Consider the following 54,283-nt stretch of genomic DNA (forward strand, 5'->3'; position numbering starts at 1 on the left):
CCGGCGCCTTGGTGCCCCGTGCGCTACGGGAGCGGGGCCGGCTCGCTGATGCGCTGGTTGCCCGGCGCGGTGTCGATGCCGAGGTCCGCGGCGAACACGGTGCGGGTGCCGGTGTAGACGCCGTCGGCGTTCTCGTCGAGCTCGAACACGCGCGCCCCGCGCAGGCGGTGCTGCTCGGCACCGGACAGCCCGTACGCGCCGTAGCCGGTGCCCGGGCCGTAGCCGAGCTCGATCCCGAAGTAGTCGCCCATGTACGTGTTGATGTGGTCGTGGCCCACGTAGGCGCCGCGCACGTCGCCGCGCTCCTGCATCGCTGCGAACAGGCCCGAGTTCCAGGCGCCGACGTAGACGTCCTCGTGCTTCTCGCCGACGATGCCGTGCAGCTTGGCTGCGGCGGCGTGGGTGGAGTCGTCGGAGCCGAACTGGCTGCCGAACCACATGTGGTGGTGCTCCCACAGCGGGATGTGGAAGTAGGCGAGCGACGGGATCTTGCGGCCGAAGCGCTTCTCCGTGGCGATCGAGGTCTCGCGGTACCACTGCACCTGGTCGGCGTGGATCCAGTCGTAGTTCTTCAGGCCGTCGCGGCTCTGGCCGCCGATGGTGCCCGACGCGTAGCGGTTGGAGTCGAGCAGCCAGACGCCGAACGCCGGCTCGTTGCTCTTCGACGACTTGAAGAGGACCTGGCCGTTCGAGTGCCCGGTGAGCTTCGGGTCGACCGCCGGGTTCAGGTTGTGCTCGTAGGTGTCGTGCATCCAGTCGACGAGCTTCTGCTCGGTCATGCCGGTGTTCTTGCCGAGCGAGTCCTCGTCGTGGTTGCCGAACGTGATCGCGAACTTGATCCCGCGCTCCTCCATCGGGGCGAGGACGTTGTTGTAGGCCTGCTTGACCTGCGTCGCGGTGGACGGGCCGCCGTTGATCACGTCGCCGTTGATGACCACGAAGCCCGGCTTCTCGGTGTCGAGCGTCTTCTCGATCAGCTCGATGGTGCGCTTGTCGGTGAGGTGGGTGTCCTGGGTGTCGTTGAACTGGACGATCCGCAGCTTGCCGTCGCTGCCGAACTTCACCGGCATCGCGGTGTTCGGCTTGGCGCCGGGTGCCGCGGAGGCCGGGGCGGCGGACGCCGCGGCGCCGAAGAGGCCCGCAACGGTCGCGATGCCGGCGCCGGCGAGCACGCCGCGACGCCCGAAGCCGTTCGCGGGGGAGGAATCCTGATGGTGGGTGTCGTTGTGTTCCATGGCGGAGACGTTATGGGCCGAACGTGAATGACGGATGGCCTCCCCGGCACCGGCCGGTAACCCGCCGTTCGCCGTGCTCGGGCGCCCCCGTGGCACCACGGGGCGGCTGGGCGCGGGCCTATCCACCGGCGTCGTTTCCAACCAGGTGGCGGTTCCGCTTCTCGATGAGCCGCTCGAGATACCGGCCGAGGACCAGCCTCTCCACCAGGCGGCCCAGGGGGCCGAAAGGCGCGGCGAACTCGATCCGGTCCACCATGGTGGTGCCGCCGGCGTCCTCGGTGAACTCGTGCACGTGCCGGAAGTGCCGGAACGGGCCCCTGACCTGTTCGTCCACGAAGGAGCGGGGCGCGTCCATGGCCGTGATGCGGCTCGTCATGCGGATCGGGACGCCGAAGTGCGTCGCGCGCCACGTGACCTCCTCGCCCAGACAGATGAGGCCCGACGTCGTGCCCGCCACTGCCTCCTCGCGGGAGTCCGCCATCGAGGCCGTGTGGGCGTCGATGCTGCGGGAGAGGTCGAAGAGCTGGCCTCTGGGGATGCTCGTCCGGGTGGTGCACACGAATTCGACCGACATGTCCGAAGTATGGCAGTTCCAGCGGGTCATTCCCCAGCGGGGCCGTTCCTGACATTCTGTTCACATGATGTCGATCTCAGCCGATCCGCACCGTCCCGTGCTCAGCCGGAAGCTGATCCCGGCGTCCATGGTCTCGCTCTCCGCCGTCCTGCTCTTCGCCGTGGGCAACGACCTCGGCGGCTACGGCCTGCTCGCGGCCGGGGTGATCGTCGCCGCCGCCGTCGATCGCGCGTTCCTCAAGGACCTGGCGCTCATCGCGGGCGGCATGGTGATCGTCAGCCTGGTTCCGCTGCACGCCGACCTGAGCATCCAGCACATGGCCCTCATGGGCGGCGTCTTGATCCTGGCGGTGCTGCTGCCGTGGCTCGTCTCGCGGTTCGTCTACCGGGAGGACATCATCAAGTTCCCGGTGAACACCGGACGCAAGTGGCCGCTGAGCGCCAAGCTCTATCTGATCGGCATCGTCGGACTCGCCTACCTCATCCTCCCGGTCTACCTGATCAGCACCGGGGTCTACCAGAACTGGCCGGACGCCTCCGATCCGGTCATCTTCTGGCGGCTCTTCCTCGGCGTGAACGCCGTCGGCATCTGGGACGAGCTGTTCTTCATCTGCACCGCGTTCGCCCTGCTGCGGCGCCACTTCCCCGACTGGATGGCCAACATCCTGCAAGCGGTCATCTTCTCCTCGTTCCTCTGGGAGATCGGCTACCAGGCGTGGGGCCCGCTGATGACGTTCCCGTTCGCCCTGCTGCAGGGCTACACGTTCAAGCTGACCAAGTCGCTGACGTACGTGGTGTCGGTGCACCTGATCTTCGACTTCGTGCTGTTCCTGGCGCTCGTGCACGCGCACAACCGCGACTGGCTGGCGATCTTCCTCTACTGATCCCGCCCACAGCGGCGCAGGCCCGGGTAGGTTGGGAACATGATGAAACGAACTCTTGGACGCACTGGATACGACGTCTCCGTCATCGGCCTCGGCACCTGGCAGCTCGGTGCCGACTGGGGTGACGTGCGGGAGGAGGCCGCGCTCGCGGTCCTCGACGCCGCGCACGACGCCGGGGTCACCTTCTTCGACACCGCCGACGTCTACGGCGACGGGCGCAGCGAGGCGCTCATCGGCCGTTGGCTGGAGGCCAACCCGGACGCCGGGGTCACTGTGGCCACCAAGATGGGCCGCCGCGTGGAGCAGCTCCACGACAACTACACCCTGGACGCCTTCCGCGCCTGGAACGACCGCTCGCGGGCGAACCTCGGCGTCGACACCCTCGACCTGGTCCAGCTGCACTGCCCGCCGACCTCGGTCTACTCGGACGACGCCGTCTACGACGCCCTGGACACCATGGTCGACGAGGGCCGCATCGCGAACTACGGCGTCTCCGTCGAGACCGTCGAGGAGGCCCTGACCGCGATCGCACGCCCCAACGTGGCGACCGTGCAGATCATCGTGAACGCCTTCCGCCTCAAGCCGGTCGAGGAGGTGCTCCCGGTCGCCGCCGAGGCGGGCGTCGGCATCATCGCCCGCGTCCCCCTGGCCTCCGGCCTGCTCACCGGCCGCTACACGCTCGATACCGAATTCGCTGCTGACGACCACCGAAGCTTCAACCGCGACGGCTCCGCATTCGACGTCGGGGAGACCTTCTCCGGCGTCGACTACGCGTCCGGCGTGCGCGCCGCCGGCGAGTTCACCGAGCTCGCCCGCGCGGCCGCGCCCGAAGCCGCGGCCTCCCAGGCGGCGCTGGCCTGGCTGGCCTCCCGGCCCGAGGTCTCGTCGGTCATTCCGGGCGCCCGCAACGCCGAGCAGGCGCGCGCCAACGCGGCCGCCGGATCGCTCGTGCTGCCGGACGGGTTCGACGCCGAAGTGCGCGACCTCTACGACCGCGAGCTGCGCGAGTCCATCCATCCGCGCTGGTAGGTCGTGTCTCCGGGGCGAGCACCCCGGAGATCTCGGTGTCCGACGCGGCGGCGTGTTGCCTCGGTCACATTTTACGAGTGTCCTCCTCGTATTAAATGGCGCGTGCGTGAACCGTCCGCGATGACCGCGACCAAGTACGCCTCGGAGGTCTGTTTTCGGTAGGCTGAACCGCATGAACCGTGCCCTTCCGTGTTGCCTCCCGCGTGATCTGTGTGGAGCACGCTCAGCCGCAATGATGCTGACGTGATGCCCGGAATGCCACTGACGCTCCTCATCCTCCTGGTCGCGGTCGCGGCGACCCCTGTGCTCACGCGCCTCCTCGGCCGAGCCGCAGGCTGGCCGCTGGCGCTCGCCTATCTCGGCGCGGCCGCCGCGTTCACTCCGACCGCCACGGCGGTGATGAACGGGGAGCGCCCCACCTGGTCCGTCGAATGGATTCCCAGCTGGGGCGTCGAATTCGCGCTGGCGGCCGACGGGCTCGGCGTCGTCTTCACGTACATCGCGCTGCTGATCGGCGCCGCGGTCTTCGCCTACTCGACCAGGTACCTCCCCAAGGGCCCGAACCTCAGCTTCTACTGGGTCATGGCGTTCTTCACGCTCGCCATGACCGGGCTGGTCCTCAGCGATGACCTGCTGCTGCTGTTCATCTGCTGGGAGTTCACCTCGCTGGCCTCCTTCCTGCTGATCGCCCGGTCCGGGCACGGCGGGCACCCCGCCTCCATGCGCACGCTGTTGATGACGTTCATCGGCGGCCTCTTCCTTCTCGCCGCCGTCGGCGCGATCGTCTGGCGCACCGGAACGTTCTCCGTCTCCGAGGCGCTCGGCCACGACGTCTGGGCGAACGACGCCGGATTCACCTCCCTGGTCGCGGTGCTGGTGCTGCTGGCGGCGTTCTCCAAGAGCGCGCAGTTCCCGTTCCACGTGTGGTTGCCGGACGCGATGGCCGCGGCGACCCCGGTCTCGGCGTACCTGCACGCGGCCGCAGTCGTGAAAGCCGGCATCTTCCTGCTCATGCGCTTCAGCCCCGCGTTCCACGAGACTCCGGCCTGGAATGCAACGCTGATCATCATCGGCCTGTTCACCGCGGCGCTCGGCGGCTGGTTCGCCCTGAAGCAGGACGACCTCAAGAAGCTCATGGCGTACTCCACCGTGAGCCAGCTCGGGTTCATCGTGGCCACCATCGGCGTCGGCACCGAAGCCGCGCTCACCGCCGCGGTCCTGCACACCATTGCGCACGCCCTCTTCAAGTCCGGCCTGTTCATGATGGTCGGCGTCGTCGACCACGCCGTTCACACGCGCGATCTGCGCCGCATCCCGCAGCTGTACCGGGCGATGCCGGCCTCCTTTGCCGTGATGGTGATCGGCTGCGCCTCCATGGCCGGCATCCCGCCCATGATCGGCTTCGTCTCCAAGGAGGGCATCTTTGCGGCACTGCTCGAGACTCCGGGCGGACCGGCGCTGGGCTACCTGGCCCTCGCCGCCGGCGCGGCAGCCGCAGTTCTGACCTTCGCGTACTGCGTCAAGATCACGTTCGGCGGGTTCGTCGACGGCACCAGCGACCGCCCGATCGAGAAGACCGATCCGTGGCTGCTGGCCACGGCGGCGCTGCCGATCCTGGTCTCCGTTGCTGCGGTGTTCTCCCTGTCCAGCTTCGACAACCCGCTGGCCGCCGCCACCCGGGCTGCGCTGCCGGGCAGCGATCCGCACCCGCACATTTCGCTCTGGCACGGCCTGACGCCCGAACTGGTGGCCACCGCGATCGTGCTGGCCATCGGCGTGGTGGTCATCTTCCGCCGCGCCGCACTCGGCCGCTGGATCGCGGCACGACGGCACGGGGCCTCCGGGGCCGACGTCCTGGAAGCGATCAACAACTGGGTCGGCCGGGTCGGCGCGGATCTCGCCCGAGCGTTCGTGGTGGCGGACGGCATCAAGCGCCACACCGCGTTCATGGTGAGCCTGTTCTCCGTCGTCGTCCTCGCCGGGGTGGGCCTGCTGGTCTCCCGCGACGAGCTGGCCCCTGCCACGCGCGGCCTGGACCGTCCCGTGGATCTGATCCTGCTGGTGCTGATCACGCTCTCGGTGGTCTACGTGTGCCGGGCCAAGTCGCGCATCGGCGCGACGGTCTCCCTCTCCGCGGTCGGCATCCTGGCCACCGTGCAGATCATGGCCCTGGGCGCCCCCGACGTCGGCCTGACGCAGCTGCTCGTGGAGTCGTTGACCATCATCGTCATCATGCTGGTGCTGCAGAAACTGCCGCTGAGATTCGGTCAGCAGACCCGCGCCCGGAAGACGGGCGCGATTGTCCTCGCCGGCGTCGTGGGCCTGGCGGCATTCGCCGCGACCTGGGCGCTGACCGGACGCCGCGAGCGCAGCGAGGTGGCGAACCACTATCTCGAGAACGCCTACGACGTCACCGGCGGCCACAACATCGTCAACGTGATCCTGGTCGAGTTCCGTGCCCTCGATACGCTGGGCGAACTGGCCGTGCTCGGCATGGCGGGCATCGCGATCATCGCGGTGCTCTCCACGGTCCGCCAGCGCTACCTCGATCCGGAGACGCAGCTCCGCCAGGAGCGGGACGAGATGCTGCAGCCCGCGCTCAAGGAAGAGGGGACAGCGGCCTACCGGGCGATCATGAGCGCGTGGGGCAACACCGCCCCGTTGAAACTCATGCTCCGGGTGATCAATCCCGTGCTCGCGATCGTCTCCGCGCTGCTCTTCTGGCGCGGACACAACGAGCCCGGCGGCGGATTCATCGCCGCTCTGGTGGGCTCGGCCATCGTCGGCTTCATCTACCTCTCCGCCTCGCGCGACCGCCAGGTCGGTCCACCGCGGCTGCCCGTCTATCTGATCGGCGGCGGCGTCGCCGTGGCCGTCTCGACGGGTCTCTTCGGTTTCTTCAAGTACGGTTCCTTCCTTCAGCCGTCCCACTTCGACATCGGCAGCGTGCACTTCTCGAGTTCGCTGGTCTTCGACGTCGGCGTGTACATGGCCGTCCTCGGCCTGGTCATGGTGGCGTTCAACTTGTTGGGCGTGAGCCCGCAGGACGTGAGCCGGCCGGGCGTGGAGCAGCTGCGCGAACGCACCGATGAGACGGTAGAAGGCGAGCTGACCGGGCCCCTGGAAACCGTCCGGGGCGAGCGGCCCTCGCGCATCGCGGCCCGCACCCAGTTCATTTCATCCGGCGAACCGCCACGGGAGGGGGGACGATGATTCTCGCAATGACCGTAGGAGTGCTCGCCGCCGGCGGCACCTATCTGCTGCTGCAGCGCGAGATGGTGCGGATGGTCTTCGGCGTGGGCCTCCTCAGCCACGCCGCGAACTTCCTCCTGCTCGCCTCCGGCGTGCCCGCCTGGCGCGATGAGCCGTTGGTCGACCGCATGGATCTCGCCCAGGCAGCCGACCCGCTGCCGCAGGCCTTCGTGCTCACGGCGATCGTGATCACCCTGGCCGTGACGATATTCATGCTGGCGCTGGCAGTACTCGGACACAATGACGACACCCGGCGCGCGCCGGAAACAGGGGAGACGCACGAGAAATGACGCTCAGCTCCCTTCTTCCACTCTTCGCCGCCATCCCGCTGCTCCTGGCGGGGCTCTCCGTGGTCTTCCGGCGCCGCTGGCTCGACCGCACGATGCTCCTGGCGCTGCCGGGCGCCGCGCTCGTCGGCGCAGTCTCCCTGATCGTCTACCACCAGAGCCACAGCGTCCTTGCGCATTCGGTGGGCGCCTTCTCCGGTGTGGTCGCCATTCCGTTCGTCAGCGACACGTTCACCGCGATCATGCTCGCCGTGACCAGTTTCGCGACGCTGGTCACCAGCGTCTTCCTGCTGAAGACGGGCGAGGACCGGTTCCGGTTCGCGACGGCGCTGATCCTGCTCCTGGCCGGCGGCGTCAACGGCGCCCTGTTGACCGGGGACCTCTTCAACCTCTTCGTGTTCGTCGAGGTCATGCTGATGCCCTCGTACGCGTTGATCGCCATCACCGGCACGTGGCGCCGTCTGGGTGTCGGGCGCTCCTTCGTGATCGTCAACCTCGTGACCTCGACGATTCTCCTCATGGGCGTCGGCCTCGTGTACGGCGCGGCCGGCACGGTGAACCTCGCGGCCCTGGCCGGTCTCGCCACCGAGGATCCCATGGTGGGTCTGGCGATCACCGTGGTGCTCACGGCGCTGGCGATCAAGGGCGGTCTGGTGCCCGTGCACGGCTGGCTGCCGAGCACCTACCCCATGACGTCGCCCGGCATCATGGCCCTGTTCTCGGCACTGCACACCAAGGTCGCCCTCTATGCGATCTTCCGCATATATTCGGTGGCCTTCGGGGAGCCGGCGCCCTGGATGCCCGTTCTCCTCGTCCTGGTCCTGGCGACCATGCTCGTCGGCGCCTTCAGCACCATGGCGTCCAAGACCCTCCGCGGCGCACTCGCGTTCCAGATGATCGCCGGCGTCGGGCACATCCTCGTCGCCATCGTCGTCATGACGGAGGCCTCGCTGGCCGCCGGCATGTTCTACATGGTTCACCACATCATCACCATGGGCGGACTGATCCTCGCGTCCGGGGCGCTGGAGAACACCTACGGCAATGCCAAGCTGGGCGGGTTGAGCGGCCTCCTCGGCCGGGAGAAGCTCCTCGCCATCCTCTTCGCGCTGGGTCTGGCATCGCTGGTAGGGCTGCCGCCGACGTCCGGGCTCTGGGGCAAGGCGGGGCTCGTATTCTCCGCTGCCGCGGCGGAGGACGCCTCCGGTCTCTCCGGCGGGTGGATCGCGGGGCTGACCATCGGCGGCATCATCGCCGCGAGCATCATCTCGCTCATCGGTCTCCAGCGCGTGTGGTCGACGCTCTTCTTCGGCCACGAGCAGGAGACGTACCGGCCGGACGACCCCCGCACCGGACGTGGAGAGCCCCAGGTGCTGACGAGGCAGGTCAGATGCAGCGCGCGTCTGCTGGCGCCGGCCACCGTGATGATCGCGGCCAGCGTGGCCCTCTTCTTCGCCGCGGGACTGGTCCTGCCGCTCTTCGAGACCGCTGCGCACGATCTGATGGACCCGTCCTCCTACATTAAGGCGGTGCTGGGCTGATGCTGCACCCGTGGAATACCGTGCGCTACGGCGCCTACATCATCCGGGAGATTCTCGTCGGGACCGGGCACACCGCCCGGTTCGCGCTGGCCGGCCGCTCCAGCGGAGCGCTGGCCATCGTCGAGTACCAGTTGCGTTGTGCCACCGACTTGGAGATCACCTGGTTCGCCTCGTCGATCACCATTACGCCCGGCACGCTCGTCGTGGGAATGGCCCCGGGCGCATCGGGGTCCCCGGCGACGCTCTTCGTGCACTCGATGTTCGACAACGACCGCGACTCCGTGGTCGACGGCCTGCGCGAGATGGAGGACGGACTCCTGCGGATGACCCGCGGGAAATCCGCTGACCTCGAGCCGAGAACTGGAGGCGCGGCATGATCATCGCGTTGTGGATCGCCATCGGCCTGCTGGCCGTCAGCGTCGTCGTCGGGCTCGTGGCCATCGCCCGGGCTGTCGATGGTGCCTCGCGCGCCGTCGTCGGCGACCTCGTCTTCTTCTGCTGCGTGGGGTTCCTGGCGCTGATCGGCCTCTTCACGCACTCCGCGGTCTCCGTGGACGCCGCCCTGCTCGCCTCGCTCCTGGGCATCTTGGCGACCTTTGCCCTCGCCCGCATTCTGACGAGAGGACGGCGCTGACATGCAGACATTGTTGTCGATTCTGGTGAGCGTCTTCGCTGTGGGCGGCGCGCTGTGCGTCCTCATCAGCGCAGTCGCCATGCTCCGCGCCCCGGATGCCCTGACCCGCATCAACGCGCTGAGCCCGGCCACCGGGCTCGGTCTGCCGCTGATCGTCACCGCGGCGTACCTGTACCAGCTCTACGCTGGCAGCTTCGACTGGGTCCACCTCGTGCAGTACGTCATCACCGTCTTCGCCCTGGTGGTCGTCTCGTCGATCGGATCCAACGCCCTCGCGCGCGCCGCCTACCTCTCTGGAGCCAAGCCCGACGCCTCGACGGACCCGCAGGATCTGGCCCGCTGATCCGCGGCGTCGGTCCGGGACGTGCCCCCGAGGCGCGGCACGCCCGAGCGGCGGTCAGGCCGAGGTCATGACGCTCATGACGAGCAGCGCGCTGAGCGCCACGAACGGCAGGCACAGCAGGGCGTGCAGCCACTTGTGCTCGACGATGATGGCGACGAACTCGCGCAGGAACGCGCTCGGCACGAAGTAGCGGGCCGTCGGCGCCCCGACCACCTCGGCGGCGATCTTCTGCCGGCGCGCCAGCAGGGCCGCCCGCAGCACGTGGTAGTCGTTGGTGACGGCGAGCAGCGCACCCTCGCGGCCGGCGTCGTGCTGGACCTTCCGGGAGAACCGCAGGTTCTCCTCGGTGGTGCGCGCGGCGTTCTCCGGCACGACGTCGGCGGCGTCGGCTCCGGCGGCGAGCAGGTAGTCGGCCATGCCCGCGCCCTCGGGCCGGGACTCGTCGGGGCCCTGCCCGCCGGACGGGACCAGCAGGGGGCGCGGCGTGATGGTGTTGTACAGCTCGAGCGCCTTGTCGAGGCGGCTGCGCAGCAGCGGCGGGGGAGTGCCGTCGATCAGGCGGGAGCCGAGGACGACGATCGCCGCCGGCGGCGCGGCCGGCTCCATCCGCCCGTACGCGTACGCGTAGGAGAGCACCACCACGAACACCACGCCGAAGTAGCCGCACAGGAAGAACAGCAGCGCGGCGGTGCCGATGCCGAGCGGGCTCTCCGTCATGACCAGCAGCACGGCCAGCGGCGGCAGCAGGACGATTGCGCAGCCGAGCGCCAGCGAGAGCAGGTTGCCGAGGCGGCGGCCCTCGCGCTTGAGCATCGTGATCCCGTTGACGATCAGGAAGCCGGCCAGCACGACGACGGCGACCGGGATGAGCAGCAGTCCGATCAGCCAGACGAAGTTCAGCGGCGGGAACCACTCGGAGAGGATCCCCGCGGCGCCGGTGAACGCGAACCACACGGCCGCGACGAGCACGACCCCGTTGCGCAGCATGCGGCGGTCCCGCGCACGCCAGCGCAGGTAGAGGACGAAGAGGACGGCGGCGACGATCAGGGAGAACACGGTGTCAGCCTAGTTGGTCGCCCACGGCAGCAGCGGCCGCCGTACCGGGAACCCGGTACGACGGCCGCTCGCCAGTGCGTGGTGCGTCTACTTCAGGTGGTCCACCAGGGACGGGGCGATGCCGTGGTAGCTGCCCGGGGTCAGCGCCAGGAGGCGCTCCTCGGCCTCGGCGGACAGCCCGAGCGACTGGACGAACTCCCTCATGCGCTCGGCGTCCACGCGGTGGCCGCGCGTGAGGTCCTTGAGGCGCTCGTACGGGTTCTCCATGCCGTCGACCCCGGCGATGGACTCGGCGCGCATGACCATCTGGATGGCCTCGCCGAGCACCTCCCAGTTGGTGTCGAGGTCGGCGGCGAGCACGTCCTCGGCGACGTCGAGCCGGTCCAGGCCCTTGGCGACGTTGGAGATCGCCAGGATGGAGTGGCCGAACGCCGTGCCGATGTTGCGCTGGCTGGAGGAGTCGGTCAGGTCGCGCTGCCAGCGGGAGGTCACCAGCGTGGCCGCGAGCGTGTCCAGCAGGCCGTTGGAGATCTCCAGGTTGGCCTCGGCGTTCTCGAAGCGGATCGGGTTGACCTTGTGCGGCATGGTCGAGGAGCCGGTGGCGCCGGCAACCGGGATCTGCGCGAAGTAGCCGATCGAGATGTAGCTCCAGATGTCCGTGCAGACGTTGTGCAGGATGCGGTTGAAGCGCGCGATGTCCGCGTACAGCTCCGCCTGCCAGTCGTGCGACTCGATCTGCGTGGTCAGCGGGTTCCACGTCAGGCCGAGGCCCTCGACGAAGGTCCGGGAGACCTCCTGCCAGTCCGCGCCCGGCACCGACGCGTAGTGGGCGGCGTAGGTGCCGGTGGCGCCGTTGATCTTGCCGAGGAACTCGGTGTTCGCGATGCGGTCCAGTTGGCGGGTCAGGCGCCAAGCGACGACGGCGAGCTCCTTGCCGAGCGTCGTCGGCGTGGCCGGCTGGCCGTGCGTGCGCGAGAGCATCGGGACCTCGCGGGTCTCCTCCGCCATCGTGGTGATCTGCTCGACCAGCGCGCGGGCGGCCGGCAGCCAGACGTCGTCGACCGCGCCCTTGATGCCGACGGCGTAGGAGAGGTTGTTGATGTCCTCCGACGTGCAGCCGAAGTGGACCAGCGGCTTCAGGCGGTCGATGCCGATGTTCTCCAGGCGGCGGCCGATGTAGTACTCGACGGCCTTGACGTCGTGCACGGTCACGGCCTCGATCTCGCCGAGCTCCGTCACGGAGTCGCCGTCGAAGTCGGTGACGATCTTGCGCAGCGCGGCGACCTGCTCGTCGGTGAGGGGCTCGGTGCCCGGCAGCACGGACTTGCCGGTCAGGTGGATGAGCCACTCGACCTCGACGTGGACGCGGTCCCGGTTCAGGGCCGCTTCGGAGAGGTAGTCGACCAGGGGCGCGACGGCGGAGCGGTACCGCCCGTCGAGCGCACCGAGAGCCAGGGGTTCGGATGCCAGTGAGAAGCGCGCAGATTCAGCCATGGCCCCTATTCTTCCATGCACCGGCGGCCGGCTCGCTATCCACAGTGCGCGAATCCCGCCACGTTACCCACACCGTACGACGGCGGCGCCGCCCGCCGCTCCAGGCCTCCTAGCGTTCGGTGCACGGGCGCGGTCGCGGACCGCGCCACGGGAAGAGGAGGGGGAGGGACGAGGTGTGGGATTCCAGCCAGGGGTGGGCCGATCTGGTCCACTTGACCGCGCTCGGAGCCGAGCGGGCCTACGCGGCACGCGACGTGTACGCGCGGATCCTCGGGCAGACCGCATGGGACTCGCCCGCGGGGCGGGCGTTCCTGCTGCGGGTCGAGGAGCTCTTCACCGAGGCCGACCGGCTGGCCCGGCAGGTGGACGAGGCGCACGGGCGCGCCGTCGCCGCGGCGGCCACCGCCGAGCTGACGTGTGCCCGGGGCTCGGGCGGCGGCCCGGGTGACTACGGTTCGAGGGCGGGATGGGGATGACCGGGTTCGTCAGCAAGGGCGGCGTCGGGCCGCCGACCGTCGACTACCGCCCCGGCGAGCTGGAAGACGCCGCCGCGGCGCTGGATCGGGCCGGGGACCTCCTCGGGGAGGTCGGGGACGTCCTGCGCTCGGCTGACGGGGCGGCCGTGCGCATCGCCCCGCCCGAGCGGGTCCTCTTCGCCGACGGCGCGGCCGGGCTCGAGCGGGCGCAGCTGCTGGGCGGATCTCTGAGGGGGCGGACGGCCGCGATGGCGCGGTCCGTCCGCGCCGCCGGATCAGCGTACGAGGCGGCGGAGGCCGGCATCCTGCACAGCTCCCAGATGCTGCGCGGGGAGACCGAGGCCATGCTGGTCAACTACGCCCTCGAGTCGCCGGGGCCCTACCCGTCCACCCGCCTCGTCGAGGACCTCGTGAACCACTCGCCGGTCGTCGCCGCCGAGCTCCTGATGGCACTGTTCGTCGGCCCCGGCGCGGCCCTGCCCGCCCGCCTGCTGGCGCGCGGTGCCGGGTGGCTCCGCGACCGGGAGCACGGCGGGCTGTCGGAGCGTTCGGTGTACCAGCGGGTGGCGCCGGCGCTCGCCGAGCTCGTCGACGCCTCCGGCACCGGGATGATCGGCCCGCTCGCCGTCGCGGAGGTGGCCGAGGTGCCCGGCGCGCAGCCCGTGACGGGGACACTGGCCGGGATGCTCGAGTTCCAGGCGGGGCTCAAGCGGGACGACGTCCCGGACTCCAACATCCTCATCAGCTCGACGCCGACGGCCTCCGGCACGGTCCACGTCGTCGCGTTCCCCGGCACCCAGATCGCCGGGGACGGCGAGGCGGGCCGGAACTTCGCGGACGCGGGCGGGGCCGTCGAGGCGGCCGGGGCGGACAGCGAGTACGTCGTGGAGGCGACCCTGGAGGCGCTGGAACGGGTGGGTGCTGAGCGCGGCGACCGCCTGGTCCTCACGGGCCACAGCCAGGGCGGCATGCACGCGGCGAACGCGGCGGCCAGCGCGCAGATCCGGGGCGTCTACGACGTCGAATACGTGGTGACGGCCGGCTCGCCGGTGGGGGAGACGGCCATCCCGGCCGACGTCCGCTCGATACACCTCGAGCACGTGCACGACCCGGTTCCGGGGCTCGACGGGACGCCGAACGCTTCGAGCGCCACGCGGGTGACCGTCTACGGGGACGGCTACGTCCCTGGGGTGGACCCGTCGGAGCCCGCCGGGGTGTTCGGCCCCGCGCATGCGTTCGAGAACTACCGGCACCTCGCCGCCGGGGCGACGGCCGCGGACGATCCCGCGGTGCGGCGGGCCGAGGCCGGGCTGGGGGCGCTGCTCGCGCCGACCGGTGCGGCGACCCTGCACCGGGCGCACCTGCGGCGGCGGAAGGCGCAGCAGCCGCCGGTCAGGACCGTCGACCAGTTGGTCGAGCGACTCTCGGAGGATCGCAGCGGGCGGCGCCGGGGCCGGCACGCTGCCGCCGGCTAGGCGTTCTTCTTGTCCGGGACCAGCCAGCTGAGCAGGGCGGAGACCACGGCGACGATGATCGCGCCGAGGACGGCGTCCCAGAAGAACGCGTCGATCGTGAAGGACACGGGGGTGTACTGCGTGATCCAGGCCGTCAGGGCGAGCATTCCCGCGTTGATGACGATCGTGAACAGGCCCAGCGTCAGGCACGTGATCGGCAGCGAGAGGAACCCGATGATCGGCTTCACGATCGCGTTGACGAGGCCGAAGATCAGCCCGATGAACAGGTAGGCGAGCACCACGCCGGCCGAGTCGTTGCCGGCGGCCGAGCTCGTGGCCTCGGCGCCTACGGTGATGCCCGGCAGCAGCCAGGCCGCGGCGGCCAGGGCCAGGGCATTGACGAGTACGCGAACGATAAAAGCCATCATGGCCCCCAGTCTGGCACGACTGCCTTTGCGATTCCTCGGGCCGGGACGAGCGCGTCTCTGCCGGCGTCGGCCGCCAGAATCGCCTCGATCTTGTCGCGGCAGCCCCCGCATCCCGTTCCCGCCCGGCAGGACGAGCCGACCGCCTCGACGGTCGTGCTGCCCGCGTCGCGGGCCCCGGCCACCTGCCCGTGGGTGGCTCCGGAGCACCGGCACAGCACGTCGTCGGCCGACGGTTCGGCCTCGGCCGACATCGCCGCGTCGTCGAGCCGGAACAGCGTGGTGCGGTCCGCCGGAAGTTCTCGGCCCCGCTCGTACAGCAGCACCAGCTCGGCCGCCGTACGCGGCATGCCGATGGCGACGAAGCCCGTAAGGACCCCGTCCTCGGTCACCATCTTCACGTACCTGCCCTGCTGCGGGTCCGCCCAGACGGAGACCCTCCGGGCCCCGGCGTCCCACAGGTCCACGTCCACCGTGCCGCCGGCGGCCAGGTCGATGCCGCGCGCCTTGAGCAGGACCGCGCCCGGCAGCTCCTCGGGTACGCCGTCCGCGAAGGGGTCCGCCGCGGCCAGTCGCGTCTCTGCCGCCTCGTCGAGCGGGCCGTCGAGGAACGGGTTGCGGACCCGGTGCGCGGCCAGGTAACCGGCCAGCCAGGCGGCCTGGGACCAGCCCGGGCCGATGAGCCCGGATGGGCGGCCGCCGTCGACGGCGGCGCAGTCGCCGATCGCGAAGACGCGGTCCTCGGTGTCGGCGCGCAGCTTGCGGTCCACCTGGATGCCGGACCCGGTGGTCAGCCCGCAGCCAGCGGCGATCTCGTCGCGCGGGCGCACGCCGACCGAGAGCACCAGCAGGTCGCCCTCGATCACCGTGCCGCCGTCGAGCTCCAGCCCGGAGAACGTGTCCTCCTCCTTGCGCACGGCGACGGCGGTGGCGGAAGGGACCAGCTGCACGCCCGCGGCGCAGAGGCGCGCGGAGAGCAGGCGGCCGGCGTCGGAATCGAGCGCGCGGGCCATCGGGTGGTCCCCGTGGTGGACCAGGACGGCCTGCGCGCCCTGTTCCTGGATCAGCAGCGCGGCCTCGACGCCGAGGACGCCGCCGCCCAGGACGACGACGCGGCCGCGGGCGTCGATCGCGCGCTTGAGCGCCCCGGCGTCGTCGAGGTCGCGCAGCGCGGCCACCCCGGCGGGCAGCTCGGGTTCGACGTGCGGGGCGAAGTTGAGCCCGCGCAGGGTCGGCAGCACAGGGCGGGCGCCGGTCGCGAAGACGATCCGGTCGTACTCCACGGTGTCCCCGGTCTGGAGGACGACGTGCCGGCGGGAGCGGTCCACGCGCTTCACCGTCGCTCCGAGGCGGACGTCGACGCCGAGCCCGCGCAGCTCGTCGACGTCGGCCAGCGTGATCGCGTCGACGCTCTTGCGGCCGCCGCCGACCTCGCCGACCATGACGCGGTTGTAGGCCGCGTGCGGCTCGGAGCCCAGGACGGTCAACTCGATCACCCCCGCCGCGACGGACGGCAGCAGATCCTCGACCAGCCGGGCCGCCACGGGGCCGAAGCCGATGACCACGATGCGCTCGCCACTCATATCTGCACTCCTGTTGCCGTCTTGTCCGCGGAGGCGCTGGTGCCCGCGCGCGGGTCGGTCCCGGCCCGCGCCGTGACCAGCGCGTTCTTGAACGCCGGCATCGAGCTGATCGGGTCGGTCGCTCCGGTGACCAGCCGGTTCACGCTGCCCGCGCCGGGGTAGTGGAAGGGGACGAACACCGCGTCCGTCCGCATCGCGGCGCTGTACCGGCAGCGCACGACGACGACGCCCTGGTTGTTGCGCAGTTCGATCCATCCGCCGTCCTCGAGGCCGAGCTGGGCCGCAGTGGCCGGGTGGATCTCCGCGCGGGCCTCGGGAGCGGCCGCCAGGAGTTCCCCGGTGCGGCGGGTCTGCGCCCCGGACTGGTAGTGCTCGAGCAGCCTGCCCGTGATGACCGTCAGCGCGAGCGCGGACGGGTCGCCGTCCGGGTGCGAACCGCCGCCTCCCGGTCGCCGCAGGCCGGCCGCGTCCCCCGGCGGGGCCGGCGCGGGCCGGACCGGGACGAGCTTCGCGAGGCCGTCAGGGTGCGCGAACCGCTCGAGGAACAGCCGCGGCGTGCCCAGGGCGTTCTCGTCCGGAGCTGCCGGCGCGGGCGGCGGGTTGTGCGCGGCGGGGGCGGCGGCGCCGTCGTGCTCTGCGGCCGGGAACGGCCAGTAGACCGCGCGGCCGGCGTCCAGGTCCGCGTAGTCGACGCCGGAGTAGTCGGCGGGGCCGCCGGCGGAGGCGGCGCGCAGCTCGTCGAAGACCTCGCGGGCGTCGGTCGAGTACGTGCCGGGTGCGTCGAGGCGGCGGGCGAGTTCGGCCATGATCCAGAGCTCGTCGCGGGCGCCGGGCGGGGGCGTCAGCGCGCGGCGGCGGCGCAGGATCCGGCCCTCGAGGCTGGTCATGGTGCCCTCCTCCTCGGCCCATTGCAGAACGGGGAGGACCAGATCGGCCTCGGCGGCCGTCTCGGAGAGGAAGAAGTCGGCGACCACCAGGAAGTCCAGGCGGCGAAGGCCCGCGATGACGCGGTGGGAGTCGGGCGCCGAGACCGCGACGTTGGACCCGTGCACCATGAGCACGCGCGGGCCGGGGGCGCCGTCGGGCAGGGTGCCGCCGTTGGATCCGCCGAGGCTGTAGAGCAGCTGGGCGGCCGGGATGCCGGGGCCGGGGATGAGCGGCTCGTCCACGCCCCAGGCAGCGGCGACGTGCGCGCGGGCGGCCGGGTCGTCGATCCTGCGGTAGCCGGGCAGCTGGTCCGACTTCTGCCCGTGCTCGCGCCCGCCCTGGCCGTTGCCCTGCCCGGTCAGCGTGCCGAAGCCGCCGCCGAGCGTGCCCGGCAGCCCGAGCAGGAGCGCGAGGTTGACCGCCGCCGTCGTGGTGTCCGTGCCGCCCACGTGCTGCTCGACCCCGCGCCCGGTGAGGACGAAGACCTTGGCCGGGGCCTCGCCGCGCACGACGGCGTCGCGCGCCTGCCGCGCCGCGTTGCCGAGGTGGTGGGCGGCCCGGCGGATCTGGGCGGCCGGGACGCCGGTGACCTGCTCGGTGCGCTCGGGCCACCACGGCGCGAGCGTGCGGCGCAAGGCCGGCAGGCCGGAGGTCCGCTCGGCGAGGTAGTCCAGGTCCGCCAGGTCCTCGGTCAGGACCACATGCGCCAGGCCGAGCAGCAGCTCGAGGTCGGTGCCGGGCGCCGGCTGCAGGTGCAGGCCGCCGGCATCGTCCGTCAGCGAGGCGGTGGCCGACCCGCGGGGGTCCACCACGATCAGCCCGCCGGCCGCCCGCGCCGCCTCGAGGTGCTGGACGAAGGGCGGCATCGTGTCGGCGACGTTGGAGCCGAGCATGAGGATCGCGGAGGCCTCCCGCAGATCCGTCAATGGGAACGGCAGGCCGCGGTCGAGGCCGAAGGACCGGTTGCCGGCCGCGGCGGCCGAGGACATGCAGAAGCGGCCGTTGTAGTCGATCAGGCGGGTGCCGAGCGCGAGGCGGGCGAACTTGCCGAGCTGGTAGGCCTTCTCGTTGGTGAGCCCGCCGGCGCCGAACACGGCGATCGCATCCGGCCCGTGCTCCGCCCGGGTGGCGGCGATCTTCCCGGCGAGGAGGTCGAGGACCTCGTCCCAGCCGGCCTCGTGGAACCCGCCGTCGTCGCCGCGCAGCAGCGGGGCGGTGATGCGCTGACGGGAGGCGAGCAGCTCGGGGGCGGAGAAGCCCTTCCGGCACAGGCGCCCGTTGTTCGTGGGGAAGTCGCGGCCCGCGACGCTCACGCCCGCACCGGCCTCATCCGGCCGGTCGGGCGCGAGCGTCATGGCGCACTGCAGGGCGCAGTACGGGCAGTGGGTGGCGGTCGTCGTCATGTGTGGCCGAGCCTCCTCAGACGCCCTGGCGGGCGAACACGGTGCCCGGGCGGAGGTAGAAGAACCAGGTCACGGCCATCATCACTACGTAGGCGGCGACGAAGCCGACGAAGGCGGCCGTGTAGGCGCCCGTGGTCGAGGCGGAGAGGCCGAGGGCTTGCGGGATCATGAAGCCGCCGTAGGCGCCGATTGCGGAGATCAGGCCCAGGGCGGCCGAGGCCTTGCGCTCGGCGGAGACGCCGTCGGCGCGGTCGACGGACTGCAGCGCGAACACGGTCGGGATCATCTTGTAGGTCGAGCCGTTGGCGATCCCGCTGGCGGTGAAGAGCAGCAGGAACAGGCCCAGGAAGAGCCAGAAGCTGCGCAGCGGGAGCGTGAGGACCACGGCGACGGTGATCAGCGCCATGACGGCGAAGCAGGCGACCGTGATGCGCGCGCCGCCGATGCGGTCGGCCAGCCTGCCGCCGTAGGGGCGGGACAGGGAGCCGACGAGCGGGCCGAGGAAGGACAGCGACAGGGACGCGGTGAGGATCGTGAAGGAGGAGAACTCCTCGAACGTGTCCGCGATGAGCTTCGGAAACACCGCCGAGAACCCGATGAAGGACCCGAACGTGCCGATGTAGAGGAAGGAGATGATCCAGAGGTGCTTCTCCTTCAATGCGGCCAGGGCGCCGGAGATGTCGCCCCTGGCGTGGGAGAGGTTGTGCATGTACTTCCGGGCGCCGAAGGCGGCCAGCAGGATGAACGGGACCCAGATCCAGCCGGCCAGCGGCAGGTTCAGGGCGGTCGCGGCCAGCGCCGTCACGGCGATCGGGACGATCAGCTGCACGACGGCGGCGCCCAGGTTCCCGCCGGCCGCGTTCAGTCCCAGCGCCCACCCCTTCTCCCGGGCCGGGTAGAAGTAGGTGATGTTCGCCATCGAGGAGGCGAAGTTGCCGCCGCCGACGCCGGCGGTCGCGGCCAGCAGGAGCAGGACGGAGAACGGCGTCGTCGGGTCGGACACCGCCAGCCCCAGCCCCGCGGCCGGGACGAGCAGCAGCAGGGCGGAGACGACGGTCCAGTTGCGGCCGCCGAACCGGGCCACCATGAAGGTGTAGGGGATGCGCAGGGTCGCACCGACCAGTGCCGGGATCGAGATCAGCCAGAACAGCTGGCTCGTGGTCAGGTCGAAGCCGGCCTGCGGCAGGAAGACGGCCGTCACGGACCACAGCTGCCAGACGACGAATCCGAGGAACTCGGCGAAGATCGACCACTTCAGGTTGGTCTTCGCGGTCGCCCGGCCCACGGAATCCCAGAAGTGCAGGTCCTCGGCGTCCCAGTTGTCGACCCACCGCCCGGGGCGCATTGCCAGGGTGGCGGGCTGTCGGCCGGCGGCGACCTGTTGCGCGGTCGCCGTGCGATCAGTGGTGCTCATGGGGGTCCTCCGCGTGGGTTTGGCGGTGCGTGGTCGATGGCTACCAGCCTGCCGGGCGAAGATTTCGCGACGCGTTTCATCGTGTTGCGCTGACTTCAATCGTCTCTCACGGGCCGCGATTCACCGCGTGAGAAGTCGCCAGCCCCGCCTCAAGCGGGACTTCGCCGGACACCGTTCGTCATCTCGATCCGCCTATCGCCTGCGTCACAGTCGAGTCGCCGGTGGCGATACCCTGTCTGTATGACGCAATTCAGTAGTGCTGCCCGCGCCGATGCGGGTGAGCAGAACCCAGAAACAGCAACGGAACTGCAGAACACCCCCCTGCAGGCGAATGCGGTCCAGCCGCGGCCGGTGCTGGACCGTCTCCCGAAGTACGCGGCCGGAAAACCTCCGGTGTCGATCGAGGGACTGACCCCCTTCAAGCTGTCCTCCAACGAGAACCCGCTGCCGCCGGTCCCGGCCGTCCTGGACGCCATCCGCGAGCAGATCGGGATCTTCCGGTACCCGGACCCCCTGTCGACGGCCCTGCGCGGCGCGCTCTCCGAGCACTTGGACGTCCCGGCGGACGACGTCGTCACCGGCGCCGGCTCGCTCGGCGCCCTGACGCAGATCCTGAACACCTTCGCCGGGCAGAACGAGGACGGCGTGCAGGACGAGGTCGTCTACGCGTGGCGCTCCTTCGAGGCCTACCCGATCGTCGTCGGCACCGCTGGTGCCCGCGCGGTCGAGGTCCCCGTCCTGGACGACGGCCGCCACGACCTCGACGCCATGGCGGCAGCCGTCAACGAGCGGACCACCGTGGTGGTGCTGTGCACCCCCAACAACCCGACCGGCCCGATCCTGCGCACCGCCGAGGTGGAGCAGTTCATCGCCTCCGTGCCGCAGAACGTGCTCGTCGTGATCGACGAGGCCTACACCGAGTTCGTGCGCGACGACGACGCCGTGAACGGCATCGAGATGTACCGCAAGTACCCGAACGTGGCCGTGCTGCGGACGTTCTCCAAGGCGCACGGGTTGGCGAACCTGCGCGTCGGCTACTCGATCACCCGGCCGCAGATCACCGCCCACCTGCGCGTGATCGCCACGCCGTTCGCGGTCTCGACGGTCGCCGAGCAGGCCGCCATCGCCTCGCTCAAGAGCGAGGACGCCGTGACCGAGCGCGTCGAGTCGCTCGTGCAGGAGCGCAACCGCGTGGTCGCCGGCCTGGCGGAGATCGGGTGGGAGATCCCCGAGCCGCAGGGCAACTTCGTCTGGCTGAAGCTCGGCGAGAAGGCCGTGGATTTCGCCGAGTACGCGGGAACGCACGCGCTGTCCGTGCGGGCGTTCGCCGACGAGGGCGTGCGCGTGAGCATCGGGGAGCCGGAGGCGAATTCCCGCTTCCTTGAAATTTGTAGGAACTATCCAACGAAGCCCCGGCTTTCAAAGTAGGTCTAAATCATCGCAAGTCCGCCTCCGGCCAGTAGGCTGGTACAGGACTTCCGCTCATATGCCGCTCGCGGAATGTATTCCGCGAGCGGCATATTTCGTTGGAACACCACGTCAACTTCGAACGTTGAAACGTCAACACCCCCGATGCGAAGGGAACACGCATGGCGACGACCTCTCAGGCCGGTGCAGTGACTGATGTGCCGCAGGCGCCCGGCGCGGCCGCGGCCGACGAGCCGCTGATCCAGCTGCTCGACGAGCACGGCGAGCTGCATGCCGATGAGAAGTTCTCCGCCTACGTGGAGGACGTGGACGCGGAGCAGCTGCGCGGCATCTACCGCGACATGGCCCTCACCCGCCGGTTCGACGTCGAGGCCACCGCCCTCCAGCGCCAGGGCCAGCTGGCCCTGTGGGTCCCGTGCCGCGGCCAGGAGGCCGCGCAGATCGGATCGGGCCGCGCCACGCGTCCGGGCGACTACATCTTCCCGACCTACCGCGAGCACGGCGTCGCCTGGACGCGCCAGGTCGACTTCGCCGAGATGCTGCGCATCTTCCGCGGCGTCTCGAACGGCGGCTGGGACCCGCGGGAGAACAACTTCCACATGTACACGATGGTGCTCGCCGCGCAGGTCCCGCACGCCACCGGGTACGCGATGGGCATCAACCACGACCAGGCGGATTGGGACGCCGAGCGCCGCGCAGCCGAGGGGGACGCCGTCGTCGCGTACTTCGGCGACGGGGCCTCGTCCGAGGGCGACGTGCACGAGTCGATGGTCTTCGCCGCCAGCTTCGACGCACCGATCGTCTTCTTCTGCCAGAACAACCAGTGGGCCATCTCGGTGCCGTTCGAGGTCCAGTCCAAGGTCCCGCTGGCCACCCGCGCCGCCGGCTACGGGTTCGAGGGCCTCCGCGTCGACGGCAACGACGTCCTCGCCTGCCTCGCCGCGACGCGCTACGCCCTCGAGCACGCCCGCCGCGGCGACGGCCCTGTCTTCATCGAGGCCGTGACCTACCGCATGAGCGCCCACACGACCGCCGACGACCCGACCAAGTACCGGGCCAGCGCGGAGGAGCAGGAATGGGAGCCGAAGGACCCGGTGGCCCGCCTCGAGACCTACCTGCGCGCCTCGGGCGCCGGAGACGACGCCTTCTTCGAGCAGGTCGCCGCGGACGCCGACGAGATGGCGGCCGGCGTGCGCGCCAAGGCGTTCACGTTCCCGGATCCCGTCCTCGAGGACTCGTTCAACAACGTCTACGCGGAGGCGCACCCGCTCATCCGCGAGGAATCCGAGTGGTTCCGCCAGTACGATGCCGGCTTCGCCGACAACCACACGGGAGGCGCCCGATGACCACGATGACCATTGCCAAGGCCATCAACGCGGGCCTGCGGCGCAGCCTCGAATCCGATGAGAAGTCCCTGCTCATCGGCGAGGACATCGGCCGGCTCGGCGGCGTCTACCGCATCACGGACGGTCTGATGGCCGACTTCGGCACCCGCCGGGTGATCGACTCCCCGCTTGCCGAGTCCGGGATCATCGGCACGTGCATCGGCATGGCCCTGCGCGGCTACCGCCCGGTCGCCGAGATCCAGTTCGACGGCTTCGTGTTCCCCGGCTTCAACCAGATCACCACCCAGCTGGCCAAGATGCGGGCCCGCTCCGAGGGCCGGCTCACGGTGCCCGTCGTCGTGCGCATCCCCTACGGCGGCGGCATCGGCTCGATCGAGCACCACTCCGAGTCGCCGGAGGCGCTCTTCGCGCACACCGCCGGCCTGCGCATCATCACGCCGTCGAACGCCCAGGACGCCTACTGGATGATCCAGCAGGCCATCGAGTGCGACGACCCGGTGATCGTGTTCGAACCCAAGCGCCGCTACTGGCTCAAGGGCGAGGTCGACACCGAGCGCCCGGCCCTGGACCCGTTCAAGGCCCAGGTGGTCCGCGAGGGCCACCACGCCACGATCGTCGCGTACGGCCCGCTCGTCCCGGTCGCGCTCGCCGCCGCGGACGCGGCCGAGGAGGACGGCTACAGCGTCGAGGTCGTGGACCTGCGCTCGATCAGCCCGATCGACTTCGACACCGTCATCGCCTCCGTCGAGAAGACGGGACGCCTGATCGTCACCCACGAGGCCCCCACCTTCGGCGGCATCGGCGGCGAGATCGCCTCGCGCGTCTCCGAGCGCGCGTTCCTCTCCCTCGAGGCCCCGGTGCTGCGCGTCGGCGGCTTCCACATGCCGTACCCGGTGGCCAAGGTCGAGGAAGACTACCTGCCGGGCATCGACAAGCTGCTCGAAGCCCTCGACCGCCTCTTCACGTACTAAGGGATCACGCAGATGAACATTTTTACTCTTCCCGACGTGGGCGAGGGCCTGACGGAGGCGGACATCGTCTCCTGGAAGGTCGCCGTCGGCGACGCCGTGAGCGTCAACCAGGTCTTCGTGGAGATCGAGACGGCCAAGAGCCTCGTCGAGCTGCCCTGCCCGTTCGCGGGCACGGTCGCCGAGCTGCACGCCGCCGAGGGCGAGACCCTCGAGGTCGGCAAGCCGCTCATCACCATCGACGAGGCCGCGGTGCCCGCCGAGCCCCAGGCCCCGGATGCGGGGCGGCCGCTGCCGGAGGACCCGGCCGCGCAGTCGATCCTCGGCGAGGTCACCGAGCACTCGCTGGACGACGAGGGCGAGGACTACGACGACGGGGCCGCACCCGCCGCGGACCGCTCGCCCGCCGCTCCGGCCGAGGAGGGCGTCGGCCCGCTCGTCGGGTCAGGGCCCAAGGCCGACCCGGCCCGCCGCCGTCGTCGGCTGGACCGGCCGACCCCGTCGACCGCCGTCCGCGAGGGGCTCAAGGGCGCCCGCGAGCGCCTGACCCCGCGGGCTCCTGCGGCGACGGCCGGTGCCGTGCAGTCGCGCGTGGCCGCCTCCGGTGCCGCCGTGAGCGGCCTGCTGGGGCGCGTGCTCGCGAAGCCGCCGGTGCGCAAATTCGCGAAGGAGCTCGGGATCGACCTGGCGAAGGTGCCCGCGACGGGCGGGCAGGGCGAGATCACCCGCGAGGACCTGCTCTCCTACCAGGCGCAGCGCGAGGCCGAGCAGGACGCGGCACCCACGTTCTGGAACTCCAAGGCGGGCCGCGACGACCGGATCGACCGCCAGGCGGTCAAGGGCGTGCGCAAGGCGACGGCGAAGGCCATGGTGGACTCGGCGTTCAGCGCGCCGCACGTCTCCATCTTCGTGGACGTTGACGCCACCCGGACCATGGAGTTCGTGCAGCGGCTGAAGAAGTCCAAGGACTTCGAGGGCGTGAAGGTGTCCCCGCTGCTGATTCTGGCGAAGGCCGTGATCTGGGCGGCCGCGCGCAACCCGAACGTCAACGCCTCCTGGGTGGAGACGGAGAACGGCGCCGAGATCCAGGTCAAGCACTTCATGAACCTGGGTATCGCCGCGGCCACCCCGCGCGGCCTGCTGGTGCCGAACATCAAGGACGCGCAGGACCTGAGCCTGAAGGAGCTGGCGATCCAGCTCAACGAGCTGGCGTCGACGGCGCGGGCCGGCCGGACGTCCCCGGCGGAGATGAAGGACGGGACGCTGACGGTGACGAACATCGGCGCGCTCGGCATCGACACCGGCACGCCGATCATCAACCCGGGCGAGGTCGCGATCGTCGCGTTCGGCACCATCAAGCAGAAGCCGTGGGTCGTCTCCGGCGAGGTCATCCCGCGGTGGATCACCACGCTCGGCGGATCGTTCGACCACCGGGTCGTGGACGGCGACCTCTCCGCCCGGTTCATGGCGGACGTCGCGGCGATCATGGAGGAGCCGGCGCTCCTGCTCGATTGACCCGGCCCGGGTGCCGGGCGAGGACGGCCGCAGGACACGCCTCCGCCGCACCTCTGGCAACGGCGGTGCGGTCCTGAGAGACTGCTGTCGTCGGCGACAGCGAGGTGGGCCGACCGGTCCGACGACCCAAGCGGAGGGACGCATGATGCGCGGCACGGCAACAGCAGGCTCCCGGCGGGCAGCACCCGGCGGGGCCCGGAAGCGGGCGGCGGGCACCGCCGTCGTCCTGGCCGCGGCGGGCGCGCTCATCGCCGGCTGCTCCGGAGGGGCGCCGGAGCCGGCGCCGACCGACACGGGCGAGCCGGTGCAGTCGCCGGGCGCGACGACCGCCCCGGCGACCGGGAGCCCGACGCCCACGGCGACCGGATCAGCATCGCCGACACCGACACCCGCGCCCGAGATCCCCGAGATCACCGAGGACGACCTGCTCGAGACCGACGGGTGGCAGGAGTTCGAGAACGGCTTCATCGAATTCGAGTACCCCCAGGGCTGGGACGTCGTCGAGGCGTCCGGGCCCGCGGCGGCCTGGCTCATGGACGTCGTCGACGAGAACGGCACCGTGCTCGCGCAGTTCACGCCCGAGCCGTTCCAGGGCGACGCCGACGGGCCGATCATGGTCAGCTCGGTCGCCGAGCTCGGCCGCCTCTCCGTCGACACGGAGGCCGAGGCCGACCAGGTGCTTTTGACCGTGGCCACCGAGCCCTCGGAGAGCGCCGTGGAGAAGGAGCGCAAGTTCCAGGTGAGCGTCCTCGAGCCCGCGCAGGCCGACGCGTGGATCGCCGACCTCCAGTCGCCGCTGGGCTTCAAGCAGACCGACGAGGACTGGGCCTACTTCGTCTCCGCCCCCGAGTTCCTGATGCTCGACGGCGAGGCCGTGCAGGACCCGACGGACGAGCAGATCGCCGAGTTCATGGGCACCGAACGGTACCTGCAGCTGCTCACCGTGTTGGACAGCCTGGGCTGAGACGCCCCGACCCCGGCGGACTCTTCAGGCCCGGGCCGGCTCCCGTTCCGCGGCCCGCGGATCAGGCTGGGCGGTCCGGCGCTGCAGGACCCACGCCCAGACGGCGAACGCGACCGCGCCGAGGCCCAGGACGGCCGAGCCGGCGATGGGTGACAGGTAGCCCAGCCCCGCGCTGATCAGCAGCGCGCCGACCGTGGGGCCGATCGTGTTGCCGACGTTGAAGGCGGCCACGTTGAAGCCCGCGACCAGCACCTGCGAATCGCTGGCGATCTGGAAGACGCGCCCGTTGAGCGCCCCCGCGATCGAGAACGAGGCGATGCCGAAGAGGACGAACGCGCCGAGGAAGCCGGGCGCCCAGCCGGAGAGCGCCCACATCAGGGCGAGCGAGACGAGCATGCCAGCCAGGCTCAGGAAGACGTTGCCGAGCATGTTCACGTGGGCGTACCGCCCGCCGAGCATCACCCCGATGACCGTGCCGACGCCGAACATGAGCATCGCGACGCTCACGAGGTGCTCGGGGAGCCCCGCCACCTGGGTGAGCATGGGCGTGATGTAGGACAGGGTGGTGAAGACGGCCGACTGGAAGAGCACGGTGGTCCCGAGCGCGACGAGCAGGGGCAGCCGCTTGAAGATGACGATCTCCCGGCGCAGGATGCGGCCCAGGGGCTCGGTGGACGGCGTGTGCTCGCCGTCGACGAAGAGGGCCGTCAGGACCAGGCCGGCGGCCGAGAAGACGCCGACGGTCACGAAGACCGCCTGCCAGCCCCAGAGGTGCCCCACGAAGGAGCCGAGGGGGATGCCGAGGACGTTCGCCAGGGTGATGCCGCCGACGAGCGTGGCGATCGCCCGGCCCGAGTAGGCGGCCGGCACCATGCGCACGGCCACGACGGTGCCGATGGCCCAGAACGCCGCGCACGCGACCGCCGAGACCAGGCGGAGGGCCAGGATGATGCGGAAGTCCTCGGTGAGGGCCGTCGCGAAGTGGGCGGCCGTGAAGACGCCCATGGCGGTCAGGAGCGTGGCCTTCGGCGGGAGGGAGATGGTCAGGGCGGAGACGATCGGCGCGCTGACGAACATCCCGATCGCGAAGACGGTGATCGTCAGGCCGGCGTCCGGGATGGAGATCCCGAGCTCGCCGGCGAACATCTCCAGGATGCCGGCCATCATGAACTCGCTGGTGCCGAGAGAGAAGATGCCGAGCGTCAGGATGAAGACGCCGAGGGGCATGCGCCCGTCAGTTCGTGACGTGCTCATAGGGGTCCTTGTCTGGGTTTGTCTGGATCGGTGCGGAATCGGGCAGGCGTGTCACACTTCGGCGTCGCGCACCGACTAAAGGGTACGCGGGGAACGGCCCCGGCGTCGTATGACCAACGATGGAGCGAAAATGACACGCATGAACATGTTCTCCGCCAACCGGGATGGCTACGCCGCGGTGCGCGGCCTCGAGGAGCACGTGCGGAGCGCGGTCCCCGACGACCTGTACGAGATCGTCAAGCTGCGGGCCTCTATTCTCAACGGGTGCTCCTTCTGCACCGACATGCACTCCCGCGACGGGCTCGAGCGCGGCATGCCGGCGGCCAAGCTCTTCGGCGTGGCCGCGTGGCACGAATCGCCGCACTTCGACGCACGGGAGCGGGCCGCACTGCGCCTGACGGACTCCGTGACACGCCTGGCGGCGGACGGAGTCCCCGATGACGTGTGGGACGAGGCGGTGCGGCACTTCCCGCAGGCCCAGGTGGGCGAGCTGGTTCTGGCGATCGCTACGATCAACGTGTGGAACCGGATTGCGATCACGACGCGGCTCGAACCGAAGGCATGACACCACAGGCGGCGCTCTCTCCCGGCGTGCATGCCTGGGCGGTCGAGCGCTGCCGCCTGACAGACCTCGCCTATCAGATGCTCGGGTCCCTGGCGGATGCGGACGACGTCCTCGCCGGGGCCGGCGAGCAGGTGGCGCGCATGAGCGGCGAGGAGCAGGACGCTGTCCGCTCGTGGCCGGCGTTCCTGACGACCATGGTGACGCGACGTTCGATCGACGCGCTCCGGGCGGCCGGCCGGCGTCGTGAGGCGTACATCGGGCCGTGGCTGCCGGAGCCGGTGGACACGGCCCGTCTGCCCGACGCGGAGGTGCTGGATCGGGAGATGCTCTCCCTCGGCATGCTCCACCTCATGGAGCAGCTCGCGCCGGAGGCCCGCGCGGCCTACGTGCTCAAGAACGGGTTCGGGATGAGCGCCCCGCAGATCGCGGAAGTCCTCGAGTCAACGCCGGCCGCGGTGCGCCAGATGCTCTCCCGCGCGGTCCGGCGTCTGGACGCCGACCGGGTGCCCGAGCACGAGCCGTCGGTGGTCCGGGCCCTGCTGGCCGACCTCCTGGACGCGGTCTCGACGGGCGACGTCGACCGCACTGTCGCCCTGCTGACGGACGATGTCACGTGGTGGTCCGACGGCGGCGGGCGGGTCAGGGCGTCCATCAACCCGGTCTTCGGGCCCGACCGCGTGTCCCGGTTCCTGGTCGGGGTCTTCGCGGGCCGCGGCGGCGTCGCCGTCGAGTGGGGCGACGTCAACGGCGCCCCGGTCCTGGTGCTGGTCTACGACGACCGCCGCCACGTCCTGCATATCGAGGCCGCCGCCGGCCGGGTCGGCGCGCTCCGCTACGTCGCCAACCCGGCCAAGCTCGCCGGTATCGGCGGCTGAGGCCCGGATCAGCCCAGCAGTTCCGGCAGCTCCTGCGGCCCCTTTTCCAGCACGCGCTCGGCGAGGAAGCCGAGGTTCACCTGGTACCAGATCTTCGCGTGCTGCGGGGTGAGGATCCAGTGGTTCTCGTCCGGGAAGTACAGGAACCGGTGCGCGGTGGTGCCGTCCGCCTCCTGCGGCAGCCCGGACTTGGACAGCAGCTCGTACCAGAGGCGCAGCCCCTCGCCGATCGGCACCCGGTAGTCCTTGTCCCCGTGGATCACGAGCATCGGCGTCCGGATCTCGCCGACGAAGCGGTGCGGCGAGTGCTTCTCCTGCATCTCCTCGCTCATCTCGCGGGCCCAGTAGAAGGAGGCGTCCGTGGTCGGTCCGAACCCGTCCAGCGCCCACAGGCTCGCGTGCGTGACGATCGCCTTGAAGCGGTCGGTGTGCCCGGCGACCCAGTTGGCCATGTAGCCGCCGAAGGAGCCACCCATCGCGGCGGTGCGGGTTTCGTCGATGTCGTCGCGCACCTCGGCGGCGTCGGTGATCGCCATGAGGTCGGTGTACGGGGCGTCGCCCCACGCGCCCCAGCCGCGGTCGATGAACGACTGGCCGTACCCGGTGGAGAGCGCCGGGTCCGGCAGCAGCACCGCGTAGCCGGCGGCGACCATGACCCACGGTGTCCAGCGCCAGCTCCACGCGTTCCACGAGCCGACGGGTCCGCCGTGGATCCACAGCAGCAGCGGCGCCGGGCTCTGGTCGGAGGCGCCCTCGGGCAGGGCCAGCCAGGCGCGGACGCGGGTGCCGTCGTCCGCCATCGTCTCGATCTCGGTGAGCGTGCCCGGCAGCTGCGGGCGCTCGGCGGGCCCGCGCAACGCGGTCAGCGGCGCCTCGCCGTCGGCCAGCCGGGTCAGGTCGAACCGCACCGGCTCGGCCGGGAACTCGTAGCTCGAGCGCAGCGCGTACGCGGCCGCCCCGTCGCGGGCGATCACGACGTCGGTGAACGCGCCCGCGTCCGTCAGCCGCGTCACCGCGTCGGCCGCCAGATCGAGGTGGAAGAGGGGCGAGCGCCCGTCCTCGTCCGCGGTGACGAGCAGGCCGGTCGCGTCGGGCAGCCAGTTCACGGTGGTCGCGTACCGGTCCCAGTCGGCGGCGATCCGGTGGTCCTCGCCCGTCTCGAGGTCCAGCAGGCGCAGCTCCTGGCGCGACGGGCGCTCCGGCGTCGAGCGGATCCAGCGCGTGAAGACGACGTGCGATCCGGCCGGGCTGATCTTCCAGACCGAGTACTCGTGGTCGTCGTCGGCCGCGCGCAGGACGGTCTTCTCCCCGGTCGCGACGTCGATCCGGACCAGGTCGGTCCGGATGCTGCCGCGGCCCTCGGGCGAGGTCCAGTCGGTGACGAGGAAGGTGCCGTCGCGGGCGACGTCGTACCCGGTCTCGGTCAGGTGCCCGTGGGCGTCCGCGCCGATCTGGCGGAGCGGCGCGTCGGCCGCGGCGCCGTCGTCGTCCAGCGCGAGCGCGTAGTAGCGCGGCGTCGCCGGGCCGAGGTCGTGGTCCCAGAAGCGCACGGGGTAGCCGTCGTGCAGGATCGCGGAGACCTTCTTGTCCTTGCGCCCCTTCTGGGTCTCGCCCTCCGCGTCCAGGTCGGCCGCGCGGCGGGTCGCGTCGGCCTTCAGGACGACGACGGCGGCGCCCGTCGCGCGCGCGGCCGAGACACCGCCGGGGTGCTCGGCGAGCAGGCGGGCCTCGCCGCCGGCGGCCGGCAGCGACCAGAGGGCCGGCTTGTCCGCGTTCTTCGCGCCCGGGCGGGCGGCGGTGAAGAGCAGGTCGCCCGCGGCGGTGAACGCAGGGGCCGACTCGCCCTTCGCGCCGTCGCCCGCTTCGGCGCCCCGCGTCAGCCGGCGGGCGGGCCGCGTGCCGGCGGGGTCGATCTCCCAGAGGGCGCCGGCGTAGGCGGTCTGGTCCTCGTCGAGGGTGCTGACCGTGGTGACGAGGCGTGTGCCGTCGCCGCTGAGGGCGAGCCCGCCCAGCCGCGGCAGGGCGACGAACGCGTCGAGGTCGTGGAAGGACGAGTTCTGAAAGGAATGCTTGGCATGTGTCACATGACACATACTGCCACTGGTGCGCGCGGGAATCCAGAGCCCGCACGGAATCGGCGGATGCCTGCCCCGGTGGCGCTCTCAGTAGGATGGGGGAAACGACGAAAAGGAGGGTCATGGCGCAGAAGCTGCTTCACCAGGAGCTGATCGCGACACTGTACGGGCTCTACAGCTCCGGTGAGGGCATGGCCGTCTCCTCGATCGTGGCGCTGCTGGCGGACCTCGGAATCGCGGGAGGGGCCGCGCGCTCCTCGATCTCGCGGCTCAAGGCGAAGGGCGTACTCGACCGCTCGTCCCACGATGGCGAGACGCGATACGCGATGTCCCCGTCCGCACTCGACGTGTTCCACGCCGACGACCAGAGAATCTTCGCGCCGGTGCGTTCCGGCGCAGACGATCCGTGGGCGCTCGTGGTGTTCTCCGTGCCCGAGGCCGAGCGGAAGCGCCGCTACGATCTGCGCCGGGAGCTGGAGAGCCTCGGGTTCGGGTTCGTCGCGTCGGGTGTGGCCATCGCTCCCGAGCCGGTGCTGGACCAGGCCCTGGTCCGGCTGGAGCAGCGTGGACTGCAGCAGTACGTCGAGCACTTCGTCGCCCGGTACGGCAGGACGGACGAACTGCGCACCCGCATCCGTGGATGGTGGGACCTGGGCGACCTGGACACCCGGTACAGCGACTTCATCGACGACTACGCCGACTCGGTCGACGACTGGCGCCTGCGGCTGGGCGGCGCCACGACTGCGGAGGCGGACCGGGCGGCCTTCGCCCACTACGTGCCCCTGCTGACCCGCTGGCGCCGTTTTCCGTACCGCGACCCGAACATCCCCCTCGAGCTGCTGCCCGAGGGGTGGCGTGCGCCGCAGGCCAAGAAGATCTTCCTCGAGCTGCACGCTATGCTCCGCACTCCTTCTCGGCGCCACGCGTCGTCCGTGCTGGGGGCGGTGCGGTGAACCGCCCCATCCAGTCGAGCGCAGCAGGCCACGGCAGCCGGGCCGGATCGATCGCGGCCAGGTGGTCCAGATCGTGCGTCAGGACGACGTCGATCCGCCCGCCCGCACGGTCCGCGGTGACGGCGTAGTCCACCGTGTGGATCGCCGGCACCCGCACGTCGTTCCAGCCGTGCACGATCAGGGCCGGCGCGGCCGGGGGAGACTGCGCGATCGGGGACGCCCGCGCGTAGAGCTTGTCGTCCCGGTCCGGCGTCGTCCCGAAGTACTCCTGGGCCGCGTCGTCGCCGAGCCGTTCGCGGTAGGTCCGGCCCGCATCGGTCACCGGGGCGAGCGCCACGACGGCATCTACCGGGGTCCCGGCCAGCAGGGCGAGCTGGCCGCCGACGGAGTGGCCGACGGCGACCAGGGGGCCGCGATCCTCCAGTCCCCGGGCCGTCGCGGCCGCGTCGCGGACGTCCCGCAGCGGCTGCGGCCACGGCGAACCGGGGCCCCGGCGGTACTCGACGTTGCACGTCGACCAGCCCGCCGCGCGGAAGTGCGATCCGAGCGGCTCCATCAACTCCAGCGTGTGCCGCCGGCGCCAGTAGCCGCCGTGGACGAGGAGGACTGTCCCGTGCGGGACGCCGGGCGCCGGGTCGAACCGCACGAACTGGTCCGGATGGTCGCCGTACGCGGTCTTCCGCGGTGTCGGCGCGTCCATCACGCGCCCGGAACGGTCCCGGGCGGAAGGAAGTCGACGTCGTGCAGGGCCGACCGGCGCACGACCTCGTCGGGGTCGTCCAGGTCGTGCAGCTGATCGAAGAGCTGCGACAGCCGGCCCGACGGGCTCACCCAGAAGAGCGCCTTGCCCGCCCCGTCCTGCTTGTTGAAGTACGCGTGCGGCAGGCCCATGGGCATGCGCACCGTGTCGCCCGGCCCGGCCGTGGTCCACTCGCCGTCGAGGTAGAGCGTGTAGATGCCCTCCATGACGAAGATGTGCTCGTCTTGCGACGGGTGGACGTGCGGCGGGACGCCTGTGCCCGCCGGGTCCAGCGACAGCCAGGCGAAGCTCGTGGAGCTCTCGACCTTGGCCACGTATGTGTGGCCGAGGACGTTCCACGTCTTGTTCCCCACCGCCTCGCCGGCTGGTGTGATGCCCTTCGGCAGGTCTCCGACGATGATCTCTTCCCCTGGCTGGATGCCCATTTCGTTGCCTTTCGCGGTTCGGATGCGGCCCGAGGGCCTTGACGGAGCCAGCTTCGCACCGGCCCGGCAAATATGCAATAGGTATTGCGATCGCCAATTTTACTGCATATGCTGCACGTCACATCGCAACCGTCCGGGGCATCTTCCCGACCGGGCGGCGCGCAGCACTCGACGGAGAGAAGGCGGACATGAGTACACGGCAGCAACAGGGGATGACAGTCCACGCTCTGGGCACGGGCGGCGGACCCGTCGTGTCCTCCAGCCGGGCGGGAACCAGCACGGCGATCACGGTCGACGGAGCGACGTACGTCGTCGACTGCGGGATGGGCAGCATCCGCAACTACCGCAGCTCCTGCGCCTGGGAGGAGCTCCGCGCCGTCTTCCTCACCCACCACCACTCAGACCACATCTACGACCTCGGCTCGTTCCTGGTCACCGGATGGCAGGTCCCGGGGGAGTGCTTCGGCCGCCCGATCCAGGTCCACGGCCCGGGGCGCCCGCCGCGGATCCCGGCCCTGGATGCCGAGCACGCCCGCGACATCGACGCCCGGACCCGGGGCCGCCGGATGGCCGGCACCGCCGAGGTCGTCGACGCGCTGCTGGACCGGGTCTTCGCCTCCGACGTCGCGATCCGCATGGCCGACGAGGGCCGCGACGACCCGCACGAGTGGGTCACCGGCCACGACATCGCGGTCCCGGAAGACGCGCAGGCGGACCCGGTGTCGGCCCGCCACCCGCGGATGGAGCCCTTCGAGGTCTACCGGGACGAGCTCGTGACCGTCACCGCGATCCTGGTCGACCACCGGCTCTGCTATCCGGCGTTCGGGTTCCGCGTCGACTCCGCCTACGGGTCCGTGGTCGTTTCCGGCGACACGGCGCCGTCGGAGAACCTCGTCGGGCTCGCCCGCGGGGCGGACCTGCTCCTGCACGAGGTGATGGATCTGGACGCGATCCTCGCGACCTTCCCGGACGGGCCGAAGCGCGACGGGATCGCCGTGCATCTGAAGGAGTCGCACACCTCCTACGACGAGGTCGGCGGGATCGCCCGCGCCGCCGGCGCCGGGCGGCTCGTGCTCCACCACGTCGTGCCGAACACCCCCGGCGCCGCGGACACCGCGAAGATGGCGGCCGTGGCGTCCCGGGACTTCGGCGCGCCGGTCGCCGTGGCCGAGGACAACGACGTCTTCGCGGTCGGCCCCGCCGCCGTGCGGCCGGGGGACCTGGTGGCCGGGGCGGTGACGGCATGAGCGCGCCCTCGACCCCGACCCGCCACGGACCCGGCGGCGACATCCCGCCGCACACCCTGCGCGCCGCCGTCGTCCACGGCCGGATGAACCGCCGGGCCTGGACGGTCACCGGCCTGCTGGTCGTCTTCCAGATCATCAACTTCGCGGACAAGGCCGTGATCGGCCTCGTCGCCGGCCCCGCGATGCAGGAGCTGCAGCTCACCGCCGGCGAGTTCGGCTTCATCGGCAGCGCCTTCTTCTTCCTCTTCGCCGTCGCGGCCGTCGCCGTGGGCTTCCTCGCCGGCAAGGTCCCCACCCGGTGGATCCTGCTCGTCATGGGCGTCTCCTGGGCGGTCCTGCAGTTCCCGATCCTGTTGGGCGGCGGCGCCGCGGTGCTGCTGGTGACCCGCATCCTGCTCGGAGCGGCCGAGGGCCCGGCCACCCCGATCTCGCTGCAGCACGTCCACGGGTGGTTCCCGGCCCGGGAGCGCGGACTGCCCAGCAGCCTGGTGGCCATCGGTTCCACGCTGGGCCCGATCCTCGCGGCGCCCGCGCTGGCCTTCGTCATCGCCAACTACGGCTGGCGCTGGGCCTTCGGGTTCCTCGGGATCGTCGGGCTGCTCTGGTCGGTCGTCTGGTTCCTGGTGGGCCGCGACGGCCCGCACAGCCACAACGCGAGCCCGGCCGAGCGGGAGGCGGCCGGGCTGGAGCCGGAGGCCCCCGAAGCCGGAGGGCCAGCCGATGACGACGACGGCGAGTCGGAGGCGGAGGCCGGTGCCGGCGAGTCGGAGGCGCGCGCGGCCCGGATCCGCAGCGCGTTGCGCGGCGGGCGCGGGAGTGTCGCCGAGGTCGCCGACCTGCTGGGGATCGTCCCGATCCTGCGCGTGCTCGGCAGCGGAATGTTCGTCGCCGCGGTACTCGCCGGCGCCGGCTGCTTCTGGGCCATGGGCTTCCTGACCACCTGGTCGCCGCGCTACCTCACCGCCGTCGTCGACCTCTCGCCGGAGGCGATCGGCGCCGTGTCGACCTTCCCCTGGGTCCTGGGAGCGGCGGCCCTGCTGGTCCTCGGATACGCGTCCCGCTTCCTCATGCGACGCGGCGTGACCGTGCACTGGGCGCTGGGCTCCCTGTTCGGGGCCACCCTGCTGGTCTCGGGCGCCTCCTTCCTGGTGCTGCCGCACGTCACCGGCGGCGCCGCCGTCGCCGTGCTGACCGTCGGGGCGGGCCTGGCGATGATCTATCCGCTGGCTCCGACCGCCGTCGCCTTCGCCGTCTGCTCGCGGCAGCGCGCAGCGGTTATGGCCACGCTCACCGGGCTCGCCTCCATCGGCGGCGTGATCGCCCCGGTGATGGTCGGCCGCTTCATGGACCGGGCGGGCTTCCTGCCCACCCCCAAGGGGCAGCCGGTGCCGCCGGAGATGGTCGCCGCGCTCACCGAGGGCATGAACACCGCGTTCTGGATGATCGGGATCTACCTGCTCGTCGTGGGCGCCATCAGCGTCCTGCTGCTGAATCCGGACCGGACCGCGCACCGGCTGCAGCGCTTCGCCTACAACGGATAGCGGCTCCGCCGGCTGCGTCAGCCGGCCAGGACGGCCTCCTCGAGTCGGGCGTAGCTGGTCTCCATGCCGTCGGTCATGCCGGTTGCGAGGATCATGTCGCGGGTCTCCGCGTCCGGGTAGGTGATCAGCAGGCTGATGAGCGTGCCCGCTTCGACGGGGGTCAGCGTCATCTCGTTGCGCGTCGCCGTGCCCTCGTTGCCGATCATCGCCTCGGTCGTGACCATCCGATGCGGCGCCTCGGCTTCGAGCAGCTCGCCGGTGAACCCGAACCGCTCCTGATCGTCGTCGATGTTCTCCCATTCGTAGCGGTACGTCTCGCCGACGGCGGATGCCACCTCGCAGACCGGCATGCTCCAGCCGTCCGGCCCGAGCATCCAGCGCTTCATGAGGTCTGCGTTGTTGTGGGCGCGCCAGACCTGCTCGACGTCGCCACGCACCACCCGGGAGATGCGCACCTGGGTGTCGGAGAGGATCTGCGCGTCGGTGGCGCGGCCGGCGGCGAAGGCCTCCAGGTCCGCGAGGACGTCGTCGATCTGGCCCATGGCTTCGCGCATGCCCTGCTCCATGCCCATCCCGAGGAGCTGTTCGAGGTCCGCCTGGGAGGCGAAGTGGCTGGTGGTGGTCATCCGCGAGCCCGCATCGGTGGCCTCGAAAGTGAACGTCATGCGCACGCGCGGCAGCTCCAGGTTGGGCTCGCCGGCGTCGGTGAGGAAGCCGTCGAGCACCTCGAACGAGTTCGGGGCGTCGACCGCGAGCCACTCCCAGTAGCCGCCGTGCGCGTCCCCCTCGGGGCCGGTCATGTAGTAGGTCGTCAGGCCGCCCGGGTAGGCGTCGTGGCGGGTGAACGTCGCCGGGTACGAGGGCGGGCCCCAGAACTTCTCGAGTTGGCGCGGGTCGCGGTACGCGTCCCACAGTCGCTGCACGGGGGCGGCGAAGTCGGCGACGACGGTGAGGGTGAGGTCGTGCAGGTCTCTGTCAACGGTGGTGATGGGCATGATGGTGCCTTTCTCCTACGGGGTCGGATCCTCGGCGAGGAGCGCATCGAGGCGGCTGACGCGAGAGCGCCAGAGGTCCTCGAAGTGCTGCAGCAGCTGCTGCACCTGCCGGAGGTTCTCAGGGTTTCCGCGGACCATGCGCTCCCGGCCGCGCGGGTATTTGGTGACGAGCCCAGCCGCCTCGAGGGTGGCCACGTGCTTCTGGACCGCCGCGAACGACATGTCGTAGTCGCGCGCCAAGTCGGAGACGGAGGACTCGCTGGTGAGCGTCCGCCGCACGATGTCCCGCCGCGTGGCGTCCGCCAGGGCCCGGAAGATCCGGTCCACTTCTTCGTTCGTCATCTGATCTACAACCATTTGGTTGTAGATTATGCCCGCGGACGCTCGAGCGCAAGGGGTGGCGGGGAATTAGATGACGGCGTTCTACGCGTTCCGGTACTCCCGCGCGGCCGGGGCGGGGTGTGCCGAGAGGTAGTCCGCGAACGTCGTCGTGCCGCGTGGTGCGCCGTCGTCGACCAGGTTGCCACCGTCGGCGATCGCGCGGACGGCCCCCCGCTGCAGGAAGCGCGGCAGGCGGACGGGGGCGATCTTGCGGCGCAGGCCGGACGCGGCGACGAACGCCCGGGCCATGTCGAGGGAGCAGTCGACACGCGGCCCGCCCACGTCGGCGACCCGGCCCTGGGGGCCGCGGCAGGCGACGTCGGCCAGCCGAGCCGCCACGTCGGCGACGTCGACCGACTGGAAATTCACATCCGGCACGAACAGGACCGGCAGCCGGGACAGCTGGGCGAAGAGGGCGCGCACGAGGTCGTGAAACTGGGTGGCCCGCTGGATGGTGGCCGGCACGCCGGAGGCGGCGACCAGCCGCTCGACCTCGAGTTTGCCGCGGTAGTAGGCCAGCGGGATGCGGTCGATCCCGACGATCGAAACGAGCACGAAGTGCCGCACGCCGGCCGCGGCGCACGCGGCGAGCACCTGCTGCGCCACTGTCACGTCCCGGTCCCCGTTGAGGGTCGTGGCGCAGTGGACCACTGTCTCGGCGCCGGCGAACGCGCGTGCGACGTCGGCGCTGTCGCCCGTGAGCAGGTCGGCGCTCGCCCACTCCCGGCCGGCCGGCAGGGACGGGGGCGTGGGGGAGCGGCTGAGGACGCGGACGCGGTGCCCGCGTCTCTCGATTTCGGAGACGACGGCGCGACCCAGAGTCCCTGTCCCGCCCGTGACGACGATCGGTGCTGATCCCATGCTCCTCACGCTACGCCGCCCGGCTGGCATTCCACCGGGATCCAGCTGGGTGCCACGAGGATGCCCGCGCGATCGCTGCCGCAGATCCGCTCATGTGACGGAATCGCCGTCGGATCGTGGCCCAATCGAGGCCTGCCGGGCCTTCCGTCCAGTCGCCGGCGGTGCTTGTCTTGCCGTATGAGAGCCAAGAGCAAGTGGACGACCGCCGTTGCGGCGGCGGCGTGTGTGGGGTTGCTCGGCGCCTGCAGCCCGGGCGGACCCGGCGACGGCGAGATGAGCCCGACCCCCGGCCCGACGACGACGGCGCCCTCGCCGACCGCGACCGCCACCCCGAGCCGGACGCCCAGCCCGGACCCGACGACCATGCCGACGGACGCGCCCGATGCCTCCCTGCCGGCGGAGGAGGCGGCGTTCGTCGTCTACCCGGCGCCGGGCGCGAGCGTCTTCGACGAGCCGGGCGGCGCCGTGGACGGGTTCGCCACAGGCTACGCCGGGTTCGAGGCCCCGGAGATCTCCGAGTTCATGCAGGGCGACGCCAACTCGGGCGAATTCGAGGTCATGGCCGCGGGCGGCAGCATCGTCACGACGGTCCTGGTGCGCCGGATGTCCGACGACGCCTGGTACGTCATCGGGTCGGCGACCCCGAACATCCAGGTCGCCGAGCCCGCGGCGGCCGCGGAGGTCTCCTCGCCGCTGACCGTCGCCGGCGAGGCGCTCGCGTTCGAGGGCAACGTGGTGGTGCAGGTCCGCGATTCCGCGGGCGAGGTGCTCGGGCAGGAGCCGGTCACGGGAAGCGGCGGCCCGGATCTGGGGCCGCTCTCCGGAGAGATCGCCTACGACGGTCCCGCGGCAGGGCAGGGCGCGGCCGTGTTCCTGACGTACAGCGCCCGTGACGGCAGCCTGGAGCAGGTGGCCGCGGTGCCGGTGGTCTTCGGCTAGAGGGGGCGCCGGAGGACAAGCGGTTCGAGCGCGGCCCTGATCGCCGCGGGGGAGGGGGCGCCGGTCAGCGAGCCGCCTTCGGTGTAGACGCGGCAGGCGAGGGCGTCGGTCCGGGCACCGTCCGCGAAGAGATCCCGGCCGTCGACCGTGATGGTCGGCGAGCCGGCGAACCCGCTGGTCGCTGCCTCCTGGGGCGTCGAGATCAGTGTGTCCGCGAAGTCGACGTCGGCAGCGCCGAGCTCCCGGAGGGCCGTCTCGGTGTTCCGTGCCGCCTCGCGCCACATGGGGCAGTCTTCGATGTGCAGGACCTTGATCAGCATGCGACCAAGTATGCCCCGAATCGTGACCGTGTTCGGTGCGTTGGATCACTGAACGGGTGGTCGGGGCGCGCCTACGTTGCAGGTACAGGGGTCGTGGACGGCACGGCCGCAATGAGAAAGGCAGCATCATGACTACACACGCTTCCCACTCAACTCCCGAGGTCCACCCGCTCACCTTCAGCCGCGAGCTCGTGGCCGGCGTCGTCGGCGGTCTCGCCGGTGGCCTGGTCTTCGGCGTGATGATGGCGATGATGGGGATGTTCCCCATGATCGCCTCCATGGTCGGATCCAGTTCCGCCGGCGTCGGCTTCGGCATCCACCTCGTGATCTCGGTGGTCATCGGCCTCGGCCTGACGGTCGTGCTGCCGAAGGTCCTCGGGCGCACGTTCGGCCGCGGCGTCCTCGTCGGCCTCGCCTACGGCGCCTTGTGGTGGGTCCTCGGCCCGCTGCTGATCATGCCGATGATGATGGGCATGCCGGTCTTCATGATCGGCGCCGGTTCGATGATGTCCCTGCTGGGCCATCTGGTCTACGGCGTCGTCCTGGCCGTCGTGGCTGTCGCGTTCTTCCGTCGTAGCGCATGATGAAAGGGTGCGTCACGGAAGTGCAGCCGGTCCCGCCCGAGGCCCGGCGCCCGTGGGCGCCGGACCGAGGGGAGGACCCGTTGCAGCCTGCGAAGGACAGCAACTTCACGTGCCTGAGCGAGGTCGAGCTGTTCGCGGACTTGTCTCCGCAGGAGATCGAGGCCATGGACCACATGATGCCGCCGGTGACCTTCCGCAGCGGCGAGCTCCTCTACGGGCCGACGAAGTCCGAGAACGCACTGTTCATCCTCAAGAAGGGGCGCGTGAGGGTCTTCCGCGTCACCGCGGAGGGAAAGGCGCTGACGCTCGCGATCCTCGAGCCCGGGGCCGTGTTCGGCGAGATGCCGCTGCTCGGCCAGCGGATGTACGGCAGCTACGCGGAGGCGATCGATACGGTCTCGGTCTGCAGGATGACCACCGCCGAGGTCGAGCACCAACTGCTGGCCGATCCGCGCATCGCCGTCCGCATGGCGCGTCTGCTCGGCGACCAGGTCGCCCGGCTCGAGGAGCGGCTGACGGACCTCGCGCTCAAACCGCTGCATGCCCGGGCGGCCGCAACGCTGGTGCGGCTCGCCGCCGACCAGGGGCGCGGGCCGCTGGGCAAGCCGACCATTCGGCTGACCCACGGGCAGATCGCGGGCCTGCTCGGCGTCACCAGGGAGTCCACCAGTCGCACGCTACAGGGGCTCGCCGACGACGGGTTCATCCGCCAATCCCGCGGCAGGATCGTGGTTCTCGACATGGCCGGCCTTCGCCTTGCCGCCGACGAGATCGACTGACCCGCCCGGTCAGCCGGACTGCTCGACGACGTCGGCGAGATTGGCGAGGGAAGAGGCCAGACCCGCCGCGTGCGCCTCGGGCGTGATCACCTCCGGAACCCCGGAGGCCGCGACGGTCACGAGCGTGCCGTCGTCGTCCTCGGCGAGGGACCAGGTCATTGTCATGGTGCCGGAGGCTGCCGGGTCCTCGGAGGGGAAGTCGACGAGCCAGACGATGCGCCGCGGAGGATCGAATTCGGCGATGCGCGCCTCGGCGGTGTCCGTGTCCGCGCCGGACTTGCCGCCGTCGGACGGGGGCTCGTCGTAGGTCAGCACCATGCGGAATCCGCCGCCGGTGCTGGGGTCGAAGTGCTCGAGCCGGCCCGTCATGCCCGCCGGTGGAAGCCACGCGAGGAAGAGGTCGGCGTTGGTGAACGCCCCGAAGACGGCGGAGGCGTCGGCGGAGATGTGTCGTGAGGCCCGGTCGATCCGCATGGTGCCCACGCTAGCGTCGCCGAGTCCGGACGGCTACGGGGCGGATCCGCCCGCAGGCCGGAAGGCTCGGAGCGGCACGAGTCGTTACGGAGTGCGGGTTTTTCCGGGATCTGCAGCAGTCTGCGACGACTCGTGGCGGGCGAACAGCATTCTGCGACGACTGGCGAGCGACCGCCAACGATTGGTGACGACTCGAGCAGCGCTTGAAACGGCGAAGGCCGGCCGCCCGCGCCCCGTGCGGGGTGCTGGCGGCCGGCCGTGTGGCGCCCGCCGGGTCAGTTGGCGACGGTGAAGCGGCGGTTCTCGTTCTTCGGGGTCTCCAGCTCGTCGAGCACGGCGACGGCGAAGTCCTGCGTCGAGACCGAGTCGCCGACCGGCGAGTTCACGCCGACCTTGTACTCGCCCGTGCGCTCGCCGGGGGCGATCATCGGGGCCGGGGCCAGCATCGTCCAGTTCACGCCGGAGGAGTCCTGGTAGTAGGTCAGGATCTCGGCGAAGCTCTCCGCCTCGGCCTTGTAGGCCTCCGGGAAGCCCTCGGTCTGGTGCAGCTGGACGCCGTCGACCTCGAGCGCGCCGGCCCCGCCGATGACGAACACGCGCGCCGGGACCAGGGTCTCGGCGATCTCCTCGTGGGCCTCGCGCACGGGGCCGTGGTCGCTGCCGTCGCGCGGGGTCGGGACGGAGAGGACCACCACGTCGTGGCTCTTGCCGAGCTCGCGGTACGCGGCGAGGTCGGTCAGCTCGGCGGTGAAGGACGCGGCGCCCGGGACCTCTGCGCCGCTGCGCGAGACGGCCGTGACCTCGTGGCCGCGGGTCAGTGCCTCCGCGACGATCTGGCTTCCGACCATGCCCGTGGCTCCGTAGACTGCGATCTTCATGGACAGCTCCCATTCGGTTGTAGATTCAAGTGTTGTGCCTCGTTCAACGCGCCCCGTCGCGCTAGCATTCCAGCAGGAGGGAACATGACCAAAGATTTCCCCGCGCCGGCCCCACTCGCCGGCGACGCGGCCTCCGCCGTCGTGATCCGCGACGGCGCCGCCGGGCTGGAGGTGCTCATGCTGCGGCGGCTGGACCGCGGCTCGTTCGCCGGCGCGTGGGTGTTCCCGGGCGGGTACGTCGACCCGGAGGACACCCCGGTCCGGTTCCAGTACGACGACGCCGCCTCCTGGGGTGCGGACGTCCCCGTCCGCGAGGTGCCGGCCGGGTTGCGCGCCGCCGCCCGTGCCGCGGCCGTCCGCGAGACGGAGGAGGAGACCGGGCTGGTCCTGAATGAAGCGGATCTGGTCCCGACCACGTGCTGGGTGCCGCCGGCGGCGTCGCCGAAGCGGATGCGCGCCTGGTACTTCCTGGCCCCGCTGGCCGGGGGTGGGGGTGAGATCCGGCTGAGCCCCGGCGAGCACAGCGCCGCCGAGTGGCTGACGCCCGCCGACGCGCTGGCCCGCCACGGAGCCGGCGAGATGCTGCTGGTCCCGCCGACCTGGTTCACCCTGCACGGGTTGGCGGTCCTCGGCGGCGCCGGCGGCGTGGCCACGGTCGCCGACGCCGTGGCCGACGCGGTGGCGGCCGCCGAGTCACGCGCCGGCGGGGGAGCGGGCGCGGAGTTCGAGCAGTTCCGCAGCCAGCAGTTCGCCGAGGCGGGGCGGAAGTACGTCGTCTGGCACGGCGACGAGGCCTGGGAGGACGAACTCGCCGCCGCCGGCCACGGCCCCCACCTTCCGGAAGCGCCCTCGCCCGCCGGCACCCACCGACTGGACGTCACGGCGCTGCCCTGGACCTACGAGCGTGAGTTCTGAGTGCCGGAGCGAAGCGGCGCGTTGCTGACCGAATCCGGAAATGATGGACAGACGATGATTCAGCCGATGCGGAGAGTCGACGCGCGAGAATACCGGGAGTCCACGAGCCCAGAGGTGCAGAACCGGTGGGCGTCGATCCTCTGGCCTTTCTTCGCATTCGTCGTCGCGGCCCTTGCGATGACCATCTTCGACTTCGGCTGGCTATTCGTGCTCGGCTGGACGATTCTCGTCGCTCTCGTTCATCTGCTCCTGTGTGCGCGGAGGCGCAGGACCTAGGCGTCCAGCGGCAGCAGCGCGTTCATGTACACGATGGGCCATCCTGAGACGGGACAGCTGATCCCGGTGTGCGTGCAGTACTCGCTGCTCGACCCGCAGCAGAACCGCGAGTTGCGCCGGCTCCCGCTGATCCGGCCCGTGAACGGGAGCTGATGACTGGCCCGGCGGCGCAGGCGGGGTGGTGGCAGCAACAACACCATCAGGGGACACTGGTTGTCGGCCGGGCACCGGGGGATTCTTGGATTACATCCGCCGCCGATCCGAGGAACATCCATGCCGCCATCCGCAGTCTCCGTCATCGAGCACTACGCGTCCATCGACGACCTATTGGGAGACGGACGCCACCGCTTCTTCAGCCAGGGTTACAAGTCGACCAACCCGCGACTGCGTGACCTCCGGGTCGTCCACGACAGCGCAGAATCCACGCTCACGGCCCGCGCCGGGCTGAGCATGCACGGGCTGTGGTCGGTCAAGGGCGGCGCGGAGCAGACGCCGCACCTGGGGACTACGGACGTGATGGTCCTGGCCTGCAGGATGGGAGAGGCCCTGCTGGCCAGCCGCTATTCTCCCGACCTGTTGCCGGCCGCCCACGTGACATCGGTGACCATCTCCGGCGGCAGCGAACCGGTCGAGGGGGCGCTCCGCGACCTTGAGTGCCGGGCCGTGCTCCAGAGCGCGCCCGGTGGGGGCGGATCCGTGCTGCGGTGCTCCGTGGCCTCGATGACGGCCGTTGCGCACGTGGCCCACGGGACCGCCGAACCCGGGCTCGCCTCGGTCCAGGCGCCGTCCGAGGAGGCCCTGGTCGGGGACAGCGGGGACCGGCTCTACGGCGCGCGCTGGGCGGAGCGGGACGTGTCGTTGACGCGGGTCCGGATGGACCCAGAATGCGGGACCGCCCGCGCCGGCCTCGCGTTCCGCCAGGGGGCTTCACCGTCTCCCCACGGCGAGCGTCGAGGCCTGGAGGCCGCATACCCGGACGCGCTCTGCGCCGTCGAATACTTCGTGGCCACCCTTCAACTCGGGCAGGTGCTGCTTTACCGGCTCGACGCGATGGACCGCGCGGACAGCAACACGCTGTGGATGCGCAAGACGCGCGTGACGCTCGACGGCCCGGGCTCCGTGGTCGCCGGCGGGCCCGGGACGGACCTCTCCGTGCACTTGCGCAACAAGCGGCTGGTCGAGAAGGACGGCGAGTCGTGGCGGTGCGCCGACGTCGTGGGGACGTTCGACGGCGGCGAAGTTGTCTGCAAGGTCGCTCACCGCCTGCCCGCCCGCCAGGCCGCGGAGGCGGTCCGATGAGCACGCGGAACGCCGTCGTTCGGGGCCTCGGCGGAGCCCTGCCAAGGAGGGTCATCACCAATGAGGACCTTTCCGTCACGTTGGACACCTCCGACGAATGGATCCGGCGCCGGACCGGCATCGTCGAGCGCCGCCACGCGGACGAATCCGAGTCCACGAGCGCTCTCGCGACTACCGCCGCCCGGCGTGCGCTGGACAGCGCCGGTGTCGATTCGGCGGACCTGCTGATCCTGGCGACGTCGACGCCGGACCAGATCTGCCCGGCGACGGCACCGAAAGTCGCGGCGAACCTCGGGCTCGACGGCATCGCGGCCTACGACATCTCCGCCGTCTGCTCCGGCTACATCTATGCGCTGGCCACGGCGTCCTGGGCCATCGGCTCGGGTGCGGTGGGCTCTGCCCTGGTCGTCGGCGCGGACACGTTCACCCGCCTGCTCGATCCTGCGGACCGGACCACGTCCGTGATCTTCGGGGACGGTGCCGGCGCCGCCTTCCTGTCCGCCGGAAGTGCCGACGAACCCGGTGCCATTCTGGCGTCGACGCTGCACGCGGACGGAACGGGTGAAACGCTCATTCAGGTGCCGCGCGGCGCCGGGAGCTTCTTCGAAATGCAGGGCAAGGAGGTCTTCGAGCGGGCGGTGTCCGCCATGTCGGACTCCGTGAACACCGTGCTGGCACGCGTCGGCTGGGCTACGGAGGACGTCGATTCTCTTGTCGCCCACCAGGCCAACCGGCGCATCCTGAACACGGTTGCCTCCGTGACCGGCATCCCCGAATCGAAGGCCGAGGTTCACCTGGACAGGGTGGGCAACACCTCGGCGGCATCGATCCCGCTGGCGATGACCGATGCCGCCGTGAAAGGCCACCGGACCCCGGGAGACAAAGCGGTCCTGACCGCCTTCGGCGGGGGCACCACGTGGGGTGCCGCCGCGATGACCTGGCCATCGATCTCGGTCCTCGACCCGCATTAGGGGCGGACGACCGCAACGCCGCCGGGGCTGGAACCGGCGGGACCACCGTGGCGCCGGCTGATCCGGGCCATCCGAACAAGGGAGAACAATGGAAATCAAAGCACTGGACGTCGTCGACGCGATCCGTTCCACCATGGGCGAGCTCAGCCAGATGGGACCGGACGACTCGTTCGCGGACCTGGACATCGATTCGCTCTCGCTCGTGGAGGCGGCCGTTGTCCTGAGCAACAAGTTCGGGACGCGCATCGACGAATTCGAGCTAGCCGAGGCCGGCAACGCGCGTACCGCGGCGGGCCTCGTCACCGACAAACTGGCTCGCCAGCCCGTCGCCTGACCGCACGCCTTCCACGACACCGCCCCCACCCCACGAGAGACAAGGACACCCATGACGAATCCGTCGATTGCCATCATCTACTACTCAGGTTCCGGACACACGAAGGTCCTGGCGGACGCGGTGAACGAGGCCGCCCGCGAGGGCGGCGCCACGACCGCCCTGCTGCACGTGAACGAGCTGACCGAGGAATCCTGGGAATTCATCGATGACGCCGACGCGCTGATCTTCGGGGCCCCAACGTACATGGGCACCGCGCCGTCGGCGTTCCACGCCTTCGCGGAGAAGACCGCGGGCCGCTGGGCCGTGCAGGCGTGGCACAACAAGCTCGGCGCGGGCTTCACGAACGCCGCCTGCAAAGCGGGGGACAAGCATTCCACACTGGACTACTTCTCCACCTTCGCCGCTCAGCACGGAATGAATTGGATCAATCTCGGCCTGCTCCCGGGGTGGAAGAGCCTCAAGGGGACGGAGAACGACCTGAACCGCTTCGGATTCTTCAACGGGGCCGCGGCCCAGACCTTCTCCGACGTCGGCATTGACGGCGTCCACCCGGCGGACATCGCCACGGCCGCGCACCTGGGTCGGCGAGTCGCCGAAATGGCCGCCGTGTTCTCCGCCGGGCGGGTAGCCGTCGAGCGGAACCTCGCGCCCGCGGGCGCCTAGCGCCGCGAACCGCCGGCGGGCAATGACCCCGTCGACGCAGGAACCGACTGTGTCGACGGGGTCAGCGTCGTCTGCACGACCTCCATCACCTTGGGGCTGGTGCGGTGGAACAGGTGGCCACCGGGAATATCGACCGAGCGGGGTGGCTCCGCGCACCAGCCGGCCCACTGCGCGGACTCCAGAGCCGGCACGATGTCGTCGTCCGTACCGTGGAACAGGGTGGTCGGCACCGCCAGCTGCCCCGCCGGCTCGCTGCCCGGGTAGCTCTCCAGCAGCGCCAGGTCCTCGAGCAGGACGTCGCGAGCGCGCTCGGACAACGCGGTAGAACGGGCGGCCGCGAAGGCGATGGCACGGGTGCCCGTCCCGTTGCCGCGCGCTGGCACCGGGGGACGGGCGGCCGCCAGGAAGACATGCTGCAGCCGGCCAGAGCCCTGAACCCGCAGGGCGATTTCGTAGGCCAGGGCTGCGCCCATGCTGTGGCCGTAGAGGGCCAGGCGCGGCGACGGCGACGCCTTGACCGATTCGGACAGAACAGCCGCAGCGTGGGGGATGGAGGCGAAGTCCCTGCCGCGATACCCGAGCTTCGTGACGGCGACATTCGTGAACCGCCATTTGGCGAAGCTCGCGGTGGTCCCGCCGGCGTGATGGAGGCAGAACAGGTGCATGCCGGCCGCCCCGCGCCCTAGGAGAAGTCGAGCTTGTGCCGGTCGTGATTCAGGCGGGACGCGGCGACATCGTCCATGTTCTCCTCGGCCCATTCCTTCATCTCGAAGATGATCTTCAGCAGCGAGCGGCCCCGGCGGGTGAGCTCGTAGTCCGTGCGTACCGGCACGGAAACAGTGACGTGCCGGTCAACGAGGCCGTCGCGTTCCAGTGAGCGCAGCGTGGAGGTCAGCATCTTCTGGCTGGCGCCGGGGATCCGTTTGCGCAGTTCGCTGTGCCGCTGCTGGCCGTCCTCGAGCGCGAGCATGACCAGGGTGACCCATTTGCTGCTGATGGCCTCGAGGAGCTGCCGTGCCGGGCAGAGCTCGAGGGAGGCGTTGTAGTGCTTTCGCGCAGTCTCACGCTTTTGTTCGGCAGTGTGGGTCATGTTCCCGGTCCTCTTCTTCCGCGGTGGGCTCGTTGGGCCAGCGTACGGCGGGCGTGTGACAGGGGGAAACCGTGCCGTAATCTTTAGTTGACCGCAGGGCGAATATCTTCCCCGCCGGGGCCGACCAGGAGGGACTCGCCGGTCAGCTTCATGAACGGCAGGTCCGAGGGGTGGTCGCCGTATGCGAAGCTCGCCGTCAGGTCCACGTCGCGGTCCGCGGCGTGGGCCGCTACGGCGCGCGCCTTGGCGTCGCCTACGAGCGCCTCCTCGATCTCCCCCGTGTAGCGGCCGTTGCTGATCACCGGGCGCGTGCAGAGCACGTCGAGCTGCGGCCAGCGCCGTCGCACGCGCACCAGCGCCGGTTCGAACGACGCCGTCACGGCGACCAGCCGCCGTCGTTGGCGGGCGTGTGCATCCAGGACGGAGGCCACGGGCTCCAAGAAGCGCCAGTCGGCCGGCGACCGGGATTGGTCGTCCGCCCAGAGTTCGCCGAGCCCGGCGACGTCGGCCACGCGCCTCCCCCGCCACCAGTGGAAGTACCGGGCGTTGGTCTGGGCGCGCGGCACGCCGGCGAGCGCGCTCTCGCGCAGGCCGGCCAGGAAGTCCTCGGCCTCCGCGCGGCGCGAGCTGTGGGCCGCATCGAAGCGGAGGAATTCGAAGATGGTGTTGTAGGCCGTGACGGTGCCATCGATGTCTGTGTAGGCGGCCCGGGCCCGGGCGTCGGATTCTTCCACAGGAAGAATCCTAAGGTTCGGACCGCTGCGCGGAAACCGTTGCCGACAGGGCACTTCAAAGTGCCCTAGGCACAAAATAGTGCGTTCTTTACGCGCTCCTACGGGACGCGCCAGGATCGAGTACGGGCACAGAGAGCGCCCCGTTCATCACGCTTCGAAGGGAAGTCAATGCCTACCATCCTCCACGTCAACGCCTCCCCCCGCTACGCCAACAGCGACTCTCTGCAGCTGGCCCGGCACTTCATCGACTCTGTCCAGGCCGCGGAAGAAGAGACCTTCGAGGTGGAGACTCTGGACCTGTTCGGCGACGACGCGCTCCCGGTCTTCGGCCGGACCGCTGCGGCCGCCAAGATGGCAGTCTTCTCCGGCCAGGAGCAGACGCCAGAGCAGATCACGGCCTGGGAGTCGGCTCGTGCGGTGTTCGACCAGTTCGCCTCGGCGGACGCCTACGTCTTCAACATTCCCATGTGGAACGCCGGCGTCCCCTACGCGCTGAAGCAGTGGATCGACATCATCACCCAGCCCGGGTGGAGCTTCGGGTTCGATCCCGAGAAGGGCTACCGCGGCCTCATGGAAGGCAAGCAGGCCATGGCCATCCACACCAGCGGTGTGTACGCCCCGGGCGTTCCGGCGGCGTTCGGCAAGGATTTCAGCAGCACGTTCTTCGCCGACTGGCTGGACTTCGTGGGTATCGAGGACGCCGCACACGTCCGGTTCGCCCCGACCGTGCTCAACGGCGACGTGGACGGCACCCGCAAGGTCGCCGATGCAGAGCTCACCGCCGCGGCTCCCCAATTCGCCGCAAAGCTGAGCTCCGTGGGGGCGTTCCAGCTGGTCAACGACTGAGGCGAACGCTGTGCGCATCGGAATTTCAGGGACCTATTCCTCCGGCAAGACGTTCACCTCGATGGCGCTGTCCCACTACACCGGGCTACCGCGGACGAAGGCCAGGACCATGCGGGAGATCCTGCCAGAGGCTGCCCCGGGCAAGACCTTGGAGGAATGCACCGCAGCGGAACTGATCCAGATGATCGTGACGCGTCACGTGGAACGGGCGGTGTACGAGGACAAGCTTTCCACCGGATTCGTCTCCGACGGATCCTCGTTGCAGGAATGGATCTACGGCTCCGTACGGGTTTCCCTGGGTTTGAACCCCAGTGCCTCCGCGCACCTGCAAGCAGGTGAAGAAGTCGAGAAGACCGCGGAACTGGCCTTCTTCGAAGAGGTTATGGCGAGCCTCGGAAACAGCTTCAAGAAGCACGTCAAGGGTTCCTTCGACGTCTTCGTGCACCTGAAGAATGAGCTTCCCCTGGCCGCAGACGGGCACCGTCCGGTCAACGACCAGTTCCGGAGCATGTCCGACTCGATCTTGAAGCAGACCATGGACGAGCTGGGCATCCCTTTCTACGTGGTCTCCGGCACGGTGGAGGAGCGGCTCGAGCAGATCGCCTCGCTTCTCGGCCTCGAGCCGCGCATGGCACCGGAAGCGGCTGCGCGTCTGGCCGCCGAAGAATACGCCCTGCTTGACGTCCGCCCCGAACGAGAGCGCGTTTCGCAGTAGCGCCAGATCCCGCGGATCGCGAAGCACGACCCCGCTCGCCGGTTCGTCCGGTCGGTCACCACCAGGTGACCGACCGGACACGCTTCAGTATTGGAGTATCCATGAGTCCAGAACAGCCGCCATCCAGCCTTGTGAGCCTGGGCAACTTCCTCAGGACCCGCCGGGAGCAGATCCGCCCGGAGGACGTGGGGTTACCGTCCAGCAACCGACGGCGAACCCCGGGACTCCGCCGCGAAGAAGTCGCAGTCCTCGCCAATGTGGGCGTCTCGTGGCTCACGTGGCTCGAGCAGGGGCGGGCCACCGGTGTCTCGGCGGAAATCCTGGATTCCGTCGCCGGCGCGCTGCGGCTCAGCTCCGAGGATCGGACCTACGTCCATCGGCTGGCCTCCGGTCGCCGCGCAACACAGGGTGCTGACGCGGTGGCCGACAGCGAGTCGGACGGGGGCCAGGCAGTGCTGCTGCAACGGTTGGTCGATGCCATGGCCAACCCCAGCTACATCGCGGATCCCTTCTGGACGGTGGTCGCCATGAATTCCGCTGCAGCGAGTACGTTCGACACCCGCGTGGGCACCAGCTGCCTGCAGCGTTTCTTCACGGATCAGAAACTCGCCCGGTCCCACGTCCACAGGGAGATGATGGCCCGGTCCCTCGTCGCCCAGTTCCGGGCGCAGTCGGCCAGATTCCACGATGATCCCCGTTTTGAAGCGATGGCGCGCCGGCTGTGTCAGGCATCGGAGGCCTTTCGCGAGCTGTGGCAGCGCCAAGTCGTGGGCGACTCCTATCACGTGGACGTGGTCTACGATCATCCAGAACTGGGCAGGCTGAGCTTCGATCCCGTGGTGCTGAGCGTCCCGAAGTATCCGACGCTCCGCGTCTTCACGTACCTGCCAAAGTCTGGAACCCGGACACAGGAGGTGTTGCTCAGCCTCCCCCGAAAACCCGCGGGGCGGCTGATGTCCTCAGGGGAGCCCTTCACCGCGTTCTCCGCCGAAGACGTCACCCGCCCGCGGTTCAGGACGTCGATCATTTCGGAGCGGCGGACGCCGTCACGGGTCGACCGGGCTGGCCACCCTGTGTGATCCCGCCGCCGCCCGGCCGCGTCCGCGGCTTCCCCCGCACGTAGCGAATCCCTGCACAGATGAAGGAGCAATAAGCATGTCCGAGCAGATGACGGGCGTCCGCGCCCCGGTCGTTCCACCGCCGAACAAGCATCAGCTGGCCGTGATGATCTGGGTGGCGGTCTTCCCCACTCTGACCATCATCAATCTCGTCTTCGGGTCCTGGCTCGAGGTGCTGCACCCTGTGCTCCGCACCTTCGTTCTGGTCACCGTCGCGGTCCCGATCGTGATCTACGCGATCATGCCCGGTCTGCACCGCGTGCGGGCCTGGCTCATGATCCGCACCGCCTGAGCCTGGCGCGGCCGCGGTTTCGGGCTCAGGCGTCCAGTTGCAGCAGTGCGTTCTCGATGAGCTCCGGCAGCGACGGGTGGATCCAGTACTGGCCGCGTGCCAGGTTCGCCACCGGCTGGCCGAAGTGCATCGCCTGGATCAGCGGCTGGATGAGGCTCGAGGCCTGCGGGCCGATGATGTGCGCGCCCACGAGCAGGCCGGTGTTCCGGTCCGCGATGAGCTTCGCGAACCCGGTGCTGTCCTCCATGGCCCACCCGTAGGCGACGCCGCCGTAGTCCTGCCGGGCGACCGAGATGTCCAGCCCGCGCTCCACGGCCTCCACTTCGGTCAGGCCCACGGACGCGACCTGTGGCGAGCTGAAGACGGCGTGCGGGACGAACCGGTGGTCGGCCGTCACGAGCTCTGGTTCCGCCAGGTTGTGCTGCACCACGCGCTGCTCGTGGTTGGCCACGTGCTTGAGCTGGTACGGCGAGCAGATGTCGCCGAGCGCCCACACGCCCGGCACGACGGCGCCGCCCGCCACCGCGCCTTTCTCGCCGCGGGTGCCGCCGACCACCGCGCGCTGGTATTCGTCGACCTTCAGCAGCCCCGCCTCGTCGGTCTCGAGGCCGCCGGCGGCGACGTCGAGCTGATCGGTGTTCGGGGTGCGCCCGGTCGCGACGAGGAGGACCTCGGACTCGATGACGCCCGGCCCGTCGGGGGCCTCGACGTGCAGCCGGACGCCGTCGTCGTGCTGTTCCACCCGGCGGGTGGAGGTGTTGAGGCGGACGTCCCAGCTGGCGCGCGCGACCTCCGTGAAGCGCTCGGAGACGTCCGCGTCCTGGGCGCGCAGCAGCGCGCCGGAGCGGGCGACCAGCGTGACGGCGACGCCGAGCGAGGAGAAGACGTGCGCGAACTCGGCGGCGATGAAGCCGCTGCCGAGGATCGTCATGGTCGCCGGCAGCTCCTCGAGGCGCATGACGGTGTCACTGGTGTGGAAGTCGACGCCGGCCAGGCCCTCGATGTCCGGGATCGCGGGGCGGGATCCGGCGGCGAGGACGACCTCGTCGGCGGTGATGGTGGCGGGCGCGCCGCCGTCGTTAGGGGCGACGGCGAGCTGACGCGGGCCGGTGAAGCGCGCGTCGCCCTCGAAGACGGTGACGTTCGCGTTGTCCTCGTGGCTGATGCGGTAGTCGCGGCCGCCGGCGGCGATCTGGTCGATCCGGTCGGCGAAGATGCGCTCGCGGATGTCGGACCAGCGCACGGCGTCGAGGGTCGCGTCGACGCCGAGCCGGCTCGAGTGGCCGGGCGTGGCCGCGACGTCCGCCGTGTAGACGAGCATCTTGGTGGGGATGCAGCCGACGTTCAGGCACGTGCCGCCGAAGGTGTTCCGCTCGATCAGGGCGACCTTCTTGCCGCGGAAGCGCTCGTCGAGGATCGAGTTCCCGGATCCGGTGCCGACGATGATCAGGTCGAAATGCTGCATGCGTGTCCTCGCGACGAAAACGGTGGGCGGTCGGATCCAGCCTATCCGTCGCGCCTGCGGGCGGCGACGGCGGCGTGGGGCCGGTGCTCGGGGGAGGCGCGCCGGTCCGTCGCGCCCACCGCGAAACCGGCTCCGCGCAGCAGGTCGGAGAGGTCCTCGGCGGACCAGTAGTAGGCGGGCGCCACCGCGTGGTGGAAGGACTGCCGGCTCGGGCCCTCGAAGAAGCCGAGCAGCACCGTGCCGCCGGACGCGAGCCGGGCGCGGAACCCCTCCAGGATGCCCGGCACCTCCTCCGGGGCGGTGTGGATGAGCGAATACCAGGCGAGGATCCCGCCCACCGGGTCCCCGGCGGCCAGATCCGCGAGCGAGCCTCGCTCGAAGCGGACGCCCGGGAACCGCGCCCGCGCCGAGTCGACGAATTCGGGCACCAGGTCGATGCCGACGACGTCGTGCCCGCGCCCGTGCAGCCACCCGGACCAGTGGCCCGGGCCGCAGCCGGCGTCGAGGATCGGGCCGGTCGCCGACGACGCCCACGCGGAGATCAGCGCGCGGTCCTGCTCGTGCATGGCCGCGATCGACCCCAGGGCTGCGGTGTACTCGCCGGCCCGCGCGGCGTAGGCGGCCGCGGTGGATTCTTCGCTCACGCGTGCAGTCTAGTGCGGGTCCGGGGGTGTGAGCAGGCGTTCGAGGAGTACGACGTCGGCGCGGGCGTCCGGCACTCCGAGCGCCGCCTGCGCGGTCACGCCCTCCAGGTAGGCGAGCAACCCGCGCGCCGAGGCCGCCGGGTCGGGGTGCCCCAGCGCTTCGCACAGCGCGGCGGCCGCGCCGGGGGAGAAGAAGGTGCGGGTCAGCCGTTGGTGCACCGACGGGTCGTCGACCTCCGGCGCCAGCGCGAACCGCGCCCGCACCTCGTCCACGCGCCGCGTCGCGAGGTGGTCCGCGTAGCCGGCGATCGCCTCGGCGGCCTGTCGTGCGGTGGGTGCCCGAGGCAGGGTCGTGGCCAGGGCGGAGAACTGCGCCCGCGACCGCTCGATCAGCCGGTCAGCAGCAGCGGAGATGAGGTGCGTACGGGTCCGGAAGTAGTACGACGACGAGCCGCGCGGCAGGCCCAGGTGCGTGTCGATCGCGCCGTGGCTGAGGGCGCGGGCCCCGCCGTGGGATACGAGCTCGAGCACCGCCTCGGCGATGGCGTCGCGCCGATCCGTTCCCGCCATGACTCCTGCTCCGCTCCTCGGTGGATGTAGAGTGTTCACCGTACTCTACAGAAGTAGAGGATGAAATCGGTGGAAGGAGCCGCAATGCAGTGGCCCGGACAGCGCCCACACCTGTGGCCCGGCGTCGACGCCGCGGACCTGGTGGGCGGACTCGAAGCCGGCGGCCGGACGCTCGATCCCGGCCAGCGCTCCGCCGTCGAGCAGCTCACGGCTCCCC

58 protein-coding genes (1 of these 58 only partly in view) are annotated in these 54,283 nt (G+C 70.6%); 34 read left to right on the forward strand and 24 right to left on the reverse strand.

Features of this window, described 5'->3' with window-relative positions; genetic code table 11:
• Positions 1–23: 23 nt before the first annotated feature.
• Entirely contained in the window at positions 24–1,235 is a 1,212-nt protein-coding gene (locus tag IE069_RS06505) for a metallophosphoesterase family protein (protein WP_189349320.1), read from the reverse strand.
• A 118-nt stretch (positions 1,236–1,353) separates the two neighbouring features.
• Positions 1,354–1,809, reverse strand: coding sequence for an SRPBCC family protein (locus IE069_RS06510; RefSeq protein ID WP_189349321.1), 456 nt, complete (start codon positions 1,807–1,809; stop codon positions 1,354–1,356).
• A gap of 64 nt (positions 1,810–1,873) precedes the next feature.
• Between IE069_RS06510 and IE069_RS06515 the strand changes: the two genes are divergently transcribed.
• The 8 genes from IE069_RS06515 (at position 1,874) to IE069_RS06550 (ending at position 9,775) form a co-directional block, all read left to right on the forward strand.
• Positions 1,874–2,692 (forward strand): CPBP family intramembrane glutamic endopeptidase, encoded by an 819-nt coding sequence (locus IE069_RS06515; protein ID WP_189349322.1) that lies wholly within the window; start codon positions 1,874–1,876, stop codon positions 2,690–2,692.
• 39 nt (positions 2,693–2,731) lie between these two features.
• The gene (locus tag IE069_RS06520; RefSeq protein WP_189349323.1) at positions 2,732–3,721 is read left to right on the forward strand and encodes an aldo/keto reductase; all 990 of its coding nucleotides are present in this window, start codon (positions 2,732–2,734) and stop codon (positions 3,719–3,721) included.
• Between the two features lie 246 nt (positions 3,722–3,967).
• Positions 3,968–6,934, forward strand: a complete 2,967-nt coding sequence (locus tag IE069_RS06525) for a DUF4040 family protein (RefSeq protein ID WP_229790987.1) — start codon at positions 3,968–3,970, stop codon at positions 6,932–6,934.
• Complete coding sequence (locus tag IE069_RS06530) at positions 6,931–7,263, forward strand: sodium:proton antiporter (protein WP_189349324.1); 333 nt, start codon at positions 6,931–6,933, stop codon at positions 7,261–7,263. Before IE069_RS06525 ends, IE069_RS06530 begins: the two co-directional genes overlap by 4 nt.
• Positions 7,260–8,798: a proton-conducting transporter transmembrane domain-containing protein gene (locus IE069_RS06535; protein WP_189349325.1), complete on the forward strand. Its 1,539-nt coding sequence runs from the start codon at positions 7,260–7,262 to the stop codon at positions 8,796–8,798. The genes IE069_RS06530 and IE069_RS06535 overlap by 4 nt, the downstream gene beginning before the upstream one ends.
• Positions 8,798–9,175 carry a Na+/H+ antiporter subunit E gene (locus IE069_RS06540; protein WP_189349326.1) on the forward strand — a complete coding sequence of 126 codons (378 nt, stop codon included), beginning with the start codon at positions 8,798–8,800 and terminating at the stop codon, positions 9,173–9,175. Before IE069_RS06535 ends, IE069_RS06540 begins: the two co-directional genes overlap by 1 nt.
• Positions 9,172–9,432, forward strand: coding sequence for a monovalent cation/H+ antiporter complex subunit F (locus tag IE069_RS06545; RefSeq protein WP_189349327.1), 261 nt, complete (start codon positions 9,172–9,174; stop codon positions 9,430–9,432). The genes IE069_RS06540 and IE069_RS06545 overlap by 4 nt, the downstream gene beginning before the upstream one ends.
• A 1-nt stretch (position 9,433) precedes the next feature.
• Positions 9,434–9,775 carry a cation:proton antiporter gene (locus IE069_RS06550; protein WP_189349328.1) on the forward strand — a complete coding sequence of 114 codons (342 nt, stop codon included), beginning with the start codon at positions 9,434–9,436 and terminating at the stop codon, positions 9,773–9,775.
• A gap of 54 nt (positions 9,776–9,829) precedes the next feature.
• Here the strand turns inward: IE069_RS06550 and IE069_RS06555 are convergent, their stop codons facing one another.
• Positions 9,830–10,831, reverse strand: a complete 1,002-nt coding sequence (locus IE069_RS06555; protein ID WP_229790988.1) for a YdcF family protein — start codon at positions 10,829–10,831, stop codon at positions 9,830–9,832.
• An 87-nt stretch (positions 10,832–10,918) separates the two neighbouring features.
• Positions 10,919–12,325, reverse strand: coding sequence for an adenylosuccinate lyase (gene purB, locus IE069_RS06560; RefSeq protein WP_189349329.1), 1,407 nt, complete (start codon positions 12,323–12,325; stop codon positions 10,919–10,921).
• A gap of 173 nt (positions 12,326–12,498) precedes the next feature.
• On the opposite strand from purB, the gene IE069_RS06565 reads away from it, so the two are divergent.
• Both IE069_RS06565 and IE069_RS06570 read left to right on the forward strand, forming a co-directional pair.
• Complete coding sequence (locus tag IE069_RS06565) at positions 12,499–12,801, forward strand: hypothetical protein (RefSeq protein ID WP_189349330.1); 303 nt, start codon at positions 12,499–12,501, stop codon at positions 12,799–12,801.
• On the forward strand, positions 12,798–14,276 hold the full coding sequence (locus IE069_RS06570) for a hypothetical protein (RefSeq protein ID WP_189349331.1): 1,479 nt from the start codon (positions 12,798–12,800) through the stop codon (positions 14,274–14,276). Before IE069_RS06565 ends, IE069_RS06570 begins: the two co-directional genes overlap by 4 nt.
• Here the strand turns inward: IE069_RS06570 and IE069_RS06575 are convergent.
• From IE069_RS06575 to IE069_RS06590, 4 genes are read right to left on the reverse strand one after another with little or no spacing between them, the layout of a single operon-like run.
• Complete coding sequence (locus IE069_RS06575; RefSeq protein ID WP_189349332.1) at positions 14,273–14,683, reverse strand: phage holin family protein; 411 nt, start codon at positions 14,681–14,683, stop codon at positions 14,273–14,275. The genes IE069_RS06570 and IE069_RS06575 overlap by 4 nt on opposite strands.
• Entirely contained in the window at positions 14,680–16,263 is a 1,584-nt protein-coding gene (locus IE069_RS06580) for an FAD-dependent oxidoreductase (protein ID WP_189349333.1), read from the reverse strand. The genes IE069_RS06575 and IE069_RS06580 overlap by 4 nt, the downstream gene beginning before the upstream one ends.
• Positions 16,260–18,593, reverse strand: a complete 2,334-nt coding sequence (locus tag IE069_RS06585) for a molybdopterin oxidoreductase family protein (RefSeq protein ID WP_189349334.1) — start codon at positions 18,591–18,593, stop codon at positions 16,260–16,262. The genes IE069_RS06580 and IE069_RS06585 overlap by 4 nt, the downstream gene beginning before the upstream one ends.
• Positions 18,594–18,609: 16 nt before the next feature.
• On the reverse strand, positions 18,610–20,007 hold the full coding sequence (locus tag IE069_RS06590) for an MFS transporter (protein WP_189349335.1): 1,398 nt from the start codon (positions 20,005–20,007) through the stop codon (positions 18,610–18,612).
• A 306-nt stretch (positions 20,008–20,313) separates the two neighbouring features.
• On the opposite strand from IE069_RS06590, the gene IE069_RS06595 reads away from it, so the two are divergent.
• From IE069_RS06595 to IE069_RS06615, 5 genes are all read left to right on the forward strand, one after another.
• Positions 20,314–21,435: a histidinol-phosphate transaminase gene (locus IE069_RS06595; RefSeq protein WP_506016865.1), complete on the forward strand. Its 1,122-nt coding sequence runs from the start codon at positions 20,314–20,316 to the stop codon at positions 21,433–21,435.
• 161 nt (positions 21,436–21,596) lie between these two features.
• Positions 21,597–22,781: a pyruvate dehydrogenase (acetyl-transferring) E1 component subunit alpha gene (pdhA, locus tag IE069_RS06600; RefSeq protein ID WP_189349337.1), complete on the forward strand. Its 1,185-nt coding sequence runs from the start codon at positions 21,597–21,599 to the stop codon at positions 22,779–22,781.
• The gene (locus IE069_RS06605) at positions 22,778–23,752 is read left to right on the forward strand and encodes an alpha-ketoacid dehydrogenase subunit beta (protein WP_189349338.1); all 975 of its coding nucleotides are present in this window, start codon (positions 22,778–22,780) and stop codon (positions 23,750–23,752) included. Before pdhA ends, IE069_RS06605 begins: the two co-directional genes overlap by 4 nt.
• Before the next feature lie 12 nt (positions 23,753–23,764).
• Entirely contained in the window at positions 23,765–25,264 is a 1,500-nt protein-coding gene (locus tag IE069_RS06610; RefSeq protein ID WP_189349339.1) for a dihydrolipoamide acetyltransferase family protein, read from the forward strand.
• 142 nt (positions 25,265–25,406) lie between these two features.
• On the forward strand, positions 25,407–26,228 hold the full coding sequence (locus IE069_RS06615) for a hypothetical protein (protein WP_189349340.1): 822 nt from the start codon (positions 25,407–25,409) through the stop codon (positions 26,226–26,228).
• 24 nt (positions 26,229–26,252) lie between these two features.
• On the opposite strand, the gene IE069_RS06620 is transcribed toward IE069_RS06615, so the two are convergent.
• Positions 26,253–27,482, reverse strand: a complete 1,230-nt coding sequence (locus tag IE069_RS06620; RefSeq protein ID WP_189349341.1) for an MFS transporter — start codon at positions 27,480–27,482, stop codon at positions 26,253–26,255.
• 130 nt (positions 27,483–27,612) lie between these two features.
• Here IE069_RS06620 and IE069_RS06625 point away from each other — a divergent pair, with 130 nt between their 5' ends.
• Positions 27,613–28,047, forward strand: coding sequence for a carboxymuconolactone decarboxylase family protein (locus IE069_RS06625; RefSeq protein WP_189349342.1), 435 nt, complete (start codon positions 27,613–27,615; stop codon positions 28,045–28,047).
• On the forward strand, positions 28,044–28,922 hold the full coding sequence (locus IE069_RS06630; protein WP_229790989.1) for a sigma factor-like helix-turn-helix DNA-binding protein: 879 nt from the start codon (positions 28,044–28,046) through the stop codon (positions 28,920–28,922). The genes IE069_RS06625 and IE069_RS06630 overlap by 4 nt, the downstream gene beginning before the upstream one ends.
• A gap of 8 nt (positions 28,923–28,930) precedes the next feature.
• On the opposite strand, the gene IE069_RS06635 is transcribed toward IE069_RS06630, so the two are convergent.
• Entirely contained in the window at positions 28,931–31,006 is a 2,076-nt protein-coding gene (locus IE069_RS06635; protein WP_229790990.1) for a S9 family peptidase, read from the reverse strand.
• Between the two features lie 113 nt (positions 31,007–31,119).
• On the opposite strand from IE069_RS06635, the gene IE069_RS06640 reads away from it, so the two are divergent.
• Positions 31,120–31,950: a PaaX family transcriptional regulator gene (locus IE069_RS06640; protein WP_189349344.1), complete on the forward strand. Its 831-nt coding sequence runs from the start codon at positions 31,120–31,122 to the stop codon at positions 31,948–31,950.
• Here IE069_RS06640 and IE069_RS06645 read toward each other — a convergent pair.
• Positions 31,892–32,650 carry an alpha/beta hydrolase family protein gene (locus tag IE069_RS06645; protein WP_189349345.1) on the reverse strand — a complete coding sequence of 253 codons (759 nt, stop codon included), beginning with the start codon at positions 32,648–32,650 and terminating at the stop codon, positions 31,892–31,894. The two genes, IE069_RS06640 and IE069_RS06645, sit on opposite strands and share 59 nt — an antisense overlap.
• Positions 32,650–33,135 (reverse strand): cupin domain-containing protein, encoded by a 486-nt coding sequence (locus IE069_RS06650; protein ID WP_189349346.1) that lies wholly within the window; start codon positions 33,133–33,135, stop codon positions 32,650–32,652. The genes IE069_RS06645 and IE069_RS06650 overlap by 1 nt, the downstream gene beginning before the upstream one ends.
• Positions 33,136–33,323: 188 nt before the next feature.
• Between IE069_RS06650 and IE069_RS06655 the strand changes: the two genes are divergently transcribed.
• Both IE069_RS06655 and IE069_RS06660 read left to right on the forward strand, forming a co-directional pair.
• Complete coding sequence (locus tag IE069_RS06655; RefSeq protein ID WP_189349347.1) at positions 33,324–34,382, forward strand: MBL fold metallo-hydrolase; 1,059 nt, start codon at positions 33,324–33,326, stop codon at positions 34,380–34,382.
• Positions 34,379–35,923, forward strand: a complete 1,545-nt coding sequence (locus IE069_RS06660; RefSeq protein ID WP_189349348.1) for an MFS transporter — start codon at positions 34,379–34,381, stop codon at positions 35,921–35,923. The genes IE069_RS06655 and IE069_RS06660 overlap by 4 nt, the downstream gene beginning before the upstream one ends.
• A 17-nt stretch (positions 35,924–35,940) precedes the next feature.
• Here the strand turns inward: IE069_RS06660 and IE069_RS06665 are convergent, their stop codons facing one another.
• The 3 genes from IE069_RS06665 to IE069_RS06675 all read right to left on the reverse strand — a co-directional run bounded on the left by IE069_RS06665 (position 35,941) and on the right by IE069_RS06675 (position 38,160).
• A complete protein-coding gene (locus IE069_RS06665; RefSeq protein ID WP_189349349.1) occupies positions 35,941–36,918 on the reverse strand; it encodes an SRPBCC family protein in 978 nt (325 codons plus the stop codon).
• 15 nt (positions 36,919–36,933) lie between these two features.
• Complete coding sequence (locus tag IE069_RS06670; RefSeq protein WP_229790991.1) at positions 36,934–37,260, reverse strand: ArsR/SmtB family transcription factor; 327 nt, start codon at positions 37,258–37,260, stop codon at positions 36,934–36,936.
• Positions 37,261–37,341: 81 nt separating this feature from the next.
• Positions 37,342–38,160, reverse strand: coding sequence for an SDR family oxidoreductase (locus tag IE069_RS06675; RefSeq protein WP_189349351.1), 819 nt, complete (start codon positions 38,158–38,160; stop codon positions 37,342–37,344).
• 177 nt (positions 38,161–38,337) lie between these two features.
• On the opposite strand from IE069_RS06675, the gene IE069_RS06680 reads away from it, so the two are divergent.
• Positions 38,338–39,099, forward strand: a complete 762-nt coding sequence (locus tag IE069_RS06680; RefSeq protein ID WP_189349352.1) for a Gmad2 immunoglobulin-like domain-containing protein — start codon at positions 38,338–38,340, stop codon at positions 39,097–39,099.
• Here IE069_RS06680 and IE069_RS06685 read toward each other — a convergent pair.
• On the reverse strand, positions 39,096–39,419 hold the full coding sequence (locus IE069_RS06685; protein WP_189349353.1) for a hypothetical protein: 324 nt from the start codon (positions 39,417–39,419) through the stop codon (positions 39,096–39,098). The genes IE069_RS06680 and IE069_RS06685 overlap by 4 nt on opposite strands.
• A 128-nt stretch (positions 39,420–39,547) precedes the next feature.
• Here IE069_RS06685 and IE069_RS06690 point away from each other — a divergent pair, with 128 nt between their 5' ends.
• Both IE069_RS06690 and IE069_RS06695 read left to right on the forward strand, forming a co-directional pair.
• Positions 39,548–40,003 carry a hypothetical protein gene (locus tag IE069_RS06690; protein WP_189349354.1) on the forward strand — a complete coding sequence of 152 codons (456 nt, stop codon included), beginning with the start codon at positions 39,548–39,550 and terminating at the stop codon, positions 40,001–40,003.
• A gap of 80 nt (positions 40,004–40,083) precedes the next feature.
• The gene (locus tag IE069_RS06695) at positions 40,084–40,782 is read left to right on the forward strand and encodes a Crp/Fnr family transcriptional regulator (RefSeq protein ID WP_229790992.1); all 699 of its coding nucleotides are present in this window, start codon (positions 40,084–40,086) and stop codon (positions 40,780–40,782) included.
• A 9-nt stretch (positions 40,783–40,791) separates the two neighbouring features.
• Here the strand turns inward: IE069_RS06695 and IE069_RS06700 are convergent, their stop codons facing one another.
• Positions 40,792–41,256, reverse strand: a complete 465-nt coding sequence (locus IE069_RS06700; RefSeq protein WP_189349355.1) for an SRPBCC domain-containing protein — start codon at positions 41,254–41,256, stop codon at positions 40,792–40,794.
• Between the two features lie 275 nt (positions 41,257–41,531).
• Positions 41,532–42,134, reverse strand: coding sequence for an NAD(P)-dependent oxidoreductase (locus IE069_RS06705; protein ID WP_189349356.1), 603 nt, complete (start codon positions 42,132–42,134; stop codon positions 41,532–41,534).
• A gap of 84 nt (positions 42,135–42,218) precedes the next feature.
• Here IE069_RS06705 and IE069_RS06710 point away from each other — a divergent pair, with 84 nt between their 5' ends.
• From IE069_RS06710 to IE069_RS06735, 6 genes are all read left to right on the forward strand, one after another.
• The gene (locus IE069_RS06710; protein WP_189349357.1) at positions 42,219–43,049 is read left to right on the forward strand and encodes an NUDIX hydrolase; all 831 of its coding nucleotides are present in this window, start codon (positions 42,219–42,221) and stop codon (positions 43,047–43,049) included.
• On the forward strand, positions 43,050–43,325 hold the full coding sequence (locus tag IE069_RS06715; RefSeq protein ID WP_189349358.1) for a hypothetical protein: 276 nt from the start codon (positions 43,050–43,052) through the stop codon (positions 43,323–43,325). It abuts the gene before it with no gap.
• Positions 43,326–43,598: 273 nt separating this feature from the next.
• A complete protein-coding gene (locus tag IE069_RS06720; RefSeq protein WP_189349359.1) occupies positions 43,599–44,624 on the forward strand; it encodes an AvrD family protein in 1,026 nt (341 codons plus the stop codon).
• Positions 44,621–45,595 (forward strand): beta-ketoacyl-ACP synthase III, encoded by a 975-nt coding sequence (locus tag IE069_RS06725; RefSeq protein ID WP_189349360.1) that lies wholly within the window; start codon positions 44,621–44,623, stop codon positions 45,593–45,595. Before IE069_RS06720 ends, IE069_RS06725 begins: the two co-directional genes overlap by 4 nt.
• A gap of 88 nt (positions 45,596–45,683) precedes the next feature.
• Positions 45,684–45,929: an acyl carrier protein gene (locus IE069_RS06730; RefSeq protein WP_189349361.1), complete on the forward strand. Its 246-nt coding sequence runs from the start codon at positions 45,684–45,686 to the stop codon at positions 45,927–45,929.
• Between the two features lie 51 nt (positions 45,930–45,980).
• Positions 45,981–46,592, forward strand: coding sequence for a flavodoxin family protein (locus IE069_RS06735; RefSeq protein ID WP_189349362.1), 612 nt, complete (start codon positions 45,981–45,983; stop codon positions 46,590–46,592).
• Here IE069_RS06735 and IE069_RS06740 read toward each other — a convergent pair.
• From IE069_RS06740 to IE069_RS06750, 3 genes are all read right to left on the reverse strand, one after another.
• On the reverse strand, positions 46,589–47,257 hold the full coding sequence (locus IE069_RS06740) for a thioesterase II family protein (protein ID WP_189349363.1): 669 nt from the start codon (positions 47,255–47,257) through the stop codon (positions 46,589–46,591). The genes IE069_RS06735 and IE069_RS06740 overlap by 4 nt on opposite strands.
• Positions 47,258–47,274: 17 nt before the next feature.
• Positions 47,275–47,682, reverse strand: coding sequence for a winged helix-turn-helix transcriptional regulator (locus IE069_RS06745; protein ID WP_189349364.1), 408 nt, complete (start codon positions 47,680–47,682; stop codon positions 47,275–47,277).
• 83 nt (positions 47,683–47,765) lie between these two features.
• The gene (locus tag IE069_RS06750) at positions 47,766–48,416 is read right to left on the reverse strand and encodes an HAD-IB family phosphatase (RefSeq protein WP_189349365.1); all 651 of its coding nucleotides are present in this window, start codon (positions 48,414–48,416) and stop codon (positions 47,766–47,768) included.
• Between the two features lie 168 nt (positions 48,417–48,584).
• On the opposite strand from IE069_RS06750, the gene IE069_RS06755 reads away from it, so the two are divergent.
• The 4 genes from IE069_RS06755 to IE069_RS06770 all read left to right on the forward strand — a co-directional run bounded on the left by IE069_RS06755 (position 48,585) and on the right by IE069_RS06770 (position 51,387).
• Entirely contained in the window at positions 48,585–49,262 is a 678-nt protein-coding gene (locus tag IE069_RS06755) for an FMN-dependent NADH-azoreductase (RefSeq protein ID WP_189349366.1), read from the forward strand.
• Positions 49,263–49,272: 10 nt separating this feature from the next.
• Positions 49,273–49,977, forward strand: a complete 705-nt coding sequence (locus tag IE069_RS06760) for an AAA family ATPase (RefSeq protein WP_189349367.1) — start codon at positions 49,273–49,275, stop codon at positions 49,975–49,977.
• 101 nt (positions 49,978–50,078) lie between these two features.
• A complete protein-coding gene (locus IE069_RS06765) occupies positions 50,079–51,056 on the forward strand; it encodes a helix-turn-helix transcriptional regulator (RefSeq protein WP_189349368.1) in 978 nt (325 codons plus the stop codon).
• A gap of 76 nt (positions 51,057–51,132) precedes the next feature.
• Entirely contained in the window at positions 51,133–51,387 is a 255-nt protein-coding gene (locus IE069_RS06770) for a putative antibiotic biosynthesis monooxygenase (RefSeq protein WP_229790993.1), read from the forward strand.
• Positions 51,388–51,412: 25 nt separating this feature from the next.
• Here IE069_RS06770 and IE069_RS06775 read toward each other — a convergent pair whose 3' ends face one another.
• Genes IE069_RS06775 through IE069_RS06785 form a run of 3 tightly spaced genes read right to left on the reverse strand, consistent with a single transcriptional unit; the run spans position 51,413 to position 54,066 of the window.
• Positions 51,413–52,852 carry a mycothione reductase gene (locus IE069_RS06775; RefSeq protein WP_189349369.1) on the reverse strand — a complete coding sequence of 480 codons (1,440 nt, stop codon included), beginning with the start codon at positions 52,850–52,852 and terminating at the stop codon, positions 51,413–51,415.
• 41 nt (positions 52,853–52,893) lie between these two features.
• Positions 52,894–53,496, reverse strand: a complete 603-nt coding sequence (locus IE069_RS06780; RefSeq protein ID WP_229790994.1) for a class I SAM-dependent methyltransferase — start codon at positions 53,494–53,496, stop codon at positions 52,894–52,896.
• A gap of 9 nt (positions 53,497–53,505) precedes the next feature.
• Positions 53,506–54,066 (reverse strand): TetR/AcrR family transcriptional regulator, encoded by a 561-nt coding sequence (locus IE069_RS06785; protein WP_189349370.1) that lies wholly within the window; start codon positions 54,064–54,066, stop codon positions 53,506–53,508.
• A gap of 84 nt (positions 54,067–54,150) precedes the next feature.
• Here IE069_RS06785 and zapE point away from each other — a divergent pair, with 84 nt between their 5' ends.
• Positions 54,151–54,283, forward strand: partial view of a cell division protein ZapE gene (gene zapE, locus IE069_RS06790; protein WP_189349371.1) — the 5' portion only. The gene runs 875 nt beyond the window's last position; the window shows 133 of its 1,008 coding nt (coding positions 1–133); it begins with the start codon at positions 54,151–54,153; its stop codon lies beyond the right edge, outside the window.

This window comes from Zhihengliuella salsuginis, assembly GCF_014651715.1.
Lineage (GTDB): Bacteria > Actinomycetota > Actinomycetes > Actinomycetales > Micrococcaceae > Zhihengliuella > Zhihengliuella salsuginis.

Excerpts from the sequence above, each read along its gene's own strand:
- IE069_RS06505 (WP_189349320.1), bottom strand. The coding sequence starts at position 1,235 with ATGGAACACAACGACACCCACCATCAGGATTCCTCCCCCGCGAACGGC.
- IE069_RS06510 (WP_189349321.1), bottom strand. The coding sequence starts at position 1,809 with ATGTCGGTCGAATTCGTGTGCACCACCCGGACGAGCATCCCCAGAGGC.
- IE069_RS06515 (WP_189349322.1), top strand. The coding sequence starts at position 1,874 with ATGATGTCGATCTCAGCCGATCCGCACCGTCCCGTGCTCAGCCGGAAG.
- IE069_RS06520 (WP_189349323.1), top strand. The coding sequence starts at position 2,732 with ATGATGAAACGAACTCTTGGACGCACTGGATACGACGTCTCCGTCATC.
- IE069_RS06525 (WP_229790987.1), top strand. The coding sequence starts at position 3,968 with ATGCCCGGAATGCCACTGACGCTCCTCATCCTCCTGGTCGCGGTCGCG.
- IE069_RS06530 (WP_189349324.1), top strand. The coding sequence starts at position 6,931 with ATGATTCTCGCAATGACCGTAGGAGTGCTCGCCGCCGGCGGCACCTAT.
- IE069_RS06535 (WP_189349325.1), top strand. The coding sequence starts at position 7,260 with ATGACGCTCAGCTCCCTTCTTCCACTCTTCGCCGCCATCCCGCTGCTC.
- IE069_RS06540 (WP_189349326.1), top strand. The coding sequence starts at position 8,798 with ATGCTGCACCCGTGGAATACCGTGCGCTACGGCGCCTACATCATCCGG.
- IE069_RS06545 (WP_189349327.1), top strand. The coding sequence starts at position 9,172 with ATGATCATCGCGTTGTGGATCGCCATCGGCCTGCTGGCCGTCAGCGTC.
- IE069_RS06550 (WP_189349328.1), top strand. The coding sequence starts at position 9,434 with ATGCAGACATTGTTGTCGATTCTGGTGAGCGTCTTCGCTGTGGGCGGC.
- purB (WP_189349329.1), bottom strand. The coding sequence starts at position 12,325 with ATGGCTGAATCTGCGCGCTTCTCACTGGCATCCGAACCCCTGGCTCTC.
- IE069_RS06570 (WP_189349331.1), top strand. The coding sequence starts at position 12,798 with ATGACCGGGTTCGTCAGCAAGGGCGGCGTCGGGCCGCCGACCGTCGAC.
- IE069_RS06575 (WP_189349332.1), bottom strand. The coding sequence starts at position 14,683 with ATGATGGCTTTTATCGTTCGCGTACTCGTCAATGCCCTGGCCCTGGCC.
- IE069_RS06580 (WP_189349333.1), bottom strand. The coding sequence starts at position 16,263 with ATGAGTGGCGAGCGCATCGTGGTCATCGGCTTCGGCCCCGTGGCGGCC.
- IE069_RS06585 (WP_189349334.1), bottom strand. The coding sequence starts at position 18,593 with ATGACGACGACCGCCACCCACTGCCCGTACTGCGCCCTGCAGTGCGCC.
- IE069_RS06590 (WP_189349335.1), bottom strand. The coding sequence starts at position 20,007 with ATGAGCACCACTGATCGCACGGCGACCGCGCAACAGGTCGCCGCCGGC.
- pdhA (WP_189349337.1), top strand. The coding sequence starts at position 21,597 with ATGGCGACGACCTCTCAGGCCGGTGCAGTGACTGATGTGCCGCAGGCG.
- IE069_RS06605 (WP_189349338.1), top strand. The coding sequence starts at position 22,778 with ATGACCACGATGACCATTGCCAAGGCCATCAACGCGGGCCTGCGGCGC.
- IE069_RS06610 (WP_189349339.1), top strand. The coding sequence starts at position 23,765 with ATGAACATTTTTACTCTTCCCGACGTGGGCGAGGGCCTGACGGAGGCG.
- IE069_RS06615 (WP_189349340.1), top strand. The coding sequence starts at position 25,407 with ATGATGCGCGGCACGGCAACAGCAGGCTCCCGGCGGGCAGCACCCGGC.
- IE069_RS06620 (WP_189349341.1), bottom strand. The coding sequence starts at position 27,482 with ATGAGCACGTCACGAACTGACGGGCGCATGCCCCTCGGCGTCTTCATC.
- IE069_RS06625 (WP_189349342.1), top strand. The coding sequence starts at position 27,613 with ATGACACGCATGAACATGTTCTCCGCCAACCGGGATGGCTACGCCGCG.
- IE069_RS06630 (WP_229790989.1), top strand. The coding sequence starts at position 28,044 with ATGACACCACAGGCGGCGCTCTCTCCCGGCGTGCATGCCTGGGCGGTC.
- IE069_RS06640 (WP_189349344.1), top strand. The coding sequence starts at position 31,120 with ATGGCGCAGAAGCTGCTTCACCAGGAGCTGATCGCGACACTGTACGGG.
- IE069_RS06645 (WP_189349345.1), bottom strand. The coding sequence starts at position 32,650 with ATGGACGCGCCGACACCGCGGAAGACCGCGTACGGCGACCATCCGGAC.
- IE069_RS06650 (WP_189349346.1), bottom strand. The coding sequence starts at position 33,135 with ATGGGCATCCAGCCAGGGGAAGAGATCATCGTCGGAGACCTGCCGAAG.
- IE069_RS06655 (WP_189349347.1), top strand. The coding sequence starts at position 33,324 with ATGAGTACACGGCAGCAACAGGGGATGACAGTCCACGCTCTGGGCACG.
- IE069_RS06660 (WP_189349348.1), top strand. The coding sequence starts at position 34,379 with ATGAGCGCGCCCTCGACCCCGACCCGCCACGGACCCGGCGGCGACATC.
- IE069_RS06665 (WP_189349349.1), bottom strand. The coding sequence starts at position 36,918 with ATGCCCATCACCACCGTTGACAGAGACCTGCACGACCTCACCCTCACC.
- IE069_RS06670 (WP_229790991.1), bottom strand. The coding sequence starts at position 37,260 with ATGACGAACGAAGAAGTGGACCGGATCTTCCGGGCCCTGGCGGACGCC.
- IE069_RS06675 (WP_189349351.1), bottom strand. The coding sequence starts at position 38,160 with ATGGGATCAGCACCGATCGTCGTCACGGGCGGGACAGGGACTCTGGGT.
- IE069_RS06680 (WP_189349352.1), top strand. The coding sequence starts at position 38,338 with ATGAGAGCCAAGAGCAAGTGGACGACCGCCGTTGCGGCGGCGGCGTGT.
- IE069_RS06685 (WP_189349353.1), bottom strand. The coding sequence starts at position 39,419 with ATGCTGATCAAGGTCCTGCACATCGAAGACTGCCCCATGTGGCGCGAG.
- IE069_RS06690 (WP_189349354.1), top strand. The coding sequence starts at position 39,548 with ATGACTACACACGCTTCCCACTCAACTCCCGAGGTCCACCCGCTCACC.
- IE069_RS06700 (WP_189349355.1), bottom strand. The coding sequence starts at position 41,256 with ATGCGGATCGACCGGGCCTCACGACACATCTCCGCCGACGCCTCCGCC.
- IE069_RS06705 (WP_189349356.1), bottom strand. The coding sequence starts at position 42,134 with ATGAAGATCGCAGTCTACGGAGCCACGGGCATGGTCGGAAGCCAGATC.
- IE069_RS06710 (WP_189349357.1), top strand. The coding sequence starts at position 42,219 with ATGACCAAAGATTTCCCCGCGCCGGCCCCACTCGCCGGCGACGCGGCC.
- IE069_RS06720 (WP_189349359.1), top strand. The coding sequence starts at position 43,599 with ATGCCGCCATCCGCAGTCTCCGTCATCGAGCACTACGCGTCCATCGAC.
- IE069_RS06725 (WP_189349360.1), top strand. The coding sequence starts at position 44,621 with ATGAGCACGCGGAACGCCGTCGTTCGGGGCCTCGGCGGAGCCCTGCCA.
- IE069_RS06730 (WP_189349361.1), top strand. The coding sequence starts at position 45,684 with ATGGAAATCAAAGCACTGGACGTCGTCGACGCGATCCGTTCCACCATG.
- IE069_RS06735 (WP_189349362.1), top strand. The coding sequence starts at position 45,981 with ATGACGAATCCGTCGATTGCCATCATCTACTACTCAGGTTCCGGACAC.
- IE069_RS06740 (WP_189349363.1), bottom strand. The coding sequence starts at position 47,257 with ATGCACCTGTTCTGCCTCCATCACGCCGGCGGGACCACCGCGAGCTTC.
- IE069_RS06745 (WP_189349364.1), bottom strand. The coding sequence starts at position 47,682 with ATGACCCACACTGCCGAACAAAAGCGTGAGACTGCGCGAAAGCACTAC.
- IE069_RS06755 (WP_189349366.1), top strand. The coding sequence starts at position 48,585 with ATGCCTACCATCCTCCACGTCAACGCCTCCCCCCGCTACGCCAACAGC.
- IE069_RS06765 (WP_189349368.1), top strand. The coding sequence starts at position 50,079 with ATGAGTCCAGAACAGCCGCCATCCAGCCTTGTGAGCCTGGGCAACTTC.
- IE069_RS06770 (WP_229790993.1), top strand. The coding sequence starts at position 51,133 with ATGTCCGAGCAGATGACGGGCGTCCGCGCCCCGGTCGTTCCACCGCCG.
- IE069_RS06775 (WP_189349369.1), bottom strand. The coding sequence starts at position 52,852 with ATGCAGCATTTCGACCTGATCATCGTCGGCACCGGATCCGGGAACTCG.
- IE069_RS06785 (WP_189349370.1), bottom strand. The coding sequence starts at position 54,066 with ATGGCGGGAACGGATCGGCGCGACGCCATCGCCGAGGCGGTGCTCGAG.